This window comes from Cobetia sp. 5-11-6-3 (assembly GCF_013374055.1).
Lineage (GTDB): Bacteria > Pseudomonadota > Gammaproteobacteria > Pseudomonadales > Halomonadaceae > Cobetia > Cobetia marina.
In genome coordinates this window covers 115,343-173,013 of sequence record NZ_BLWJ01000005.1, presented here as the reverse complement: position 1 = coordinate 173,013, position 57,671 = coordinate 115,343, and the positions used below count along the sequence as shown (strand labels likewise).

The following is a 57,671-nucleotide window of genomic DNA, read 5'->3' as shown; positions in this document are numbered from 1 at the left end:
CATCGGTCAGCGTCCGACCGGCGCCAAGGACCCGTTCGCGCTGCGTCGTGCCACCATCGGGGTGCTCAACATCCTGATCAAGGGCGAACTGGACCTCGATCTGCGCGAGCTGCTGACCGTCAGCGCCGAGCAGCATCGTGACCTGCCCAAGGCCGAAGGACTGGTCGAGGACGTGCTCGAGTACATGCTCGATCGCTTCCGCGCCTGGGCCAATGACGAGGGCATGGGTGCCGAACTGTACCTGGCCGTGCGTACCCTGAAGATCAGCAACCCGCTGGACTTCGCGCGTCGTCTGCGTGCCGTGCACGCCTTCGGCGAACGCCCGGAAGCCGCCGCTCTGGCAGCCGCCAACAAGCGCGTCTCCAACATCCTCGCCAAGGCCGAGCACGATGGCCGCACCGAGGTGGACACGAGCCTGTTGAGTGAGCCGGCCGAGCAGGCACTGGCAGAGGCCCTCAAGGCACGTGGCGCGGAAGTGGCACCGCTGTTCGCGGCGGCACGCTACCAGGAAGCCCTCGATACGCTGGCCAGCCTGCGCGAGCCGGTCGATGCCTTCTTCGATCAGGTCATGGTCAACGCCGACGATGCCGCCGTGCGCGCCAATCGCCTGGCGATGCTGGCCAGTCTGCAAGGCCTGTTCATGGGTGTGGCCGACATCAGCCTGCTGACCCAATAAGGGCTGCCGGCCCACGGTGTCCCCGACATCGGTAAATGGCAGTCTCTGCAAAAGAACCCCGCCACGGCGGGGTTCTTTTGCATCCAGCCTCCTCGAAATGACGTATTGCGTGACAGGATTACACGCAATGTGGCCGCGATGTCACAAATTCTGCCTTGATCCCCTACCTAGGTCGCACTAGAATCCAGTATAGAAACAGTGTTCGAAAAGCGTGACAGCCTGTCGCACCCACGCTCTTCGGTCACTCGGCGCCATTTGCCCAATCCCCGTGCGAGCGTCATCTTGTGACTTGGCTCACAATTTCCCAGGCAAAGCGGCGCCCCCCTGACAAGCAGCCCGGCTGACGCCCCTGACTGCCCTGAGGTGAAGAGTTGACCATGCAAAAACTGATCGTGCTCGACCGTGATGGTGTCATCAATGAAGACTCCGATGCCTTCGTCAAGAATGCCGAGGAGTGGATCGAATACCCCACCTCCATTCAGGCCATCGCTCGCCTGACGCGAGCGGGCTATACCGTGGCCGTCGCGACCAATCAGTCCGGCATCGCTCGCGGCCACTTCGGTCACCGGGAACTCGACCAGATGCACGCCAAGATGATGCAGCTGGTGAAGGAAGCCGGTGGCGATATCGCCCACATCGCCTACTGCCCGCATGGCCCGGATGATGGCTGTGATTGCCGCAAGCCGGAACCCGGCCTGCTGCACCAGATTCAGGACGCTCTGCAGATTCCGGACTTCGAAGGCGCCTGGATGCTGGGCGACAGTCTGCGCGATCTGGTCGCTGGCCAGAAGGCCGGCTGTCGCGCCGCGCTGGTGATGACCGGCAAGGGCCAGAAGACACTGGCCGATGGCGAGGGCCTCAAGGACGTGCTGGTGGTCGCCAACCTGGCCGACTTCACCAACCGCCTGCTGGATGGCGAGCTCAACCACGCCATGTCGGATGGTGAGCCGGGAAAGTCCCAGCGCCGCTGCGTGAGCTGTGAAGCCGCTGCCGAGAGCTATCTGTGAGACACACATGCCGTGCGCACTCCCTGCGCCGGCATGTGCTTGCCCCTCTATTCAATAGCGGCGATATGCTACCCTTCAGACATGAATCCGGGCAGGCAACGGCCTGCCCATCTCACTCCCTCATGCTGGAGGCCTCGTATGCCACTGCTGGATAGCTTCACAGTCGACCACACCATCATGAAAGCCCCTGCCGTGCGCGTGGCCAAGAAGATGGGTACCCCCAAGGGCGACAACATCACCGTCTTTGATCTGCGTTTCTGCGTGCCGAATGAAGAGATTCTCTCCGAGAAGGGCATTCACACGCTGGAACATCTGTTCGCCGGCTTCATGCGCGAACACCTCAATGGTGATGGCGTCGAGATCATCGACATCTCGCCGATGGGTTGCCGTACCGGCTTCTACATGAGCCTGATCGGCGAGCCGGACGAAGCCCGGGTTGCCGCTGCCTGGTCTGCCGCCATGCAGGACGTGCTGAACGTCGCACGCCAGGAAGAGATTCCGGAGCTCAACGTCTATCAGTGCGGTACTGCACAGATGCATTCTCTGGAAGAAGCCAAACAGATCGCCAGCAACATCCTGTCACGCGATATCGGCATCAATCGCAATGATGAGCTGAAGCTGGACGAAGGTTTCCTCAATCAGGCGCATTGAGTCTTGAGACACCAAGTCTTGAAACACCAAGTCTTGAGGCACCGGACTTGATCAGCCTGTCGAGTGCGCCGGGTCCTTGAACGTAAAAGCCCGCTATCTGACCTGATCAGATAGCGGGCTTTTTTCATGCCGCAACATCCCGAGCGAGTGACGCGAATGCCCGATTCCAACAGCCATGCCTTTGATTTCACGACTTTCCTGGCAGACAAGGAAGCGTGGTCAGCACCGAATGAACTCGTCCCCTACCGCTGTCGCGATGGCAGCAGCCTGGGCTGTCGTCACTACCACCCGACGCGCATTCCAGCGAGCACGACACACCTCATCCTGCTGCATGGTTCCAGTGCTGACAGTCGCTACCTCGCCTCACTGGCAACGCATCTGGCCACTGAGGGGTATCACGTCCACACGCCTGACTTTCGTGGCCATGGCCCGACGCCTGCCCGGCGCGGCGATATCGATCACCCGCTGCAGCTCGAGGAGGATCTTGAAGATCTGATCCGCTCACTGGATCTCCCCGCTGACGCCAGCTTGTGGATCGCCGGGCACTCTGCGGGAGGCGGCCTGGCACTGCGTTTCGCGGCATCCGCTCTGGAAAACGGGCTTGCCGGCATCCCGCTGGCTGGCCTCATTCTGCTGGCTCCCTATCTGGATCACCTCGCCCCCAACATGCGTCGCGATTCCCGCTGGGCACAACCACGGATAGCACGCATGCTGACATGCATGCTCTTGAACAAGCTGGCCATCCATCGCCTGGATCATCTCGAGGTACTCACCTTCAACATTCCCGCTGAATATCGCGATGCCAACACCACGAGCGCTTACTCCTGGCGCTTGATGACAGGCCTCAATCCTCGCCATTACCAACGAGATCTCGAGACTCTGTCACGGCATCACGTGCCCTTGCTGGCATTGATCGGTGATCAGGATGAGGCGTTTCACGCCGACCGACTCGAGGAATGCCTGCAGCCGCAACATCCCGCCGCGCACGTCACGATACTCGAGGACGTGGATCATCTGGGGCTGGCGACGGCAACCGTCACGGCAGAGCGTATCGCTGAATGGCTGACAAGCGATCCGGCAGCTTGAGACGGCCTCGTGCCTCTTTCTGCCGTCCCCCTCTTCCCTTTCTCTTCCCACCTTTCTGTCACCTTCGGCACGCTCCAGCTCTGGCAGCAAGGCACAAAAAAGCCCTGATCAAGGATCAGGGCTTTTTTTCAGCTGGCGACAATCACGACATCAGACGTCGAGATTGGCCACCAGGGCGAAGCGCTCGATGAAGTCACGACGCGGCTCGACCTCATCTCCCATCAGGGTGTTGAACATCTGATCGGCACCGATCGCGTCTTCGACCGTCACACGCAGCATGCGGCGTGATTCCGGATCCATGGTGGTTTCCCACAACTGGTCTGGATTCATTTCTCCCAGCCCCTTGTAGCGCTGGATGCTGAAGCCACGCGCCGCTTCCTTCATCAGCCAGTCAAGTGCCTCGTAGAAGGTGACGACCTCCTTCTTGCGCTCACCGCGTGAGACATAGCTGCCGACCTCTAGCAAACCCTCCAGCATGGAGCCCAGCTCGCTGATCTCACGGTAGTCCGCGGACTTGAAGAAATCGACGTCCCACAGATAGTCACTGCTGACACCGTGCGCCGTCAGTGTGACTGCCGGCAGATAGAGGTTGCGCTCACTGTCATGGCTGAGGCTGAAGCTGTAGTGCGGGCCGCCCTCATAGGCGATCAGGTCATCCATTTCCTTCTGGAGACCATCGATCCAGCCCTGCACCATGGCTTCATCTTTCAGTGCCGACTCATCCAGATGCGGGGCGTGCACGATCTTGCGCAGCACAGCAGACGGATAGACGCGCGCCAGACGATCGATACGCTTCATCACGCCGCGATACTGATTGACCAGTGCTTCGAGCTGAGCGCCAGCGATACCCGGCGCATCGGCATTGACGTGCAGCTTGCCGCCGTCCAGCGCCGTGGCTGTCAGGTAATCCTGAAGCGCCTGCTCATCCTTCAGATACTGCTCGTGCTTGCCACGCTTGATCTTGTAGAGCGGTGGCTGCGCGATGAAGATATGACCACGCTCGATCAGCTCCGGCATCTGACGGAAGAAGAAGGTCAACAGCAGCGTGCGAATGTGCGAACCATCGACGTCAGCATCCGTCATGATGATCACGGAGTGGTAACGCAGCTTGTCAGGATTGAACTCCTCCCGACCAATACCGCAGCCCAGCGCCGTGATCAGCGTGCCGACTTCTGCAGATGACAGCATCTTGTCGAAGCGCGCCTTCTCGACGTTGAGGATCTTGCCCTTCAGCGGCAGGATCGCCTGGGTACGACGATCACGACCCTGCTTGGCGGAACCGCCGGCAGAATCACCCTCGACCAGATACAGTTCGGAAAGACTCGGGTCCTTCTCCTGGCAATCAGCCAGCTTGCCCGGCAGCCCCGCGATATCCAGTGCACCCTTGCGACGCGTCATGTCGCGCGCCTTGCGCGCCGCTTCACGCGCACGTGCCGCATCCAGCATCTTGTTGACGATGGCCTTGGCTTCGTTGGGCTTCTCGATCAGGTACTCGGAGAACAGACGGCCCATTTCCTGCTCGACCGCTGTCTTGACCTCGGACGACACCAGCTTGTCCTTGGTCTGCGAGGAGAACTTCGGATCCGGCACCTTGACCGAGATGATCGCGGTCAGGCCTTCACGGGCATCATCCCCGGTGGTGCCGACCTTGGACTTCTTGAGCAGCCCTTCCGCCTCGATGTAGCTGTTGAGGGTACGGGTCAAGGCTGCACGGAAGCCCGCCAGGTGAGTTCCGCCATCCCGCTGAGGGATATTGTTGGTGTAGCAGAAGATGTTCTCGGAGAAAGCATCATTCCACTGCATCGCCACCTCGACACCGATACCGTCCTCGCGCTCCATTTCAAAATGGAACACCGGATTCAAGGCTGCCTTGTTGGTGTTGAGATGATCCACGAACGCCTTGAGACCGCCCTCATAGTGGAAGAGCTCTTCCTTGCCGCTACGCTCGTCGATCAGACGAATCGCCACACCTGAATTCAGGAAGGAGAGTTCCCGCAGACGCTTGGCCAGAATCTCGTAGTGAAACGCGATGTTGCCGAACGTCAGCGGTGAGGGCTTGAAGCGCACCAGGGTGCCGGACTTCTCGGTGTTGCCGACCACTGCCAACGGGGCCTCTGGCACGCCGTGACGATAGATCTGCTCATGGACCTTGCCCTGACGCCAGATGGTCAGCTTCAGCTCTTCGGACAGCGCGTTGACGACGGATACGCCAACGCCATGCAGGCCGCCGGAGACCTTGTAGGAATTGTCATCGAACTTACCACCAGCATGCAGCACCGTCATGATGACCTCAGCTGCGCTGACGCCCTCTTCCTCATGAATCTCGGTCGGCACGCCACGGCCGTTGTCGCTGACGGAGACCGACTCATCGGCGTGGATGACCACGCGGACTTCGCTACAGTGCCCTGCCAGCGCCTCGTCGATGGAATTATCCACCAGCTCGAACACCATGTGATGCAGCCCCGTGCCATCATCGGTATCGCCGATGTACATCCCGGGGCGCTTGCGTACGGCATCCAGGCCCTTGAGGACCTTGATGCTCGATGAGTCGTAAGCCTGTTCGCTCATTGGCTTCTCCGTCGTGAAGTCATTCCGTGTGCAGTCGCCCGTGTTCCACGTGAAACATTCTGACATCCGTGCCCGGCAGCCAGACCCGATCCAATGCTTCGGGTTCGACACAGGTCACGAAGACCTGACACTCGAGGCTGGCCAGCAACTGGCAGAAGAGTCGGCGATGTTCGCCATCCAGTTCTGCCGGCAGGTCGTCGATCAGATAAACACAGGTACGTCCGTTCATTTCCTCAAGCAACCGCCCCTGGGCCAGCTTGAGTGCGCTGACGACCAATTTCTGCTGGCCACGGGACAGCACCTCTACCGCAGGGCGGCGCCCGAGACGAATGCGTAGATCAGCGCGCTGCGGTCCGGTCTGGGTAAACCCCATGTGGCTATCGCTGTCACGCCCTGCTGCCAGCACCTCTCCTAGAGAGCGCTTCGCATCCCAGCCACGTTGATAACGCAGACTGAGATCCGGCAGCTCGATCAGCTCAGCGAGAGTTGCCTGAAACAGGGGGGCCAGCGCTTGCATATATTCCATGCGCAGGGCATCGAGACGCTCACTCCAATGAGCAAACTCACGATCCCAGACGTTCAATGCCTGAACGTCCATCTTACCATGTCTGAGTAGCGCGTTCCGATGTTTGAGCGCACGGCGAACCCGCTGCCAGACATCGAAGAAATCATGTTTCACGTGAAACACGCCCCAATCGAGAAACTCGCGGCGTGCCGATGGCGAGCCTTCCAGCAGCCGGAATGCATCCGGATTGATCAGCTGCAAGGGAAGCGCCTGCGCCAGCTGCGCCACACGCTCGACCTTCTCTCCATCCAGTCGCATCTCGAGGCCATCTGCAGCCTGCTCACGGCGCACTCCCAGCGGGCGAGGGGGATCCCCTGCCAACCGACCGAACAGCGTCATGCCGGGCGTATCGTGCGCGATGGCATGCTTCAGCTTGTGGGTGCGGAAGGAACGTGCCAGTCCCAGCACATGCACACCTTCCAGCAGGCTCGATTTCCCGCTGCCGTTGGCGCCGCTCACCAGATTGACCCTCGGACCCGGCGCGATATCGACAGGCGCAAGGTTACGCAGGTTCTGGAATTGCAGACGTTCAAGCGCCATGGCGACCTCAGTCAGGACAAATGAAGAAAACGAAGACGATATGCACGTTCAGCCTGTGATCGACACGATGTTTGCCGTGCCATCATCTCTTGGCCCTGAATGTGACGACACCCGCCACCTCACGGGAGAGGATGGCGGGTGTCGTCGGTCATGTGTTGAAGAAACTCGCGAAGACTTTACGATAATTACGAATCAAGCACATGATTTTTAACGATTTTACACTATTACAGACGCATCGGCATGACTACGTAACGCGCATCACCGCCGCCCGGCTCTTCCAGCAGTGCAGAGCTGTTGGCATCGGAAAGCGTCAACTGGACACGATCCGAATCCAGCACGCCCAGAACGTCGATCAGGTAGCCGACATTGAAGCCGATCTCCAGACCACCGCCTTGATAATCCAGTGCGATGTTCTCTTCGGCTTCTTCCTGCTCCGGGTTGTTGGCCAGCACGCGCAGATTGCCGGCCTCCAGGTACAGGCGGACACCACGATACTTCTCGTTGGAAAGAATCGCGGTACGTGACAGTACCTGTCGCAGCTCGGCACGCTCCGCCACGATGACCTTGTCACCGCCACGCGGCACGACACGCTCGTAATCCGGGAACTTGCCGTCCACCAGCTTGGAAGTGAAGGTGAAGTCGCCGGTCTGCGCCCGGACGTGAGTCCCGCTGACGGTGAGCGTCAGCGGCTCATTGCTGCCGTCCAGCAGACGCGTCAGTTCCAGAATGCCCTTGCGGGGAATGATCAGCTTCTGGGACTCGGCAACACTGATGTCAGCGGCCTGCTCACATACCGCCAGGCGGTGTCCATCAGTGGCCACGGTGCGCACCAGATTGCTGGTCAGTTCCAGCAGCATGCCGTTGAGATAATAACGGACATCCTGCTGCGCCATGGCAAAGGAAGTGGCATCGATCAGATGCTTGAGCGTGCCGCGCGGCAGGCTGATGGTGATATCACCCTGACCATCATCGATGTTGGGGAATTCCGCGACCGGCAGCGTCGAGAGCGTGAAGCGTGAACGACCACTGCGCAGGATGGCACGGCCTTCCTCGAGCGCCAGGATGATCTCGCTGCCTTCCGGCAGCGACTTGCAGATATCCATCAACTTGCGCGCTGGTACCGTCGCGGAACCCGGCTCATCGACACGGCTGGGCTCGACACGCCCGATCAGCTCGACCTCCAGGTCGGTCCCCGTCAATGACAGTTGCTGATCAGATACCTCCAGCAACACGTTGGACAGCACCGGCAGGGTTTGACGACGCTCGACCACACCCGCCACCAGGGACAGCGGGCGCAGCAGGGCTTCACGCGAAATGGCAAATTTCATGGAGACTCCACTCTCTGGAAACGGGAGAAGTGCTTGCCGGTGACCAGCACACACTCATCAAATATTCCGGGCCGTCGCACGACAGGGCCCGGTGCACTAAGCGCCGGACAGGTTGACCTCACCCTCTCGGCGCTGCGTGGCAACTGAATCAGCTGGTCAGAAGACGCAGCAGATTCTTGTAGTCTTCGCGAATGTCGGCGTTCTCTTCGCGCAGTGAGGCCACCTTGCGGCAGGCATGCAGCACTGTCGTGTGGTCGCGTCCACCGAAGGCATCGCCGATTTCCGGCAAGCTGTGATTGGTCAGCTCCTTGGCAAGTGCCATGGCGACCTGACGCGGACGTGCCACCGAGCGCGAGCGACGCTTGGAATGCAGATCGGAAATCTTGATCTTGTAATACTCGGCCACGGTGCGCTGGATATTGTCCACACCCACCTGCTTGTCCTGCAATGCCAGCAGATCCTTCAGGGATTCACGGATGAAGTCCTGGTTGATCGCACGCCCCATGAAATGGGAGTCCGCGATGACCTTTTTCAGGGCACCCTCGAGCTCACGCACGTTGGAACGGATCTTCTGGGCAATGAAGAAGGCGGCATCATGAGGCAGGTCGACCTTCGCCTGGTCCGCCTTCTTCATCAGGATCGCGACACGAGTCTCAAGCTCCGGCGGCTCGATGGCCACTGTCAGCCCCCAACCGAAGCGGGACTTCAGGCGCTCTTCGACACCATTGATCTCCTTCGGATAGCGATCCGAGGTCAGGATCATCTGCTGCCCCCCTTCCAGCAAGGCATTGAAGGTATGGAAGAACTCTTCCTGAGAACGCTCCTTGCCGGCAAAGAACTGGATGTCATCGATCAACAGCGCATCCACCGAGCGGTAGAAACGCTTGAAGTCATTGATGGCATTGAGCTGCAGCGCCTTGACCATGTCAGCCACGAAGCGCTCGGAGTGCAGATAGACCACCTTGGCATTCTCGCCACCCTGCTTGGCCAGATGATTGCCCACCGCATGCATCAGGTGGGTCTTGCCCAGACCGACGCCACCATAGAGGAACAGCGGGTTGTAGGCGCCACCCGGGTTCTCGGAGACCTGACGGGAGGCGGCACGCGCCAGCTGGTTGGACTTGCCTTCGACGAAGGTTTCGAAGGTGAAGTTCGGATTCAAGCCACTGGAATGCTTGAGACTGCCTTCTACCTGCACCTGCCGCGCATTGCGACGCGGTGCCGCCTCCTGCGCACCGTCACCCGCCATCTCACGCTCTTCTGCGTAATTGCCACGCGGGGGCGTATGCACTGACGGCGCACGCGGGCTCGGCATCTGGCCGGGCGCAGGGGCCTGAGCGGACACCGATGAAGTCGATGCCCCCTCTGGCCGCGGATTGGAGACCGTGCGGCGGCTTCCCACGCTGAGCTCGACCTTGGGCGGCTTGCCCGGAGCAAGCTCACGCAGAAGCTCATGAATCCGCTTGAGGTACTTGTCATTGACCCAGTCGCGTACGAAGCGATTGGGGGCGAGCAGGCACAGCTCTCCGCCGTCACCTTCCTCAGCCTGCAAGGGACGAACCCAGGTGTTGAACTGCTGTGAATTCAGCTCGTCTTGCAGGGCGTCAAGACATTGTTGCCAAAGTGCGAGCGACACGCGACCTCACATCCAGTGATCAAAGGGGCGGCCATTGTATAGGCCAAGCCACGAGTTATCCACACGACATCGGCAGGGAAATCCACTGTGGACAACCTGGGTATCAAGATTCTTCTGCCATCTGGACATTCTGGGGAGTGATGGAGGCCATCTGGACCGCTGGGGATAAGGCGATACTTATGCACAGTGTCATGCACAGGCTGAACTCAGGTTCTTCACCCTTTATCATCAGGGATATCCTGAGGGCAGTAGATTGAACTTCTTCGACAAAAACAGGTTATCCACAGAATCTTCCCTCCTTTATAGTTACTGTATATTCAGAACTACCTTTCTGTAGCAATGATAGCGAGGGCCTTGCTCGGGAATGCGCTTTCCCTCTCGAGGAGGTGGCGACGCACGCACAGGCAAGGTTATCCACCGGTGCTTTCCTGCCGCGAATCTGTCATTTGCTGGTCGGGCAAGACAGCCCGGGAGGCAGGGGCTATCCCCCGAAAGAGCGGGACCCGATGCTCGAGTCGCCGCCCCCCCCCTTCGCAAGTCTTCCCCTCGGTCAGCATGAGGCGCAGTTTCTCCTCTCCTTTCTCGACAAAGATTTTTTTGGCCCTGCACACGTGCTCCGTGGCTGGCTCGATAGCCGTGAGAAACGCCAGCTGACGGGCGGCGTGGCACGAATCAGCAGTGAAATGTCGGGAAACGGCTGTGGACAACTTCTCACGCGACATTGCAAGCGACTTGCAGATTCACTAGAATCCCTGCCCCTGACCAATCTGCCCTGTCCTCATGTGGATACAGGGCAACATTCGTTGACCTTTTCCAAACAACCACGTGGGAAGAAGCAGCTATGAAACGCACATTTCAGCCGAGCGTCCTGAAGCGCAAGCGCACACACGGTTTCCGTGCTCGTATGGCGACCAAAGGTGGCCGTGAGGTCATCCAGCGTCGTCGTGCGAAAGGCCGTAAGCGTCTGAGCGCCTGATCGAGGCCCGGATGTCCCGTCAGGGATTTCCCCGGCAGCTTCGCTTGCTGACTGCCGGGGATTACCGGCACGTCTTCGATCACACCACCCTCAAGGTACACGGCAAGGGGCTTCTGGCTCTGGCGTGTCCGAACGACCTGGGACATGCCCGCCTGGGGTTGGTGTTCAGCAAGAAGAACGTGCGCCGTGCCGTAGATCGCAACCGCCTCAAACGTCTGACACGCGAATCCATTCGCCTCCGCCAGCATCGCCTTCCGGCCGTCGACATCGTCGTATTGGCCAAGCGAGGTGTGAACGAGCTGGACAACGAGACACTGCATCGCCAGCTTGACGGCATGTGGGCTCGTCTGGAGAAGGATGCCAGACGTCTGAAAGCGGCCAAGTCAACGCCACCTGCCTGACGCGACACCTCTCCGGTGCGTCCGGCATGTGGCGTTTTTTTCGTTATGCGCCCCACCGTTCGTACCCGGACTCATCTGACTCCCGCCAGATTGATTCACCCTCCACCGGGTATACACAATGGATGTCAAACGATTACTCCTCGTGATTCCGCTTGCGGTTGTCGCCTATCTGCTGGTCGTCCAGTGGAACAAGGATTACGACCAGCCCGCTGCAGAGACACAGGCTCCCCAGGTGGCCTCTCAGGCTGCCAACGCCACTGCCCAGGGCCTTGAGGCTCCGAGCAGCAGCAATGCTTCCAGCGGCGATACCGGTCTTGCAACGCCGGACAGTGCGACCAGTACTCCGAGCAACAGCCTGATCGAAGTCAAGAGCGACGTGCTGGACCTGCGTATCGACCCGCAGGGTGGCGACGTCGTCTATGCCGCCCTGCTCGAGCACAAGCAGAACAACACCTCTGAAGCCCCCTTCGTCCTGCTGTCTGACAATCAGTCACGCAGCTACGTGGCCAAGTCCGGCCTGCAGCTGGATGGTCACAAGGGACGTATCGCCTTCTCCGCCGATAGCAACAGCTACCTCATGGGCGAGAATGACGATAGCCTGCAGGTGGACCTGAAGGCCGACGTCAACGGCGTCGCGATCATCAAGCGCTTCACCGTCAGCAAGGACAGCTACCAGCTCAAGGTTGACTATCTGCTGGACAACCAGTCCCAGCAACCGGTCGGTGCACGCTTCATCGGTCAGCTGGCTCGCGACAACAGTGCCGATCCGTCCACCGGTGGCGGCATGGGCATGAAGTCCTATCTGGGTGCGGCCTTCTCGTCAGAAGAGAACCACTACCAGAAGGTGGATTTCGAAGATATCCAGGACGGCAGCTTCAAGAATGTCGACATCCAGGGTGGCTGGGTCTCCATGATCCAGCACTACTTCGTGTCTGCCTGGGTGCCGGCTGACAATCAGAAGAATCTGTACTACACCAGCGTCGACAAGCAGAACCGCAACGTGGCGGCCTTCGCCAGCCCGACCACCCAGGTCGCGGCCGGTCAGCAGGCTGAGCTCGGTGCCACCCTGTACGTCGGACCGAAGGATCAGGACCAGCTGGAAGCGACCGCGCCCTATCTGGAACTGGTGGTCGACTTCGGTTGGCTGTGGTTCCTGGCCAATCCGCTGTTCTGGCTGCTGGAGCACATCCACGCGCTGGTCGGCAACTGGGGTGCCTCCATCATCCTGCTGACCGTGCTGGTGAAGGTCGTGCTGTTCCCGCTCTCCGCGACCGCATACCGCTCGATGGCCAAGATGCGCAAGATGGGCCCCGAGATGCAGCGCATCAAGGAGAAGTACGGCAGCGACCGCCAGAAGGTCTCCCAGGAGATGATGAAGTTCTACCAGACGGAGAAGATCAATCCGCTGGGCGGCTGTCTGCCGATCGTGATCCAGATGCCGGTCTTCATCGCCCTTTACTGGATGCTGATGGAGTCCGTCGAACTGCGTCACGCGCCGTTCATGCTGTGGATTCAGGATCTTTCCGTGAAGGATCCGCTGTTCATCCTGCCCATCGTCATGGGTCTCACGATGTTCATCCAGCAGCTGCTGAACCCGACGCCTCCGGACCCCACCCAGGCGAAGATCATGAAGATGCTGCCCATCGTCTTCACCTTCTTCTTCCTGTGGTTCCCGGCTGGTCTGGTGCTGTACTGGATCGTCAACAACACGCTGTCGATCGCTCAGCAGTACGTCATCACCCGTCAGATCGAGAATGCCGAGCCGACCAAGAAAGGCGCATGATGCCTTTCAGGTTCGCCTGACATGACTCACCCACGACCCTCGCCTCTGGCGGGGGTCGTGGCGTTTCAGGCCTCTGTTTTCTCGAGCGATCGTGACCGCCCTGCTGCCAGCTGATGCTTCCGGACACACCCTCGCTTGCTGTCGCGGGGCGTCAGCCGCGACAATAGCGCCCATCCCCTACACCTTCATTCCGGCTTCGTGCCCGAGGTTTCTGCATGTCTACCGCCTACCAGCCTGACTCCATCGCGGCACTGGCCACTCCGCCCGGCCGTGGTGGCGTCGGCATCATCCGTGTCTCCGGGCCGGCCTGCCAGGCCATCGCCCAGGCCATGCTGGGCCAGTGCCCCCCGCCGCGTCATGCCCACTATGGCCCGTTCATGGGACTGGACACCCAGGGCAACCCCATCGCCCTCGACGAAGGCATCGCGCTCTACTTCAAGGGCCCGAATTCCTTCACCGGCGAGGATGTGCTGGAACTGCAGGGGCATGGTGGCCCGGTGATCATGGATCTGCTGCTGGAGCGCTGCGTGCAGCTGGGCGCACGCCTGGCACGCCCCGGTGAGTTCAGTGAGCGTGCCTTCCTGAACGACAAGCTGGATCTCGCCCAGGCCGAGGCCATCGCCGACCTGATCGATGCCAGCTCACGCGCGGCGGCCGAGAATGCGCTGCGTTCGCTCAAGGGCGAGTTCTCGACGCGTGTCAGTGCGCTGGTACAGCGCCTGATCGAGCTGCGCATCTACGTCGAGGCCGCCATCGATTTCCCGGAAGAGGAAATCGACTTCCTGGCCGACGGGCATGTCGCGGCGCGCCTCAATGAGGTCAAGGCCGAGCTGATGGGCGTGCGCGCCGCCGCCAACCAGGGTGCCCTGATGCGCGAGGGCATGACGGTGGTGATCGCCGGCCGCCCCAATGCCGGCAAGTCGAGCCTGCTCAATGCGCTGACTGAGCAGGACACCGCCATCGTCACCGACATCGAAGGCACCACGCGCGACGTGCTACGTGAGCACATCCACCTCGACGGCATGCCACTGCATGTCATCGATACCGCTGGCCTGCGAGATACCCCGGACGCCGTCGAGCGCATCGGCGTGCAGCGCGCCTGGGACGAGATCGAGAAGGCGGATCGCGTCCTGTTGCTGGTCGATGCCGCGACCACGTCAGCCACCGACCCGATGGAGATCTGGCCGGAATTCGTCGCACGCCTGCCGGATCCGTCACGCCTGACGCTGGTCCGCAACAAGATCGACACCAGCGGCGAGACGCCCGGGTTGACCAACGTCACTGCCATCGAGGATGGCGATGCCGAGCAGGCGCGTCATCAGGCCAGCGTGGTGCGCATCTCGGCGCGCGACAATCAGGGCCTGGATGCCTTGCGTGATCACCTCAAGGACATCATGGGCTTCACCGGCACGGCCGAAGGTCGCTTCAGCGCCCGCCGTCGTCACCTGGATGCGCTGGAGCGTGCCGGCGAGTCTCTCGACAACGGCGAGGCCCAGCTGCTTGGCGCCGCGGCGGGGGAGCTGCTGGCCGAAGACCTGCGTGCTGCCCAGATGGCGCTGTCCGAGATCACCGGTGAATTCTCGGCCGATGATCTGCTCGGGGAAATCTTCGGCAGCTTCTGCATCGGCAAGTGATCCCGCCGGACTGACCTTCTCCTCCCGAAAGCCTCCCGCCGCCAGCGCTTGCGTCTGGCGGACAGACTCTCGTTATACTGCCTCTGCCGAACATCTCCGAGTGGCGAAGATGGGCAGGGGCAGACAGGGAGTCGACATGGCGGGACGCGCAACATCGAAAAGGCCGCAGGATCCCCATCGCGAGTCCCGTGACTCCAGCACCTCACTCCCGCCGAACCCCGCCGCCGAGCTGAGCACAGGGCCTCTTCCCGAGGCCCCATTGCGACATCTGCTGCTCGATTTCTTCACCCGCCACTGGCCCCGCTACCTGCTGGCCATCGCGTTCCTGATCGGGGTCGCGGGGCTGAATCTGCTGCTGCCGTGGGCCATCGGCGCCACCATCGATGCCCTGCGTGATGGCAGTCTGGATCATGATGCCCTGCTGACCCGCCTGTGGTGGCTGGTGGCAGCGGGCCTCGCGCTCTACGCCCTGCGCTATGCCTGGCGCGTGGCGCTGTTCGGGACCGCCTATCGGCTGGGGACGGAGCAGCGTGATGCCTTTCACGCCAAGCTGACACGCCTGGACCCCGGCTTCTATCAGCGTCATCGCACCGGAGACCTGATGGCGCACGCCAGTCAGGACATCGATGCCGTGGAGATGGCCGCCGCAGAAGGTGTGCTGTCCAGCGTCGATGGCGCCATGACCTTCGTACTGGTGCTGGGCATCATGCTGTTCGCGATCGATGTGCCGCTGACATTGCTTGCCTTGCTGCCGTTCCCCTTCATGGCCTGGGCCTTTGCCCGAATCTCCCGACGTATCGGACTGCGTTTTCGCGAATCGCTGGAACGCTTCTCGGACCTCAACGACCAGACCCAGGAAGCCTTCGCCGGCATTCGCATGCTCAGGAGTCATGCGCTGCTCGATGACGAAGCCCGCGCCTTCTCGAAACGCGCCGCGGCCGCCGAACGCGTGGATTATCGCGTCCAGACACTCGAGGCCGCCTTCAGCCCCGTGGTGTTTCTCTCGCTCTCGATGGCCACCTTGTTGACGCTGGGCATCGGCAGCTGGCGCTATCTCCAGGAGGCCATCACGCTTGGACAACTGACCAGCTTCTCGCTCTATCTCGCCCAGTTGATCTGGCCGATGTTCGCGCTCGGCTGGTGCCTGAACATCCTGCAGCGTGGTGCGGCGGCCGCTCGTCGCCTGGCCATCTTCCATGCGGCCCCGGAAGCGCTGCAGGATACCGGCACACGGGATGAAGTAAGCGACCACTCACTCCGCCTTGAGATCAAGGAATTCCACTACCCCGGAAGCCAGCAGCGTGCTCTTGGACCGCTCTCGCTTGAGGTGGCGGCAGGGGAAAGCCTGGGAATCGTCGGTGCAACCGGCAGCGGCAAGTCCACGCTACTGCGCCTGCTGTCTCGCAGCTGGCCGCTGTCAGACGACCAGGGAACGCTGACACTGGGAGGTCACCCCGCAAGTGAGTACACACTTCGCGCATGGCGTGGCCAGTTCTCGCTCGTCCCGCAGGATCCCTTCCTGTTTGCGCTCTCGGTGGCCGACAATGTCGCCCTCGCGTGTCCCGAGGCCAGCCATGCGCGAATACACCAGGCGTTGAGCGCCGCCGCCTTCGACAATGATCTCGCGCGTCTTCCCGCCGGGCTCGATACCATGATCGGCGAGCGTGGCATCACGCTCTCCGGCGGCCAGCGTCAACGCTTGGCACTGGCGCGCAGTCTGCTCACCGAGGCTCCCATCCTACTGCTGGATGACACCCTGTCCGCCGTGGATCAGGTCACCGAGCGCACCCTGCTGACCACGCTGGCACGTCTGCAACACTCTGAGCGCCAGGGACGACAGCGCACGCTGATCATCAATAGTCATCGTCTGTCAGCCGTCCAGCGCTGTCAGCGCATTCTGGTCCTCGAGGACGGGCGCATTCTCGAACAGGGCAATCACCAGACGCTGCTCGAGGCACGTGGCGCCTACTGGCGACTCTGGCAGGCCCAGCAGGCAGACCGGGACAGCGATGCACCGCAGGGAGTGCGCTCATGAGTCACACGCAATCCGAGGCTCCCGTGGCATCACGCTTGCTCAGCCGTCGTCGCCTGATACTGCTGTGGCAACCGCTGAGGCAGCGCCTGGGGGATGTCCTGCGCGCGCTGTCGATCCTGATCGTTGCCACGGCGCTGGACGTCCTCGGCCCGTGGCTGACACAGCGTTACCTGGATGAGCACCTGATTCCCGGCAATCTGGCCCCCGAGGCGCTGGCAGGGCTGATGGGTCTGTACCTGATCACCCAGGGTGGGGCTGCCGCCGGGCGCTATCTGCAGCAACTGCGCTTCGCACGCCTGGCACTCGCCAGCGTGCGCGATCTGCGTGAGCGAGTCTTCACTCACCTGCTCCATCAGCCACTGACGACATTGGACACTCTGGCGGCCGGTGAACTGGTGGCACGCGTGACCAACGATACCGAGTCCCTGAAGGAGCTGTATGTCGGAGTACTGGCCACGCTGGTCGGCAACGTGGTGCTGCTGATTGGCATACTGTCCGCCATGGCGTTGATGGATGGCACCCTCGCGCTCATCGCGATGGCACTGATTCCGCTTTCCGTCGGCTTGATCTGGCTCTATCAGCGTTTCTCCGGTCGTGCTGCCAGTGAAGTACGCCGACTGCGCGCCTTTCAGAATGCACGTATCGCCGAGGCGATCGGCGGGATGAGTGTCCTGCAGGCCAGCCACCAGACGACGCGCTTCGGCGAGCGCTATCATCGCCTCAATCTCGCGCAATATTCAGCGCGCATGCGCACGGTACGCGTCTCGGGCCTGTTGCTGCGTTCCGCCATCGACCTGATGGCCATGCTGATCACGCTGACACTGGTCGCGGTCTTCGGGCTGCGTGAACTGGGCGGAGGCGCTGAGCTGGGCGTGCTGTATGCCTTCATCGCCTGGCTGGGGCGCATCAGCGAACCGCTGATCGAGATTACCCAACGCCTGCAGGTCTTCCAGTCAGCGCTGGTAGCCGCTGGACGTCTGGAAGAAGTGCTGGAGACTCCACGGGAAGGGGAAGCGCCGGGGACGATGACGGAGTCCGGGGCAAAGGCTGCCCCCTCCTCCACGCCGGCATCAGCACGAGCGAGTGAGACAGATGCCATCACGACGTTGGCGAGTGGTCACTATCAGCTCGAGCATCTGAATCACTGGCACCAGGGAGCAGAAACCCCTGCGCTGGATGGCATCACGCTCACGATCGAAAGTGGTGAATTTCTGGGGGTCGTCGGCCCGACCGGCAGTGGCAAGTCCACACTGCTCGACCTGCTCAGTGGTCAGCGCCCGGCTCACCGCGAGCAACTCCGGCTGGATGGACGGCCACTGGGAGAGTGGTCAGCACACCAACGCGCAGCGGCCATCGCCATCGTTCCCCAGGAGCCCTTCATCCGTGCCACGACATTGCGCGACAACCTGCTGCTGGGACGCGAGATCAGCGATTCACGGCTGGACATGGTGCTGGACAAGGCACACCTGACGCCGCTGATCCGCGGACTGCCGGAGGGCCTCGACACGCTGCTGGGCGAGCGAGGCCTGAGCCTTTCCACCGGGGAGCGGCAGTTGCTGGCGCTCGGCCGTGCTCTGGTGGCCACCCCACGCGTCCTGCTGCTGGATGAGGCCACCGCCAGCATCGACAGCCATACCGAGGCGCTGCTGCAGCAGGCGCTGCAGGAGTTGCGCGGCGAGGTGACCCTGATCGTGGTGGCACATCGTCTGGCCACGGTGCGGGACGCAGATCGATTGCTGGTGCTGGAACAGGGGCGCGTCACGCAGCTGGGGTCACACGAAGAATTGATGACGACGCCCGGCCTCTACCAGCGCCTCTGGCAGGAAGATATTCCCCACTGACGCGAGGCGTCGCCTTGATCATTCATGTGAACATGAACTGGATCACGCAAGACGCCCCCACAGGCGAAGCCTGTGGGGGCGTCTATTCTGCGAAGCCTGAGTGGCAGGCTTCCGCCTTCAGCTCTCACGCCGGCCTTCAGGGCTTGCGCGGACCGCGCGGCTTGCTGCCCTGCCCCTTGTCGGGGCTTCCCTTGGTCGCCTTGCCCTTCATGGCATTGTGTTCCTGCTTCTCACGCAGGGCACGCGCCTCACGGGCATCCAGCGGCTTGCCGACGTCGCTGGTGTCTTCAGGACGCTGCCTGGAGGCATACTTCCTGGGCAACTTGGTGGTGCTGGAAGAATTGACCTGACCATCGCGGCCAATCGCCGGCGTACTGCGCTTGCTGACGCGAGTGGAGCCTTCACGGCGCCCCTTGCCCGGCATGCTGGAAGACCAGTCGCTCCAGCTGGCAGAATCCTTGCCTGCAGCCTTGCCCGCCATCTCGCCCTTGCCACGCGGTTGTGCCGGCTCGGGGCGTGACGTCGACTTGCGCTCGGCGGGCTTTTCGCTGACCCGCTTCTCACTGGGGGCGGAATGCCCATGCAGCTGGTCCTTGATCTGCGCCTTGATGCTGGTCTTCGGCTTGGCCGTCGCGGAATGACGCTTGCCCCTAGCCTTGGGCGTCGCGCTGTCATTGCGGACGCGCGGCTTGGCCCAGCCTTCTCCGCGCTTGAGCTTCTCACGCTTGGGCTTGGCCTGGGTCACTTCCACGTCGGCGTCGCGCTTGACCTTCTGGTTGAGTTTGCGCAGCGCCAGCAGCCGCTCGCGCGGCATCGGCTTGGGTTCGCTGCGCGCTCGTGCGACCTCTTCCGACAACCACCACAGGCCCTTGTGCTCGACGGCAACGGACTGCGGAGCCGGCAATGCGCCCTTGAGCACCTCGACCACCTCCTGCATGGCAGCAGAGAACTGACGATCGAACTGCCACGGAGGATTGATCACCAGCATGCCAGAGCCATACATGCCGTGATCGCCCTCGGGCGAGTCAATCACCAGCTCGCTGCGCCACATCGGCGCGGGCGACTGCTTCTTGAGGCGCTCGAGCAGGTCATGCTGACGACCGGCCGGCAGCAGCGGGTACCAGATCATGATGGTGGCATGGCGAGACTTGCGCAGCGTCTCGACCACGACATCCGCCACATCACGGTAATCGTTCTTGAGCTCGTAACTGGGGTCGATCAGCACCGCGACACGCGGCGTGGTGACCGGCACTGCTGCCAACAGGCCAGACAGCCCGTCCTGCTGGCGGCGCATCACCTTGCCAAGACTGTCACGCTGCACCGGCGCCTGGTCGAAGTGGTAGATCTCACCCGGATGCAGTTCATACGCGAGCAGCCTGTCCCCCTGACGCAACGCCTGGCTCAACCACCAGGGCGAACCGGGATAGACGCTCAACGTGGACGGCGCTCCCTTGCCACTCTCGGGCTGCATGTCGGCCAGCCTGGCCAACCAGCGTGCCAGTGGCTTGTCCGTTGCACCTGGGGCAGGTTCGCCCGCGTCCGTCAGCCAGCGATCGCGCACCTGCCACACTGGCAACACGCCCTGCTCATACTCGCGCAATTGCTCTGTTTCACGTGCCGCCAGGGGATACCAGCCGCGTCCGGCATGGGTATCGATGAACGTAACAGGCGACTCTTTACGTAATAGATGCTCGGCGAGCGTATTGGCCAGCAGGTGTTTGTGGAGATCGGCGAAGTTGCCGGCGTGATAGGCGTGCTGATAGGCGAGCAAATGCGCCTCCTTGATACGGCGATGTCAGCGGCATGATGCCGGCTGGACAGAAATCTGGGGGCGGTGGCTTCAGCCAAAGTGACCGATGGATGAAGACCGCTGAAGGGGCTGAAGGATAGCAGAGATGGTCACTTGTCACCCCAAAAGCCGTCCTTCACAGACGACAAGGCCCACGCCGAAGCGCAGGCCTTGTCTGAAACATCGATGCGACCCGCTGCCGTCAGGACAGCTGGCTGAGACTCAGCTTTCCAGCGGAGTCAGAGTGATCTCGACGCGACGGTTCTGTGCACGACCGGACTGGGTATCATTCGATGCCACCGGGCTGGCTTCGCCATAACCACGCATGTTCAGACGATTGAAGGCGATGCCACCACTGGCCAGATAGTTGCCGACCGCCTGGGCACGCAGCTCGGACAGATTCTGGTTGTAGTTGCTGGCACCGGTAGAATCGGTATAGCCCGCGATGTTGACGCGAGTCTCGTCATATTCCTTGAGGACCGTGATCACACCATCCATGACCGGCTGAATCTGGCCGGACAGAGTGCTGGAATCGGAACCGAAGGTGACGTTGGACGGCATGTTGAGGATGATCTGATCGCCGACACGGGTCACGCTGACGCCGGTGCCCTGCAGCTGATCACGCAGCTTGGCTTCCTGGACATCCATGTAATACCCGATGCCACCACCGGCTGCCGCGCCGGCTGCCGCGCCGATCAGCGCCTTGTCGAGACGATGGTTGCCACTCTTGGTCGCCCCGGCGATGGCACCAACGACAGCCCCGATACCGGCACCCTTGGCCGTACTGGAGGTCTGCTGCTCATTGGTATACGGGTTGGTCGTGGTGCAACCCGCCATCGCGACGGCAGCTGCCAGCGGCAGGGCCAGGAGTACGGACTTCTTCATGGTAACGCTCCCTATCTTCACTCTCATGGATGGCAAGACGACATCGGCGTAGTGCCACATTCTGGTGTGATCATGCCTGATCGTTCAGGTGTCGAACATGGCCAGCAGGTCATTGAGGAACAATAAGCCCTGCGGCGAGGCACGCAACAGCGCGTCATCCTCAACGATAAGCCCGCGCGCGCGCGCCAGACTCAGCCCCGGCTCCAAGGCCTCGCGCTCAAGCCCGGTCGTGCGGCGCATCTCCTCGAAGCTGACGCCATCCGTCAGACGCAGCGCATTCATCATGAACTCGAGTGCCAGCTCTTCCGGGGCGATCTCCTGCTGACCGGCAATGAAGCCACGCGGGTCCTGCATGCGACGCAGATAGGCCTGGGGCTGCCGGCTCTTCCAGCGTCGCTGGAGCTGCAGCTCGCCAGTGAAGTTCCCGCTGCTGTCCGTCTTCGCCAGCGTCAGCTTGCCGTGCGCGCCCGCACCGATGCCGAGATAATCTCCGAATTTCCAGTAGTTCAGGTTGTGGCGTGCCCCTCGCCCCTCAAGGGCGTAGGCGGAAATTTCATAGCGACGGAATCCGCCGCTTTCCAGCATCTCGTGACCATGATCCTGAATGTCCCACAGCAGATCATCTTCCGGCAGCACCGGGGGGCGCGAGTAGAACTCGGTATTGGGCTCCAGCGTCAGTTGATACCACGAGAGATGAGTGGGCTTGAGCGCCAGTGCGCGCTGGATGTCATCCAGCGCCGTTTCCAATGTCTGTCCCGGCAGGCCATGCATCAGGTCGATGTTGAAGTTGTCGAAACCGGCGGCACGTGCGCTGGCAACCGCTCGTTCGGCCTCCTGTGCGGAGTGGATACGCCCCAGTACGCTGAGCTGTTCCGACTGGAAGGTCTGTACCCCGATGGACAGCCGATTGATGCCGGCAGCGCGATAGGCAGCGAAGCGGCCTTGTTCCAGCGTGCCGGGATTGGCCTCCAGCGTGATCTCGCATCCCTCGGACAGTGCCACGCGCTCGCGAATGCCATCGAACAGCCGCTGGTAGGCCTGCCCGCTCAGCAGGCTCGGGGTCCCGCCACCGATGAAGATGCTTTGCAGTTCACGCTCAGGCTGCCCCTGGAGGCATTGGAGATCCTGGTCCAGATCCGCCAGCAGTGCCGTGATGTACTCCACCTCCGGCAGATGGGCATCGCGGCCCACACCATGGGAATTGAAATCACAGTAAGGGCATTTGCGCACGCACCACGGCACATGAATATAGAGGGATAACGGCGGCAACGACTCGACGGACATCAAGCGCTCTCACTTGCAGCGGTCAATGCTTGAAGCAGCTGCTGCATGGCACGGCCCCGGTGACTGAGTCGATTCTTGGTGGATGCCTCAAGCTGTGCCGCACTCATGCCCTGCTCTGGCAACCAGAAGAGGGGGTCATAGCCGAAACCGCCATCACCACTCGGAGCGGTCAGCACCCGGCCCTCCCAGCTGGCCTGCACGATGATGGGGACAGGGTCTGCCGCATGCCGAAGGTAGACCAGCACACACCAGTAGCGCGCCGTACGCGCCTCCTCCGGCACACCTTCCAGCGCTGACAGCAAGGCCGCATTGTTGTCCTGATCTCCCTGGCCTTGCTGACGACGCGAGGCGAAACGTGCCGAGTAGATACCGGGCTCGCCGTCCAGCGCATCGACCTCGATCCCCGAATCATCGGCCAGTGCCGGAAGACCGGTGATGGCGGCGGCATGACGCGCCTTGATCAAGGCATTCTCGACGAAGGTCAACCCGGTCTCTTCGGCATCACTGACACCCAACTGGCTCTGAGGAATCGGGGCAATACCCAGTGGAGCCAGCAAGCGAGCGAATTCCCGCAGCTTGCCAGCATTGCCACTGGCCAGCACAAGTGATGAGGCAGACATGAACATCTCCGGGGGTGGTGTCAGAAGAAACGTGCGACCCTGCGAGAACATCATGAAAACAGGCAGAGGGTACAAGACACATTCTATCGTGTGAGTCCGATAGGTACACGCGGGGCAGCTTTCATTCTGACTGAGCAAACTGGTATTGAAGCCTCACGAAAATCACCCGGCTCACTTGAGCTCGTCTGCCCCCGGATGCTCGATGGCTTACCAATCTCCACTCATCCCAACACGGGATTTCACTATGCCTGTTACCCACCAAGACTGACACCTACCCAGGGCTCCTCCCAACCCACTGATCCCAAAGGGCTAATTCAAAGAATAACAAGAAGAGGTTCTTATGCCATCTGGCACTATCCAAGGACGGCATTGCCTCATCACGCTTGTCTAGACTGAGAGTGATGACTCGCTGACCTGGCAAGCACTACATCCTTCGGTCTGTCACCGTTCCATCAGGTTCTGACACCACGGCAGGAGTGCCCCATGCAAACGACCAAAGTCCTGTTCGTGACCGCCTTGTCTCCACAGACTGAGCTGTTTGTCGATTATCTGCATGAACAGCTTCAATGCTCCGTGGAAGCCTGCGACAGGGAGGCCGACACGCCTGCCACGCCGAATCTGGTGCTGATCGACAGCGCACAATGCGACCTGGCGAAGATGACCCACTGGAGCTCGCTTTCCAGGTCAGCCGCATTCAATGTCGAGCATGAGGACGCTGCCATCGCCCTGCTTTTGCATGTTCCCTTGAACGGCATCTTCTACCGACATGATAATCTTTCTCAGATAAGTCAGGGTATAAAGGCGATGCTGGACGAGGAGATATGGTTATCGCGAAAATTGATGCAATCGCTGATTCGTCATTATCGTCAACAACAACAGATCGCCTTCCAACCTGTCATGGGATTGACGCAAAGGGAACTGGAAATATTATCCCTGATCGCCACTCGACAGAGTAATGTCGATATTGCTCAACGTTTGAACCTCAGTCAGCACACGGTAAAGTCTCATTTATATAATATCTTTCGTAAAATCAGGGTTCACAACCGGCATCAGGCCATCGAGTGGGCGCACGAGCATCTCAATCTCTACCTCCCGCAGCACGCCCCCCATCGAACACCGAACCCGGAAACCTGAAATTCGGGGCGATCTGATACGAGCGACTGGCGTAGGCCAGACCGACGCATCACACAGGGACTACCAGCACTCCTGCAGGGCTCTTGCAGGTAGTAAGCACTCCATTCGAGTGATCTAGTTCTGAAATCCTGGCAGAGTGCGTCGCTTTCCAGTCACGGCCGCACCCTTCAGTTACAAAAAGACAAGACCTATTACACAACGATATGAAAGCGATGCACGAAGGTACCAGACTTATGGTACCTTCACGGTAGCAAGTGACCTCATCCCGAAGACGCAATGGTCTGGTTTTTACTGTACTCACCAGGATGAAGGCTAAATGACAGACAACTCTGTCGAGGATTAGGTACTGTTTTCGTTGTTATTTTCCAGCTTCTGCCAAGGAAAAATTAGCAATAACAAATCTAACAGATTAGCAAGTTATGACCTTAGGTTGCCTTATCATGCCTGTCAGGCAACTATAAGGGGGTGCCCGATGCGTAATGCCCGACGCAGAGGAGTGCCACTCGTCACAGCAACATCTCCAACCACTTTCGCAATGGCTCCGCTAAGAAAATCGGTAAGACAACTCAGAGGTCTCGCACCATGATTACAGGGAATGCAATGGTGCTGCTGGTGACTGACTGCAATCCGCAGTCAGCGCTGTTCATGGATTACATTCGCCAGCAGCTTGAGTGTCAGGTGGCTTCCGCAAGCCCCGACGAGGATTACACCCCAGGGCAGGCAGACAGGACGATCGTGCTTCTCGATACCGACCACGTCGACGAGACCACGATGCAACGCTGGGATGCTGATGCCAGTCAGGATGCCAGTGCCGAGCTGGCAGCGATCAACATCAGTGATGAGGAAGAGGCCGCAAGCCTGCTGGTCAGCACGCACCTGCAAGGTGTCTTCTATCGTCAGGACAGTCTGTCGCTGATCAGCAAGGGAATCGCGAAATTGCTGGAAGGCGACATGTGGATGTCCCGCCCGCTGATGACTCGCTTGTTGGACTTCTATCGTCGTCAGCAGCTGAACGCCTATCGCCCCGTCTGCGGTCTGACGCAACGCGAAGTAGAGATCATCGGCCTGCTGGGCACGGGAGCCTCCAATACCGAGATAGCAGACCAGCTGTTCGTCAGCGAACATACGGTCAAGTCACACCTCTACAACATCTTCCGCAAGATCAAGGTGCACAATCGCATCCAGGCCATGAACTGGGCTCGCCAGAACCTTGCCATGCCAGTGTCACGCACACCGCGTATCGCTAGACGAGTGCAGATGTCGTGAGCCTCGGAGGCATGGTTGCCCACCATGCCTTCGCATGGGGACTGGCACTTTCCTTGATATCGCATGCCTTCGCGCAATCAGCGCCGGAGGCGGTGAAATCAGAAGTCTCGGTTGCCAGCGAAGGCAGCGAGGCTCGGTCGGATGGCCACGATGGGGTCGCCATCCAGCGGCCTCGCGCCAGACTCAGTGATGGCCTGAACGGAGTGATGATAGATCGCACCATGACGATGATCGGCAAGACCTTCTATCGTCAATTCAGCCAGCAACGCCTTGATAGTCCAGCCCTGAGAAACACCTCTCTGAGTATCCACGAGCGCCCTTCGGCACGCTGGGGCAGCCTCATCTGGATTACCCAAGGCAACAACGTTCTGTATGAGGCGACGCTCCCTCCACGCCTGAATGACGTGGATATGTACGCCAGCGCCGCTGTATCAAGCGTCTCCGATCAGTTCCTGCGTCGCAAGGTGCTGGAAGCTCTCCGCGATGACCCAGATATGGCCGGTGACGAATTCTGATGTACTGAAGACCGACATAATAAATGGGCTCCAGACACGGAGGCCCTGACAATACGCAAGGGAACAGGGGAACATCATGAAGCATCAGACACTCGCGGTGTCGTTGCTGTTATCGGCGATGCCGCTATATGCCGGTGAGCTCATCTATCAGCCCATCAACCCGAGCTTTGGTGGCAACCCTCTCAATGGCAGCTACCTGCTTGGCAAGGCCCAGGCCCAGGACACTCACGAGGATCCTGATGCCTACTCATTCGATAGCCTCTCCGATACCGAACTCTTCATCAATGACCTGCGTAATAGCTTGGTCTCTGATGCCATTACCGATGCAGTAGAAGCTACAGAACCCGGCCGTTCCAGCGTGATTGACAGTGCGCAGCTGCGCATTGAAGTGGTCAGCAACGGTAATGGCGGTTTCTCCATGCAGGTGCTTGACCGCGCCACAGGTGAAACCACCGTCATCAACCTCGGTACATCAGGTAATTCATTCTGACCCGCTACTGATGAAGGGTTTCGTACAATGAAGATACTCACTCCCATGCTCGCCATTGCCAGCCTGGCGCTTGCTGGCTGTGCACCGATGGTCACCAATACCAATGGGCTTGAAGGGGTTCCAAGCACCTTGATGCCAAGAACCGCCACCTATCAGGACTTGATCAGCCTGCCGCCACCAGCCGGACGTATTCCGGTCGCCATCTATGATTTCCGTGACCAGACAGGCCAGTACCGACCGGCACCGGCCAGTACTTTCTCCACGGCAGTGACCCAGGGAGGGGCGGCCATGCTAAGTGCCGCTCTCTCCGACTCCGGCTGGTTCATTCCTCTGGAGCGTGTCGGCCTGCAGAACCTGCTCACGGAACGCAAGATCATCCGGGCCAATCTGGAGAGAAACGGCCAGGGGGATATTGAGGCATTGCAGGCAGCCAATCTGCTTTTCGAAGGCGGAATCATCGCTTTCGACTCCAACGTAAGAACAGGAGGGGCGGGAGCGGAATACTTCGGTATCGGGGCATCGGGTCAGTATCAGGTCGACCAGGTGACCGTGAATCTGCGCGCAGTGGATATCACCACCGGCCAGGTCATCGCCAACGTCAATACCAGCAAGACGATCTACTCTCGCGAGCTTCGAGCGGGCGTCTATCGCTTCATCGATTTCAGTCGATTGCTGGAAATGGAGGCGGGATATACTAGCAATGAACCTGTGCAGATGGCGGTCATGTCCGCCATCGAATCTGCCGTGATTCACTTGATTGCGCAAGGCGTCGAACGCCAGCTCTGGGTACTCCAGGACCCGGACAGCCTTCAGACATCAGAACTGATGGATTACCTGCAAGCCCCGACCCCGATGTTATAGGGCCATCCCACATTCAAGGCCTCACAGAGAGCATCGTGCTATTCACGGTGTTTATTTATCAATCAAAAGGCAGCCACCTCGCAAGAGGTGGCTGCCTTTTTCTTACCGGCACAATATACAAGAAAAAATTAAAATAGCGAAACATGAAACATCATGTGCCTCATACCATCAACAGTAATACCTCCCTGAACGATACTGAATATCTGACCATTCTTTATCGTGACTCACCGCTATTGTGCAAGGCATAAAGAGTAGCAATCTCTAGCCCTCATAAACCCGAAAAGGACTGATGGCGATGGCCTCTATAAAGACCAATAGTTAGTGTACTTAGACGGTCACCTGGATGGACTCACGCCATGGCTTCGGCAAAGCATCAACAAATAAGAATGCTACAGGCCTGCCTTTTCTGTTCATTACTGACACTCAACTCGTGGGTATTAGCCTATGACTTGGCGACCACGTCAGAATTGAAAAGCAGTCATTCAGTGGCAGTCATCGAGCAATCTGGCGCGTACAACTCAGCGATGATCGCTCAGCGTGGCAATGGCAACTTCTCATTGATTGGCCAGGATGGGGCCCTGAATGAGGCGGGCGTAGACCAATATGGCAATGGAAACATGGCATACACACTGCAAGAGGGTGCCTTGCATGAAGCCAACATCCTTCAGCAAGGCCAGTATCATGATGCGCTGATCATTCAGCAAGGCGTTGGGCAAAGTGCCAGCATCCAGCAGACTGGCATTGGGGGGAGCGCCACGCTTCTACAGCAGGGTAGTAGTCAAATACCCGCAAGCATCACCCAATACGCACGTGGTCATATGCGTGTCCAGGTCATACAGCAGTGATATTTACCACAATGGCTCGCATGATATCGCTATATGACAGTGATTCTTGTGAAGGTAGTAGCTGAACATTCGTTATCTTCGAACCGCCAATAAAGATTTTGTCTGGCCAGATAAGGTTCTCGCTTTCATGTAGTCACGAGTCTTGCATGAAGAATACAACCTTCTTGCAAGAGCACAAAAGAGCAGTAGCAGTACAACATGATGTCGTGGATAACGAACAACCAGACCGTCATCATGTCAGGGGATGCACGACCAGAAACAAATCAACAATAAAAACACAAATCAAAAAACGATCTACACAAGGGAACAAACCATGAAAATCCAACTGAGCTTGCTGGCTGCCGCTGTTGCTTTCTCTTCCCATGCAATGGCCGTGGATAACACTTCCGAGATCGATCAGACAGGTTTCGCCAATGGCGCGACAGTCACTCAAGGTGATCGAAATGGAAATCCGTTCAACGCCGGCGAGCATACCAGTGATATCGACCAGACAGGGGCCTTCAACGGCGCCACTGTCTACCAGAGCGGTGTCGCGAGCATTGCCAGCGTCAACCAGCAAGGCCTGAGCAATATGACAGATGTCCTGCAGCAGGGCCGGGCACAGACAGCAACGGTCTACCAGGATGGGCGCCGCAACCGCGCTGATGTCGACCAGAAAAGCTTCATGAACACAGCCACCATCACCCAGGAAGGCCTGCGCAACGACTCCGTTTCCAAGCAGGGCGACAGCGGCCCGAACTCAAGCGGTCGTTTCAATGACTTGACCGTGACCCAGACAGGCGCCTTCAACTCGTCCTTCGCCACTCAAAGCGGTAGCCACGAGACAGCGGCCGTGACCCAGCTGGGGCTCGGCCATGATTCCGATGTCGAGCAGAGCGGTGAATACAATGTTGCTTCCATCAGCCAGAGCGGCATCTACCATGACTCCAGCGTGTTGCAGAGCGGGAAGTACAGCAAGGCACGTGTCATGCAGACGGGGGGGGGCAGTGACTCGGACATCGCACAGTCCGGCAAGCATCAGCGAGCTAGTGTCACGCAAAGCGGAAAGTCACATGATTCCGAAATCAATCAGGCGGGTGGCTACAACCGTGCCAGCGTATCTCAATCTGACTTCCACAATGACTCCGAGATAGACCAATACGGTTACGGTAATCGCAGCATGGTCATTCAGAGCGGTGCTTTCAATGATTCTGATATCAAGCAGGCTGGCCTGGGCAATCTGGCCATGACTGAGCAAAGCGGTTTCAATAACGATGCCAGTGTCACCCAGGTTTGGGCGGTTGATAACGAGTCCTACATTACCCAGACAGGTTACAACGATGATGCGACTGTCCTGCAGGTGGGTGGACACAACGAATCCACCATTCTGCAGCAGGCTGGCGGCCTCATGAGCTTTGCTCCGAATACCGCCAATGTGACACAGACAGGCTTCACCAATACTTCCACCATCACCCAGACCGGCGGTGGCAACGTGGCGAGCGTGATGCAGTACTGATCACGCCCAGCCAAGATGTCTTACAGAACCCCGCGCAAGCGGGGTTTTTCGTCTTTAAGCTCTGGTGATGGCATCAAAGAAAAAGGCCGCCGACACGAATGTCAGCGGCCTTCCAGTATCAGCTGCGAAATGATTATCGCGATGGCGGGTTACTTCTTTTCCAGTGTCACGGACTGTTCCGGGAAAGACTGGCGATAGGTCGAGAGGCTCTCATCCACCATCTTGCGACCCTGGGCGACCTGCTTGTTGCCACTGGTGATACGGCCCTTGCCTTTCTTGATCTGCTTGTTGCCCTTTTCGATCAAGGCCTGGCCCTTGCGAATATTGGCTTCTCCATCATCGACGAGATCTTCACCACTGACGATCTGTTTCTCACCTGCCGCGACCAGTGACTTGCCCTCTTCCCACTGGTCGGCCAGTTGATCGCGCACCTGGGCGACAGCCTTGGCTTCCTCTGCCTGCCCCCGCATCAGATCCGCCGTGGAAGGCTGACTTGAGCAACCGGCGAGCAGTGCAAGGCTGATGGCGACGGCAGCGGTAGGTGCAAGATTATGACGCATGGTATTTCCTTATCTGATGCAGGGTTCTCAAATGCAGATCGGGGATTCGTGCAAGCATTTGCCAAAAATGAAAGGAGCATGACGATCACTCGCCATGCTCCTTTCAGCATGTCGTTGGGCTTAGTGCAGTCTAAGCTGCTCGCGGATCAAGCGTGCCAACGTTACGTTAGCGTTGGGCGCTGTCGTGTCGATATGGATCAGTTGACCATGCTCCTCAGGAGCGAATGGCTCACGATTGGCCAATTGCTTGTCCAGCACCTCAAGCCCCGCCTCGGACGCCTCGCCACTACGCTGACTGCGCTTGACGATGCGCCTGCGCAGCGTCTCCTCATCGGCCTCGAAGCTGATCATCAGCACGGGCAGGCCACGGGCTTCTGCCTCGTGACGCAGACGATCACGCTGTGATTTCTTCAGGCAGGTGGCATCGATGCAGACGGGGATTCCCGATTCCAGCAGGGTGGCTGACAGATTCGACAGCCGCTCGTAGGTCGCATGCGTCGCCTGCGGCGTATAGATGCCACCATTGAGACCCGAGCCGGTGTCGGCATCCGCGGCAAAGCCATACAGACGCTTGCGCTCGACATCGCTGCGGATGCGTACACCCCCCAGCTCACGCACCATTTCTTCGGTGAAGCGACTCTTGCCGCTACCGGAGACCCCCACGCCGATGATCATGTACGGGAAGCGGATCTCGCTGTAGCGCTCCGCCAGCTCGATATAGCGCTCATACTCCGCCATCACGTCGAGACGATCCGCGTCACTCAACTCCGGCTGGTGATAGCGAATCATCGCGACCTTGGCCCGAATCAGCGCGCGATAGATCTTGTAGTACGGCAGCAGACGCACCAGCGAGTAATCACCCGAAAGCTCCAGGTAACGATTCAGGGCGTGATGGGCGAAGGCCGGCTCATCGCGGGCTTCCAGATCCATCACCAGGAAGGCCAGATCACAGCCGACATCGTTCCAGCGCAGCTCTTCATTGAACTCGATACCATCAAAGAGCAAGGCTCGGCCTTCGTGACGTACGGCGTTGCCCAGATGGATGTCGCCATGGGTCTCGCGCACGAAGCCTTCCTGCCAACGACGCTCGAATTCCGGTTGGAGACGCTGGAAGGTCTCTTCCGTCCACTCCTGCAACAGCGCCAGACGCTTGAGCGCAGCCTCCTCTTCGAGGCGCGGGCGAATCAACGTGAACTCATTGTCGATGGTACGGCTGACCATCTGCGGGCTGCCAAGATCACTGTCACCCTGGATGCGTTCAGCCTGCTCGTGGAAGGCCACCAGCTGATCGACCAGGTCGTCCAGCAGCTCCAGCGACAGCTCACCGCTGGCCTGCAAGGCGCTGAACAGGTGCCGGTTGGAGAACTGACGCATCTTCACCGCATACTCGAAGACGGCACTCTCATCATTGATGCGTGGCGCCTCCGGCGTACCGGAAATCGGCACGGTATCCAGATAGAGCGTCGGTGCCAGACGGCGGTTGAGGCGCACCTCCTGTTCACACAGGTGCTTGCGACGCTCCAGCGTGGAGAAATCCAGGAAGCTGCCGAAATCCAGCGGCTTCTTGATCTTGTAGGCGTAGTCGCCGGTCAGCACGATCCACGAGATGTGCGTCTCGTGCACTTCGATATCCTTCACGGGGTGATCGAAGCAATCGGCGGTGTGAAGGGCTCGAATCAGGGCCTGGCTCAAGGTCATCTCCGCTAAGGCAAGCTGGCTATAGGGTCATTAGCGCAATCGCTATCGTTGGCGGCAAGTGTACCGGATGGCGGCCCGCCCGGCAGCCTGCCGAGCGGGTCGATACCGGCTTCTACCGTCTGACCGACTCAGGCCGAGGCTGCCATCTGTGCAAAGACGCGCTCGGCAGCCTCAAGAGTGGCCTGGATATCCTCGTCGCTGTGGGCGGCGGACATGAAACCTGCCTCATAGGCTGACGGCGCCAGATAGACTCCCTCTGCCAGCATGCCGTTGAAGAAGGTCGCGAAGTCTTCCTGGCGACAACGCGTGGCAGACTGGAAATCGGTGACCGCGGCCTGATCCGTGAAGAACAGTCCGAACATGCCACCTGCCCGCTGGGTGATCGCGGCGATGCCGGCGGCCTTGGCACGACTCTCCAGGCCGTCACACAGCATCTCGACCTTGCGGGTCAGCTCGGCATGGAAGCCCGGTGCCTGGAGCTTGCGCAGCAGCGCGACCCCGGCAGCCATCGCCAGCGGATTGCCGGCCAGGGTGCCCGCCTGGTAGACGGGGCCCAGCGGCGAGAGATGATGCATGATCTCGCGCTTGCCGCCGAAGGCGCCCACCGGCATGCCGCCGCCGACGATCTTGCCCAGGCAGGTCAGGTCCGGCGTGATGTTGTAATGCGCCTGAGCGCCACCCAGCGCGACACGGAAGCCCGTCATCACCTCATCGAGGATCAGCACGCTGCCATGGGCATCACACACTTCACGCAGGCTCTCCAGGAAGCCCGGCACCGGCGGAATGCAGTTCATGTTGCCGGCCACCGGCTCGACGATGATGCAGGCGATCTGATCACCCAGCTCGGCGAAGCAACGGCGCACACCTTCGGCGTCGTTGTAGTCCAGCGTGATGGTGTGCTCGGCGAGCGAGGCCGGCACGCCCGGGGAGCTGGGCTCGCCATGGGTCAGCGCACCTGAGCCGGCCTTGACCAGCAGCGAGTCCGAGTGGCCATGGTAGTTGCCTTCGAACTTGACGATCTTGTCGCGACCGGTGAAACCACGCGCCAGGCGGATCGCCGACATGGTGGCTTCGGTGCCGGAGTTGGTCATGCGCACCATGTCGAGACTTGGCAGCATCTCGCAGATCAGCTCGGCCATCTCGGATTCGATCTCGGTGGGCGCACCAAAGGACAGACCGCTCTCGAGTCGCTCACGCACGGCGTTGAGCACGTCTTCATCGGCATGGCCGGTGATCATCGGTCCCCAGGAACCGACGTAATCGATATAGCGCTTGTCTTCGACATCGAAGAGATAGGCGGCCTTGGCATGATCGATGAACACCGGCGGACGATGCAGTCCCTTGAAGGCACGAACCGGCGAATTGACGCCACCGGGAATGTGACGGCTGGCGCGTTCGAACTGGGCAGCGGACGTGGTCATGACATACCTCTTGAGGGACACGGTGCGGCACGACGGCCGCGAAAAATGGGAAAGAGTCATTGATGACTCAAGACGGTGTGGATAAACGAGACATCGCGTTATCCACAACTGCCGAGGATGGGAGCACCCAGCCGCGAGACATCAGCCGTTGTGGATAACCTGATGCGCTTGATGGCGACAGCTTAACGCGACTCACGGGCAGGATGCAGCCGCGGCAGTGCCTGGAAGCCGGCATGAAAGGAGCAGGACCGCTAGCGCCAGGGCAGCTGCTGGGCTCCGGGTGCAAGGCCTTTTAGCTCGCGCTCCCGGCCAGCGACCAGACTCTGCCAGGTCGCCTGCTGCGCCGCACGCCATGCCGGTTCCAGCGACATGCCACGAGCCAGGCGCACGGCCAGATGCGAGGCGAGAGTGCAGCCACTGCCATGGAAGCTGCCCGGCAGCCGCGGACAGTCCAGAGACAGCCTGCGATGCTCGCGACGATAGAGACGATGGGTGACGGATGGCTCAGAGAGCGAGGCGTCATCGTGATCCAGGGGGTCAGTCCCGGTGACCAGCACGGCGCCTGCACCTTCCATCAGCAAGCGCTCGGCGAGCTCATTCTCGCCGGCACCCGCAGGACAGGCTGCCAGACGCGCAAGCTCCCCACGATTGGGCGTGATGACATCCACCCGCGCCAGCAGCGTTTCGCGCGCCTGCTGGATCAGCGCTTCACTGGAGAGCTCATGGCCTCCGCCGGCCTTGAGCACCGGGTCCCATACCACCGGAAGCCCGGGCCAGCGCTGGCGAAGTTCATCGATCAGCGTGACCGTCGCCATCAGCGCTTCGTGACTGGCGAGAAGCCCGATCTTGAGCGCCCGAGGCCGAAAATCATCGAGCAGGGCATGTGCCATCGCCAGAATCGACTCGCCCGACTGTGGGATCACGGCGCTGACATTGCAGGAATTCTGTACCGTCAGCGCCGTCGGCACCGTCAGTGCCCAGCCACCACCGGCCCGAATCGCCTCACTATCGGCGATCAGACCCGCGCCGCCGCTGGGATCATGGCCCGCCAGCACCAGAACACAGGGCAGTCTTGCTGGGCACTCAGTCATGGCAGCGCTGGCTCTCAGAACGGTTTGACGATGACGCAGATGACGATCACCACCAGCATCAGTACCGGTACTTCATTGAAGAAGCGGAAGTAGCGTGAGGTTCGCTTGCAGGTATCGGCAGCGAACTGCTTCAGGTACAGCCCACAGGCATGGTGATAGCCGACCAGCAGCACGACCATGGCCAGCTTGAGGTGCATCCAGCCCATGCTCATGAAGCTCGGCACCAGTGCCAGCAGCCAGATGCCCAGCACCAGAGTCGCGATCATCGACGGCATCATGATGCCGCGGTAGAGCTTGCGCTCCATGGTCTTGAAGTACTCGATGGCCTTGATGTCGCCGGCATCACGCGCCTGGGCGTGATAGACGTAAAGACGCGGAAGATAGAACAGGGCGGCAAACCAGCACACCACGGCAATCAGATGGAACGCCTTGATCCACAGATACATGGGGAAACTCCGTCAGTCAGGGGCGGAAGATACAAGGAAAGGGGCAGTGTCACTCAACTCGACAGGCCGACAAGGTGCCATGTTCGCAGCGCCGGGCACATGCGGTATCCGGTCACATCCCGAAGCCCTGCCGGATGCCGAGCGCCGATACCGACGACCTGAACCACGCTCGGGTCGAGATCGCCCCTTTCACGGCTTGTATCGATAGTAGCTCTCTATTGCATCACGCGTGATGATACCTGAAATCTTGCGAATCATCGGGGCCGTGGTGTGCTCCACATAGAGCGCATCGACATTGCTCGGCAGCAGCCGCTCATAGGCTTCCGACAGCGTTGCCTGCAGATGGATCGGGGCGAGATCCAGACGCTGGGCTGGAATCTCGAGCAGGTCGAGCGCTTCCTGCTCTCGCCAGTGCTCATCCATCAACACCCTCACCAGATCCGCCGCTGGCAGCGCCACCATCGGCTTTTCCGGCGTCGAACGTGTGACCACCAGCCAGACAGGCTTGCTCTCGAGCAGGGCGCGGGCACGCTCACGAGTGATGCGCCGCGGCACGCTGACCACGGAGCGCTCCATCACCGCCGGCACCGCGACTCGGGAAAGCGCCTGCATCAAGGGTTGCTGAAGCGGGTGCAAGCCCTGCGCCGTCAGCGTCGAGATGAAGAACCCCTGGCAATGGCACAGCTGGCGGCAGGTCAGCCCCGCCACTACCACGGCCAGCATGCCGGGCAGGATGATATTGGGAGAATGCGTCAGTTCGAGCAGTGCCATCAGCGCCGCCAGCGGAGCCTGAAGCACTGCCCCCATCATCGCCGCCATGCCGAGCAGGGCGTAGAGCGCGATGTCCGAGGCCTGGTCCGGCAAGATCCAGCCGCCCAGCATGCCCATCAGGGCACCCGCGGCAGCACCGGCCACCACAACGGGGCCGATGATGCCGATGGGCACTCCACAGGCGACGCATATCGCCGACAGCATCAGCTTGCCGATGACCAGCGCCAGCAGCACATCCAGCGCCAGCTGACCGTCGAGCAGCTGAGCGAGGCTGTCATAGCCGATTCCCTGCACCTGCGGGTACCACCAGGCCACGGCGGCCGTCGAGAGCCCCACCAGTGCCATCCGTCCTGACCATGTCAGACGCGCGGCACGCTCCTGCTGCCGGGCCAGGTGAACGAAACCTCCCGCCAGCAGCCCGATCACCAGTGCCGTGATCACGACCCAGGGGAGATCCAGCAGCGAGTGCAATAGCAGAGAAGGCACCGCGAACGCCGGTTCGGCGCCATAGACGAGCTGCGAGACGACCGCACCCGCGGTCGAAGCCAGAATCACCGGCATGAAGCCTGTCAGGGTGTACTCCATCATCACCACTTCCATGGCGAAGATGACACCGGCGATCGGCGTATTGAATGAGGCGGAAATTCCCGCTGCCGTGCCACAGGCAACCAGCACTCGCAGACTGTTGTTGGGCAGCTTGAGACGCTCCCCGACCCAGCTGGAAGCGCCAGCCCCGAGGTGGATGGCCGGTCCTTCACGTCCGGCGGACAGGCCACCCAGCACGCTCACGACCCCGACCACAATCTGGTTGAGCCAGGCACGCAGCGGCATCTTGCCCTGATGGTAGGTCAGGCGTTCGATGACATGACCGATACCAAGCTTGCGCTGAGCAGGATGCTGACGACCGAGCACGATGCCGATCACCAGCACGGCCAGCAAGGGCAATGACGCGCGCACCCAGGGCGCCAGGCCCTCGAAGTTTTCCGGACTGTCATCCGGCATGAAGCCGAGTGCCCCCGCGCTCAGCAACAGTCGGAAACCGACCATCAACGAGCCGGTCAGCAGGCCAGCGATCAGTCCCAGCAGACACAGCTGGGGAAGGGCATCGACCGCCGCCAGCTTGCGCCGGAAATTGTCGAGACTGGGACGAGGCAGATGCGGGCGCGACAGGCGTGACACTCACGACTCCTTGAAAGGCACTGACGATGACGATGAACATCCATGTCGGCAGCACATTACTGCCCGCCTGACACCTGTGTATCATATCGATTGCGCACCGTCGCGACCGTGCACAATCCGACAACCTCGGCACAGCATGGCGCAACGCCTGTCTCGCGCACAGGCCGCAAAAGGTCGCATCAGCAAGCCGGACACACGAGTCACATTCGTATCAACAGGACACCGCTCGAAAGCGGGGAGGCAGCATGATCAAGGTAGGTATCGTCGGCGGCACCGGTTACACCGGAGTGGAGCTCCTCAGGTTGCTGGCCAGCCACCCGCAGGTGGAAGTGACCGTGATCACCTCACGCAGCGAGAAGGGCGTGCGTGTCGACGAGATGTACCCCAATCTGCGCGGCCACTACGACACCCTCGCGTTCAGCGAGCCGGATGCCGAGGTGCTGGCAGCCTGTGACGCCGTGTTCTTCGCCACGCCGCATGGCGTCGCTCATGCGCTGGCCGGCGACCTTCTGGCCCGCGGCACCCGCGTGATCGACCTGTCCGCGGACTTCCGCATCAAGGACGCCGACGTCTGGGCCGAATGGTATGGCCAGCCGCATGGTGCACCGGAACTGCTCGGCGAAGCCGTCTACGGCCTGCCGGAAGTCAATCGCGACGCCATCCGTGAAGCCCGTCTGATCGCGGTGCCGGGCTGCTACCCGACCTCCGTGCAACTGGGGCTCATTCCGCTGCTGGAAGCCGGCCTGATCGAGACCGACAACATCATCGCCGACTGCAAGTCCGCCGTTTCCGGGGCCGGTCGCGGTGCCAAGGTCGGCTCACTGCTGTGTGAAGCCGGCGAGTCCATGAAGGCCTACGGCGCCTCCGGTCACCGTCACCTGCCGGAAATCACCCAGGGGCTGGACATGGCAGCAGGCAGCGCGGTCGGCCTCACCTTCGTCCCGCACCTGACGCCGATGATCCGTGGCATCCACTCCACTCTCTATCCGCGCCTGAGCGGCTTCAGCGGTACGCTGGAAGATCTGCAGGCGCTGTTCGAGCAGCGTTACGCCGATCACCCCGCCGTCGATGTCATGCCGCTGGGTAGCCATCCGGAGACCCGCAGCGTGCGTGGCACCAACCTGTGCCGCATCGCCCTGCATCGTCCGGGCAATGGCGACACCCTGGTCGTGCTGTCGGTGATCGACAATCTGGTCAAGGGCGCATCAGGTCAGGCCATCCAGAACCTCAACCTGATGTTCGGCCTGGATGAGATGACCGGCATCGGGGCGCCGGCGATGATGCCCTGAGCCGCCAGTGTCGCCAGCAAAGCAGCACGTCAGACAAAGTTGACCCTTTTGCTCGGATATAGGGATAATAGGCAGCATTCCGTTCTCTATACCGTGCCGGGCGCTGTCTTCAGCGCCCGGCCTCCGACTCCTTCGAGGAGGCCCGCATGAGCGAAGCACAAAGCTTCATCCCCACGCCGCTGTATCTATCCGAGAGCGCCAAGGCCCGGATCGCTGCGCTGCGCGCGGAAGAAGCCAACCCGGAGCTGCGTCTCAGGGTCTACGTCACTGGCGGTGGTTGTTCCGGCTTCCAGTACGGTTTCGATATCGCCACCGACATGGCTGAGGACGACACCGTGGTCGAGCTGGGCGAAGCCGCGGTCGTGATCGACCCGCTGTCCTACCAGTATCTGGTCGGCTCGACGATCGACTACGAGGAAGGTCTGGCCGGGGCGCGTTTCCTGATCCAGAACCCGAATGCCACCAGCACCTGTGGCTGTGGTTCGTCCTTCATGGTCTGACGGCGCAGCATGACATCCGGCGCGATGCCGCCACCTGATCGCCCCCTATCGGTTTCCGATAGGGGGCGATTTTTTTTCGCCATCTCAGCAGGTTGCGAATGCCAACCCGCCGCATGGCGGCGCTCGCAGACTTGACGGGATCTTGTGCTCTCGTCACTCTGAAAACGCACTACATCCTAAAATCTAAATATAAAGAGGCATGTAAAATGCGTAGATCCCACCTGCTGGCCTCGCTGTCCGGTCTCGCGGCCGCCACCCTGATGGCCAGTGCCGCCCATGCCGTCACCCTCAAGGCCGCGACTGACCCGAGCTTCGTGCCTTTCGAGATGCTCGATCAGGAAAGCGGCAAGATGGTCGGCTTCGATATCGACATCCTCAACGCCATCGGTGAGCGCGCCGGTTTCGATATCGACCTCAAGACCATGGACTTCAATGGCATCATCCCGGCCGTACAGACCGGCAGCGTCGATGTCGCCATCGCCGGCATCACCATCACCGAGGCCCGCGAGAAGATCGTCGACTTCACCGACCCCTACTATGACTCCGGCCTGCAGATTCTGACCTCGGCCAACAACGGCGACATCGAGGGCATCGAGGGGCTGGAAGGCAAGAAGATCGGCACCAAGATCGGCTCCACCAGCTATGACTATCTCACCGCCAATCTGGAAGACTCCACCATCACGCCCTATCCCGGCAGCGCCGACATGTACATGGCACTGATGTCCGGCAGCGTCGATGCCGTCTTCTATGACGCTCCCAATGTCGGCTACTTCGCCAAGACCAAGGGCAACGGTCGCGTGAAGACAGTGGGCCCGCTCTATGAAGGTCAGCAGTACGGCATCGCCTTCACCGAGGGCAGTGAGTGGACCGACGCCGCCAACAAGGCACTGGCCGAGATGAAGTCCGATGGCAGCTACGCCGAGATCTATCAGAAGTGGTTCGGCGCCCTGCCGAGCGACAGCGAATAACGCCATCCTCGCCAGAGTTCTCTGACGCCTTCTTCACCACGAACCATGATTTCTGCCATCCGGACGCCACGGCATGCCAATGGCCGTGGCGTCTGTCCTGACGAGCTCCCCCTCACCATGTCCTGAGGCGCGAGATGATGGTGCCAAGGAGCCCCACGTGGACGTTCAATTCCAGTTTGACTGGCAGGCGGCGATTTCCTCCGTGCCGTACCTGCTCGAGGGGATCCCCTGGACCCTCGCCATTTCCTTCGGTGGCTTGGCCATCGGCTTCGTGCTCGGCATCCTGTTCGGCCTGCTGAGCCTCTCCCCCAGCCGGATACTGCGCTGGGTCGCCACCGCCTACATCGAGATCTTCCGCGGCACGCCCGTGCTGGTGCAGGTCCTGTTCATCTTCTATGGTCTGCCGCAGATCATCGGGGGTCCCATCGATGCCCTGACCGCCGGTATCGCAGCCATCGCGCTCAATTCCGCGGCCTATATCTCCGAGATCGTGCGTGGTGGCGTGCAGTCCATCGCGCGCGGGCAACGCGAGGCCGGACTGTCACTGGGCCTTTCCACCCCCCAGACCTTCCGCTACATCATCTGGCCGCAGGCACTGCGTCGCATGATCCCGGCGCTCGGCAATCAGGGGATCGTGTCCATCAAGGACACCTCGCTGTTCTCGGTGATCGGTGTCGGTGAGCTGGTCCGCCAGGGCCAGATCTACATTGCCACCACCTTCAACGCGCTGGAAACCTACTTCATGGTCGCCATGCTCTACCTCGTCATCACGCTGAGCCTGTCCTTCGGGCTACGGATGCTGGAGCGTCGCGGACTGGTGGGCCAATGATCTCTACCGTGCTTTCCCACCAGGCGACAACCGCGCTGACACCCTCTTCCTCTTTCCCGATCAGCCAGCCCTTCGCGCCGGCCAGGAGCGCCTGATGACCGCCATCGTGAACATGCAAAAGATCAACAAGCACTTCGGCAGCCTGCATGTGCTCAAGGACATCGATCTCGAGGTCGCCCAGGGGGAAGTGGTGGTGATCATCGGCGCCAGTGGTTCCGGCAAGTCGACGCTGATCCGCTGCGTGAATGGCCTCGAGGAGTTCCAGGGCGGCAGCATCGAAGTGGACGGACAGTCCTTGATCCCCCACGGCAAGAGCCACCGAGCGCTGAAGACGATTCGCACCGAAGTCGGCATGGTCTTCCAGCAGTTCAATCTCTTTCCGCACATGAAGGTACGTGACAACGTCAGCCTGGCCCCCATCAAGGTGCGCGGCAGTGACCGGGCGACCGCCGAGCGACAGGCCGACACGCTGCTCGAGCGGGTCAATATTCTCGAGCAGGCCGACAAGTACCCCGGCCAGCTGTCAGGCGGCCAGCAGCAACGCGTCGCCATCGCCCGCTCACTGGCGATGGAACCCCGCTTGATGCTGTTCGATGAGCCCACCTCCGCACTGGACCCCGAGATGATCGGGGAGGTGCTGGACGTGATGCGTGAGCTGGCACGCGACGGCATGACGATGATGATCGTCACGCATGAGATGAGCTTCGCGCGTGAAGTCGCGGATCGCGTCGTCTTCGTCCACCAGGGCAGCATCGTCGAGGAAGGCACTCCGAGCGAGGTCTTCGACACCCCTCGTCATCCGCGCACCCAGAGCTTCCTGGCACGCGTCCTCAAGCACTGAACCCCCGCTACCACCTCTTGAGAGAGGTCAAGCCCCGACCGCCAGGTCGGGGCTTTTTTTTGCCCGAATGCCACGCAGTTAAGAGGCAATTCCTGGCCAATCCAGAGCATCACCTGGCGATAGACGTGTCTGTTGTGGCCCGAATGACGGGAGTTCTGGCATTCGAAATGAAGTTTTTCGATCTCGACTGACGATTTCGCGCTTTTTTCATGCAACGAAATCAGATGATTCGCCCCGCCTTGGCTGCCTCTCACGTCACGCCCCCAGCCTCGCTGAGGCTCTCGATTCACTTCATCAGTCGCCGAAGGGCCGGTCTTTGACACCGCATGTCCTGACGCGAAAGGCGCTCGAAACATCACCTGCAAGGGGCCGTGGCTGGTGATAACACACGCCTGATGTCAGCCCATGAGTTGTCTGGCCGGCCAGGCACCGGTATGCAAGCCTCAATCACGCCAACAACTATCCACAGCAGTATCATCGTATCTCTCAGGGCACCACTGCTGGGCAGCGTAGCCATTCACTCACGGCTTATCCCCGTACTATCTACAGAGTTGGCGTGTCGAGGTGAAGACGATTTGCCTCTGTGGACATTTTGCGGCATCATCCGCGGCCTTCTGTACGTTAGCCCTTGCAGCACTAGGGGTTGTGGGTAAACTGGCCACTTGTGCACAGCAGGGCAGAAAAGTCCGGTACCAGCACGGTATGAAAACGAGGATAACTGGGCTTGTGGACAAGGCGGTGTTTCATCCACAGGAAGCCACCGGTGGCGTCCTCAGGTAGCACGCATTTTCTCCCCAACTATATCAACATCGTAAGATACTGATTTTTAAGAGATAAAGTCGATTTCCCACTGATTTTGTCCACAACAGTAGTTACAACATCAACAGAACCCCTTTTTCTTTTCTTTATATAATCTTGTTATCCGGAAACCCGAAGGACGTTCGGACACCCCGAAAGACCGGGTTCGAGGAAGCTCACTTCCCAAGGTGTTCGGGATAACGAACGGCAAGACGATCCGACCCAGTCCTCGGGAAAATCCCCTACGCCACACACACTCGACACGGGCTCGACTCACTGTCGTGATTGATGCCCTGAGAGAAACACCCGCGAGTCCACTGCATGGCACGTCCTGCCATGGCACTGTGGAAAACTCCTGACGCTTACCCACAGGCGGTTTATACTGTGCGGCCCGAACGTCAACCGATTGGCTTGCAGGCTCCCCATCGGGTCGAGCTCATGCCGTCTGCGGCGCCTTGTCTTCGCCATGACGTTCGTCAGTCCCGGATTCATCCAGACATCGAGTCATCGTCGTGTCTGGCCGATTTGCCTGATTCGCCACCATGCGAACAGCGCTTCATCCAAGTTTCGTGATACCCCGAGGTGCCAACGTGGATTACCCGAACCGCTTTGACGTGATCGTCATCGGCGGCGGTCATGCCGGTACGGAAGCCGCACTGGCGGCTGCCCGCATGGGCCGTCAGACCCTGCTGCTGACCCATAACATCGAGACCCTGGGGCAGATGTCCTGCAATCCCGCCATCGGTGGGATCGGCAAGAGCCATCTGGTCAAGGAGATCGATGCGTTGGGCGGTGCCATGGGCCTGGCAACCGACATGGCAGGTATCCAGTTCCGCACGCTGAATGCCCGCAAGGGCCCGGCGGTACGTGCCACTCGAGCACAGGCCGACCGGGCGCTGTACAAGGCGGCGATTCGCAACGTGCTGGAGAACCAGCCGAACCTGACGCTGTTCCAGCAGGGTGCGGAAGACCTGATCGTCGAAGGCGAGACCGTACGGGGTGTCGTCACCCAGACCGGCATCCGTTTCCACGCCACCACGGTGGTGCTGGCGACCGGGACCTTCCTCGGTGGCGTGATTCATATCGGCCTGGATCACCATGCCGGTGGACGTGCCGGGGATCCGCCCGCCAATGGCCTGGCGTCACGTCTGCGCGAGCTGCCATTCCGGGTTGATCGGCTCAAGACCGGTACCCCGCCGCGCATCGATGCCAAGAGCGTCGATTTCAGCAAGATGGAAGCTCAGCCGGGTGACGCACCGCGCCCGGTGATGTCCTACATGGGCAGTCGGGAAATGCATCCGGAGCAGGTCAACTGCTTCATCACGCATACCAACGAGCGCACTCACGAGATCATCTTCGCCAATCTCGATCGCTCGCCGATGTACTCCGGCGTCATCGATGGCATCGGGCCGCGTTACTGCCCGTCCATCGAGGACAAGGTGCATCGCTTCGCCGACAAGAACAGCCACCAGGTCTTCATCGAGCCGGAAGGCCTGAATACCCACGAGCTGTACCCCAATGGCATCTCCACCTCGCTGCCCTTCGATACGCAGCTCGAGGTGGTACGCTCGATTCGTGGCATGGAAAACGCGCACATCACGCGTCCCGGCTACGCCATCGAATACGATTTCTTCAATCCCCAGGATCTGCATCACTCCCTGGAGACGCGTTTCATCAAGAATCTGTACTTCGCCGGTCAGATCAACGGCACCACCGGCTATGAAGAAGCCGGTGCCCAGGGCCTGCTGGCAGGCGTCAACGCCGCCTTGCGCGCCACTGACGACGAGGCCTGGCATCCGCTGCGCGACGAGGCCTACACCGGCGTGATGGTCGATGACCTGATCACCCTCGGCACTCGCGAGCCGTATCGCATGTTCACCTCACGTGCCGAATATCGTCTGCTGCTGCGCGAGGACAATGCGGATCTGCGTCTGACTGCCAAGGGCCGCGAACTCGGCTTGATCGATGACGCGCGCTGGGCGGCGTTCGAGCAGAAGCGCGAAGCGATCGAGCGCGAGACCGCTCGTCTGCAAAGCACCTGGCTGACGCCGAAGAGCCCGGAGCTGGCCCCGCTGAGCGACAAGCTCAGCTCACCGCTCAAGCGCGAAGCCAGCCTGATGGAGCTGCTCAAGCGCCCGGAGCTCGAGTATCCGGATGTGGCAGGCCTGAAAGGGGAAGGAGTCGACGACTGGCGCATCGCCGAGCAGGTGCAGATCACCGCCAAGTACGCGGGCTACATCCAGCGTCAGCAGGAAGAGATCGACCGCCTGCGTCGTCATGAGCACACCGAATTGCCGGCCAGTCTCGATTACGACTCCGTCGATGGCCTGTCCAACGAGATCAAGCAGAAGCTCAATGAAGCGCGCCCGGCGACGCTTGCCCAGGCAGGCCGCATTTCCGGTGTCACGCCAGCAGCGGTTTCCATCCTGTTGATTCACTTGAAGAAACGGCAGTTGATCAAGGCGGAGACTCCAGCAGATACCGATACGGCTGACACGGGAGTCGCGCAATGAGTCAGACGCTCAACGAGACGCAGCGTGCGCGTTGCGCCCAGTTGCTCAGTCGCGGTGCCAGCGCCATGGGAGTGGCGCTGAGTGATGAGCAGCATGCGCAGCTGATGACGCTGCTGGTGCTGTTGCACAAGTGGAATCGCGCCTATAACCTCACCGCGGTACGTGAGCCGGAGGCGATGGTGACGCGCCATCTGCTGGATAGCCTCAGCGTGCTGCCCCACATCAGCGGGCCACGCCTGCTGGACGTCGGTGCCGGCCCGGGCCTGCCGAGTCTCGTGATCGCGATCATGCGTCCCGACATCGCTGTCGTACCGCTGGATTCGAATGGCAAGAAGGTGCGTTTCCAGATTCAGGCCGGCCACGAGCTGGGCCTGAACAATCTGAGCCCGACTCAGGTGCGTATCGAAGCCTATGATGGCGCGCCCTTCGAGCAGATCATCTCGCGGGCCTTCGCCGATACTGACGCCTTCGTCAATCTGTCAGGCGCCGTACTGGCAGAAGGCGGCGAATGGCTGGCGATGAAAGGTCGCATCCCCAATGACGAGATCGCACGGTTGCCGGCGGGTGTCTCGCTGGTCGAGACGCTCAGACTGTGTGTCCCGGGAGAAGAAGGTGAACGTCACCTTCTGCGCTTGAAACGCGACTGACCGCTCGTCTCGCGGCGCGTGCAGGGATTGTGCCGGGCGCAAAAGGCAGGCAGCCTGAGGCTCTGGGAGGGCAGATCCATGATCTGCCCTCGTGAGCATGCGGCTGGTGCCAAAGGCCCCGCTTCTCAAGGAACCAAGGAAGTCGCTCGTGACCAAGATCATCGCGCTGACCAACCAGAAAGGTGGTGTCGGCAAGACCACGACAGCCGTCAATCTCGCCGCTTCGCTGGCGGCGCTCGATCGCCGCGTATTGCTGATCGACCTCGACCCCCAGGGCCACGCCACCATGGGCAGTGGCATCGACAAGCATGACCTGGAAGGCAGCGTGCTGGACGTGCTGCTGGGTGAACTACGGGCCAGCGACGTGATTCTCGACTGCCCGGATGCCGGCTATGCCCTGTTGCCGGGCAATGGCGATCTCACGGCCGCCGAAGTCGACCTGCTGGATGTCGAAGGGCGCGAGCGGCGTCTTGCCGAGGCACTCGCCCCGATCGCCTCGGAATATGACGTGGTGCTGATCGACTGCCCACCCTCGCTCAACATGCTGACCGTCAATGCCCTGACCGCCGCCCATGGCGTCCTGATTCCCCTTCAGTGCGAGTTCTATGCTCTGGAAGGCCTGTCAGCGCTGCTGGATACCGTCGAGCAGATACAGGGCAACGTGAATCCGGCCCTCGACGTGTTCGGGATCGTGCGCACCATGTACGACGCCCGCAACAGTCTGACCCGCGATGTCAGCAAGCAACTTTCCGATTACTTTGGCGATACCCTGATCAAGGCCACCATTCCACGCAACGTGCGGGTGGCCGAAGCGCCGAGCCATGGTCTGCCGGTCACCAAGTACGCGCGTCTGTCGCGTGGCAGCCAGGCCTATCGCGTGCTCGCCAAGGAATTGATTCGTCGTCTCTCGCTGTAACTTCACCGAGGAAGGTCCATGACGCGTAAGCGTGCCCTGGGAAGGGGCCTGGATGCCCTGATCGGCGCTGGCAATCGCCGCCGCCATGCCGAATCTGATGCCGAAGGCGCCCTGCCGGCGGCCACGACTGACGCCTTGTCGCCCGACGGCGGGAATGCCGCTGGTGGTGCGACGGATACCGGGGCCGAGGCAGCCGTGCTGTCCGGCGAGCGCCTCGAGCGACTGCCGCTGGGGCAGTTGCAACGTGGCAAGTACCAGCCGCGGCGTGACATCCAGCCGGAAGCGCTGGAAGAACTGGCGGATTCCATTCGTGCCCAGGGGGTCATGCAGCCCATCGTGGTGCGGCCCATCGCGGAAGGACGTTACGAGATCATCGCGGGTGAACGGCGGTGGCGGGCGTCCCAGCTGGCGGAACTGGACACCATTCCGGCCGTCATCCGGGAAGGCATCAGTGACGAGATCGCGCTGGCTCTGGCGCTGATCGAGAACATCCAGCGCGAGAATCTCAATCCGGTCGAAGAGGCCATGGCGCTCAAGCGCCTGCTCGACGAGTTCGAACTGACTCAGCAGCAGGTCGGGGATGCCGTCGGTCGCTCACGTGCGCAAGTGGCCAACCTGTTGCGTCTGCTGACGCTGGACCAGGAAGTGCAGACACTGCTGGAACGCGGTGAGCTGGACATGGGCCATGCCCGTACCCTGATCGGGCTCAGTCCTGCACGTCAGCGCAAGCTGGCTCATGAGGTGGTCGAGCGTGAGCTGACCGTGCGCCAGACGGAAGCGCTGGTGAAAAGCGTGCAGAAAGGGGAGCAGACCAAGCCTTCCGCACCCAGGCCAGATGCGGACATCCAGCGCCTGGAGACCCGGCTGTCAGAGCAGTTGGGGGCGGCGGTCAATATCCGTCATGGCAAGAGCGGCAAGGGCAAGGTCACCATCTCCTATACCAGCCTGGATGAGCTGGATGGCATTCTCGGTCATATCCACTAGGCATGGCGTGCCTTCGGTGCAGGTGATCGGCTGACATCGAGCCTTTCCGTGCTTCTCTGGTCGTTTTCGTGGCCCTGTGACGCATTGTCGCAGGGCCATGAAGTGCGTTTCTCTGACCGGAGCGGCAAGATCGTCTTGACGGCGGGTTGTGATAGGCGCAACCCTACGTCGCCTGCATCGCAAGCGACTGTCAACGTAAGCCAACTGTCATCTGTTTCACGCAAGATGGTGAGGCTTTGGTCGTAAGCTTGCGAAAGATCAAGGAATTTAGCCGGCAGTTTGGTTGATGGCGATGCGGCGCTCCCCTATAATCCGGCGAGTTTGCTCCCCGGCTGCAGGATGCGCAGTGACAGGGATTGGCGAGAGTCATCACTGCGATGGACAGGTTCACGATGCACAAGACGACACCCGCTGCCTTGCGACGCCCTCAGGTCGCGCGACTTCTCTGGGGCCAGGCGCTGGTGATTCTGTGTGCCGTACTCCTGTCCTGGGTGAGCAAGGGAAGCGGCGCGGCATTGTCTGCCCTGTGTGGTGGCCTGGTCTGCCTGCTGCCCAACCTGTTCTTTGCCTGGCGTTCATTGCGCGTGACGGGTGCACGTTACGCCCAGGCGATGGTCAAGGCCTTCTATCAGGCTGAGGCCGGTAAGTTCGGTTTGACGGCCGTATTGTTTGCATTCTTCTTCATTGCAGTGCCGCCCTCAAACCCCGCTTTATTTTTTTGCGCTTACGTGGCGGCAATGGCGGTTCACTGGCTGGGCCCCTGGCTGGTGAAGCGAACACCGTACACACGAACCTGAGGCAGAGTAATGGCAGGCACCAACCCGAGTCCCTCCGAATATATTCAGCACCACCTGCAGAATCTGACGTTCGGTAACCACCCCGAACACGGGTGGTCCATGGCGCACAGTGCCCAGGAAGCCTCCGACATGGGCTTCTGGGCCATCCATCTGGACACCATGGGCTGGTCCATCGGGCTGGGTCTGATCTTCCTGTGCCTGTTCCGCAAGGTCGCCAAGTCCGCGACCACCGGCGTGCCGAGTGGTCTGCAGAACTTCGTCGAGCTGATGGTCGAGTTCGTCGATCAGTCCGTCAAGGAGACCTTCCACGGTCGTTCCCGCTTGATCGCGCCGCTGTCGCTGACGATCTTCTGCTGGATCTTCCTGATGAACCTGATGGACCTGGTCCCCGTCGACTGGCTGCCGGGCGTTGCTGCCAAGGTTGGCGAGATGTTCGGCGCCGATCCGGCTCACGTGTTCTTCAAGGTGGTACCGTCCACCGACATCAACGCCACACTGGGCATGTCACTGTCCGTGTTCGCGCTGATCATCTTCTACTCCATTCGCGTCAAGGGCCTCAAGGGCTTCGTGGCCGAACTGACGCTGCACCCGTTCAATACCCCGAACAAGCTGGCACAGATCGCGCTGATCCCGGTCAACTTCCTGCTTGAATTCGTGACGCTGATCGCCAAGCCGATCTCTCTGGCGCTGCGTCTGTTCGGTAACATGTATGCAGGCGAGTTGATCTTCATTCTGATCTCGCTGGTCGGTATCTGGCAGCTGCCGCTCCACTTCCCGTGGGCAGTCTTCCATATCCTGGTCATCACCTTGCAGGCATTCATCTTCATGATGCTGACCATCGTCTATCTGAGCATGGCCAGCGAAGATCACTGATGTACCCGCCCCGTGCCATTCGTGGCGCGGGGCAAGATTTCCGAGCTCTGCTCACACCCTCAACCCTTGACTTAAACTTGACTAAAACTGGAGTTCCACAATGGAAGCACAAGTTCTTGGCATGACCGCTATCGCCGTCTCCCTGCTGATCGGTCTGGGCGCCCTGGGCACCGCCATCGGTTTCGGTATCCTCGGTGGCAAGTTCCTGGAAGGCGCCGCGCGTCAGCCGGAAATGATCCCGCAGCTGCAGGTCAAGATGTTCATCGTCGCTGGTCTGCTGGATGCCGTGACCATGATCGGTGTCGGTATCGCGCTGTTCTTCACCTTCGCCAACCCGTTTGTCGGTTAAACATCGGCTGGCCACAGGCCAACCGTGTTTATGACCCAACAATCGTGAAGCGAGAGGTGCTGGCGTGAATCTGAACTTAACCCTGATTGGTCAGGCCATCGCCTTTGCGGTCTTCGTTTTCTTCTGCATGAAGTATGTCTGGCCGCCGGTCACACAGGCTCTGGCAGAACGTCAGAAGAAGATTGCAGATGGTCTGGATGCTGCCAGCCGTGCTACCCGTGACCTCGAACTGGCGCAGGAAAAAGCCAGCGAGACACTGCGGGAAAGCAAGGAAGAAGCAGCAAGCATCATTGAGCAGGCGCACAAGCGTTCCAACCAGATGATCGAGGAAGCTCGTGAAGCTGCCCGTGCCGAAGGCGAGCGTATGGTCGCTCAGGCGCGCGCAGAGATCACCCAGGAGATCAACCAGGCCAAGGACGAGCTCCGTGGTCAGGTCGCATCTCTGGCAGTGATCGGTGCAGAGCGCATCCTGGAATCCTCCATCGACGAAGCCAAGCACCGCGAGCTGATTGACAAACTCGCTGCTGAGCTCTGAGGAGACTGATTCCATGGCTGAAACGTCTACCTCCACCGCGGCTCGCCCGTACGCCAAGGCGGCGTTCGAGTTTGCACGCGGCCAGCAGGCGCTAGAGGCCTGGTCCGGAATGTTGTCGACAGCGGCGAACGTCGCTGTCGACGCGACCGTCAAGGCGGTGCTCGACAACCCGAAGCTCTCTACCGAGCACAAGGTCGACACCTTCATTGACGTGTGCGGCGACGCGTTGGACGACAACGCACGCAACTTCATCCGGACTCTCGGTGAGCAGGACCGCCTCGCGGCCCTGCCCTCCGTGGCCGAATTGTTCGAGGCCCAGAAGGCCGAGCAGGAACAGCGTGTCGAGGTGACCCTGGTGTCCGCCTTTGCACTGGAAAGCGAGCAGGAAGAGAAGCTCGCCACCGCCCTGCGCAAGCGTCTGAACCGCGACATCTCCATTACCACTCAGGTGGATAGTACGCTGCTCGGCGGCGTCATCATCCGTGCCGGAGATACCGTCATTGACGGCTCCGTGCGCGGCAAGCTGGCCCGGCTTTCCGAAGCACTGAACTCCTGAGTCCGAGGGACATGGCATGCAGCAACTGAATCCTTCCGAGATCAGCGACATCATCAAGCAGCGTATCGAAAAGCTTGACGTCGCATCCGAAGCCCGTAATCAGGGCACCATCGTCAGCGTCTCCGACGGCATCGTGCAGATCCACGGCCTCGCAGACGTCATGTTCGGTGAGATGATTGAATTCCCGGGTGGCGTCTTTGGTATGGCGCTCAACCTTGAGCGTGATAGCGTCGGCGCTGTCGTCCTGGGCGACTACCTGCAACTCGAAGAAGGCATGACCGCGCAGTGCACCGGTCGCATTCTCGAAGTGCCGGTGGGCCCGGAAATGGTCGGCCGTGTGGTCGATGCTCTGGGTAACCCGATTGACGGCAAAGGCCCGATCGACGCCAAGCTGACTGACGCGGTCGAGAAGGTCGCTCCGGGCGTCATCGCCCGTGAGCCGGTCGACCAGCCGGTGCAGACTGGTCTGAAGTCCATCGATGCCATGGTGCCGATCGGCCGTGGTCAGCGTGAGCTGATCATCGGTGACCGCCAGATCGGTAAGTCCGCCATCGCGATTGATGCCATCATCAATCAGAAGGGCAAGGGCATTACCTGCGTCTACGTCGCCGTCGGCCAGAAGCAGTCCACCATCGCCAACGTCGTGCGCAAGCTCGAAGAGCACGGCGCGATGGAACACACCATCATCGTCGCGGCTGGTGCCTCCGACCCGGCTGCCATGCTGTTCCTGGCACCGTACGCCGGTTGCACCATGGGCGAGTACTTCCGCGACCGCGGCGAAGACGCGATGATCGTCTATGACGATCTGACCAAGCAGGCATGGGCGTATCGTCAGATCTCCCTGCTGCTCAAGCGTCCGCCGGGCCGTGAAGCCTACCCGGGTGATGTCTTCTATCTCCACTCCCGTCTGCTTGAGCGTTCTGCACGTGTCAACGCCGATTATGTCGAGCAGTTCACCAAGGGTGAAGTGAAAGGCAAGACCGGCTCCCTGACCGCGCTGCCGATCATCGAGACCCAGGGTGGCGACGTCTCCGCGTTCGTTCCGACCAACGTGATCTCCATCACCGACGGTCAGATCTTCCTCGAGACCAGCCTGTTCAACTCCGGTATCCGTCCGTCCATCAACGCGGGTCTGTCTGTTTCCCGTGTCGGTGGTGCTGCCCAGACCAAGATCATCAAGAAGTTGGGTGGTGGTGTGCGTCTGGCACTGGCTCAGTACCGTGAACTGGCAGCCTTCTCGCAGTTCGCCTCCGATCTGGACGAAGCGACCCGCAAGCAGCTCGAGCACGGTCAGCGTGTCACCGAGCTCATGAAGCAGAAGCAGTACTCTCCGATGTCCGTGGCCGACATGGCGATCTCGCTGTTCGCGGCCAACGAAGGCTACCTGGACGACGTCGAAGTCGCCAAGGTGCTGGGCTTCGAGAAAGCGCTGCTTGACTACATGCGCTCCGAGCACGCGGATCTTCTGGACAAGATCAATCAGTCCGGCGGCTACAATGACGAGATCAAGAATGGTCTCAAGGCTGGCGTCGAGAAGTTCAAGGCGACCCAGAGCTGGTAAGTGACATGGCCCGGCCAGTCCGGGCCTTGTCGTTTCCCTTCGGGTGGCATGAATAAGGCAGATCGCTATGGCAGCTGCAAAAGAGATTCGCTCCCAGATCGGGAGCATCAAAAATACGCAAAAGATCACCAGCGCCATGGAAATGGTGGCTGCGTCGAAGATGCGTAAAGCGCAGGATCGCATGGCGGCCAGCCAGCCTTATGCCCATCAGATCCGCAAGGTTGTAGGACACATCGCCCGGGCCAACCCGGAATATCGCCATCCGTATCTGATGGAACGCGATGTGAAGCGTGTCGGTTATATCGTGGTCTCCAGTGATCGCGGCCTGTGTGGTGGCCTGAACGCCAATCTGTTCAAGGCTGTCACCAAGCATGCGAAGAGCTGGCGCGACCAGGGTGTCGAGGTGGACTTCTGTGCCCTCGGCTCCAAGGCCGGTACCTTCTTCCGCAACTACGGTGGCAACCTGCTTGCCGCCAAGTCCGGTCTCGGGGATTCCCCGGGTACCCAGGATCTGATCGGTAGCGTCAAGGCCATGCTGGACGCATTCGACGAGGGCAGCCTCGACCGTCTGTACGTGGTGTTCAACGAGTTCGTCAACACCATGACGCAGAAGCCGGTCGTGCGTCAGCTGCTTCCTCTCGAAGCTGATCAGAACGACGAAGAAACCGGTCCCACTACATGGGACTACCTGTATGAGCCGGATGCCGTCTCGTTGCTCGACAAGCTGCTCAAGCGCTATGTCGAGGCCCAGGTCTATCAGGCCGTGGTCGAGAACATCGCCTGCGAACAGGCAGCGCGAATGATCGCAATGAAGAGTGCGACCGATAACGCCGGCGACCTGATCGACGACCTCCAGCTGGTCTACAACAAGGCCCGCCAGGCAGCGATCACTCAGGAAATCTCCGAGATCGTATCCGGTGCCGCCGCCGTCTGATGACAGCGTGGCAACAGGCAAGCAGGTTTCAATCGCAGGTTTAAGAGGAACCAGGAATGAGCGGACGTATCGTACAAATCATCGGCGCGGTGATTGACGTCGAGTTTCCGCGGGACGCAGTGCCCAAGGTCTACGACGCCCTGAACGTCGCCGATAGCGAGACCGTACTCGAAGTCCAGCAGCAGCTGGGCGACGGCGTGGTCCGTACTATCGCAATGGGTTCGACCGAAGGCCTCAAGCGCAGTCTCGCAGTTGAGAGCACTGGTGCTCCGATCTCCGTGCCGGTCGGCACGGCGACTCTGGGTCGCATCATGAACGTGCTGGGTCAGCCGATCGATGAAGCGGGTGACGTGGGTGCGGATGAGCACATGCCGATCCACCGTGCAGCCCCGAGCTTCGCGGAACAGGCAGCATCAAACGAGCTGCTGGAAACCGGCATCAAGGTCATCGACCTGGTCTGCCCGTTCGCCAAGGGCGGCAAGGTCGGCCTGTTCGGCGGCGCCGGTGTCGGCAAGACCGTCAACATGATGGAGCTGATCCGTAACATCGCCACCGAGCACAGCGGTTACTCCGTGTTCGCGGGCGTGGGTGAGCGTACTCGTGAAGGTAACGATTTCTTCCACGAAATGAAGGAATCCAACGTTCTCGACAAGGTTGCCCTGGTCTACGGTCAGATGAACGAGCCGCCCGGCAACCGTCTGCGCGTAGCACTGACCGGCCTGACCATCGCCGAGAAGTTCCGTGACGAAGGTCGTGACGTTCTGCTGTTCGTCGACAACATCTATCGTTACACCCTGGCAGGGACCGAAGTGTCCGCACTGCTGGGTCGTATGCCGTCCGCGGTGGGTTATCAGCCGACACTGGCGGAAGAGATGGGCGTCCTGCAGGAGCGCATCACTTCTACCAAGACCGGCTCGATCACTTCCGTGCAGGCCGTCTACGTCCCCGCGGATGACTTGACCGACCCGTCTCCGGCGACCACCTTCTCGCACCTTGACGCGACTGTCGTACTGTCTCGTCAGATTGCCGAGCTGGGTATCTATCCGGCCGTTGACCCGCTCGACTCCACCTCTCGTCAGCTCGACCCGCTGGTCGTCGGCGAGGAGCACTACAACACTGCCCGTAACGTTCAGGGTGTGTTGCAGCGCTACAAGGAGCTGAAGGACATCATCGCCATCCTCGGGATGGACGAGCTGTCTGACGAAGACAAGCAGACCGTGGCACGTGCGCGCAAGATCCAGCGCTTCCTGTCACAGCCGTTCTTCGTGGCGGAAATCTTCACCGGCGCGCCGGGCAAGTACGTGTCCCTCAAGGACACCATCCGCGGCTTCCAGGGTATCCTGGACGGCGAATATGACGCACTGCCGGAGCAGGCGTTCTACATGGTCGGCACCATCGACGAAGCTGTCGAGAAAGCCAAGGGCATGTAATTTCCCTGTTCAGGCATGAGGAAACAGGTATGGCTATGAGCGTCCATTGCGACATCGTCAGCGCTGAGAAAGGCATCTTTTCCGGCCTGGTCGAGCGTCTCGTGGCTGCCGGCAGCGAAGGTGACCTCGGCATCATGCCGGGTCACGCACCGCTGCTGACCGAGCTGCAACCCGGCCCGATTCGCGTTCAGCGTCAGGGTGGGGCTGAGGAAATCTACTACGTCAGTGGTGGATTCCTCGAAGTGCAGCCGAACCTCGTTTCAGTCCTCGCCGACACCGCAGTACGTGCCGACGATCTGGATGAGGCGGCAGCCCAGGAAGCCAAGGAAGTGGCCTTGAAGGCCATGAACGATCAGGCTTCCGAACTGGAATACTCACGCGCCACGGCCGAACTGGCCGAGGCGATGGCCAAGCTGCGCACCGTGCAGCAGATGCGTCGTCACACGCGCTGAGATGCACTGGGCCATGACGGCCAGTGACAGGAAAGAGGCGACCTTCGGGTCGCCTTTTTTTATGCCCGAGAGGACTGATGCCTCTAGCCATCGAAGGTCGTCCCTTTGACGCCGGGGACTGACCGGGCTCATCAGGAAGGGTGCCGAGCCCATCGGAGAGATGGCTCAGGTGTCTTGCGGGCGACTGATGCTTTCGCGGGTCTGTTCTCGGCGACAGGGCCGTGGGTAAACCTCGTCACTGGCAGCTCAGGGTTCAGCTGCTATGATGGCGCCATTATTTTCAGGGGCTTCAGGTATGAAGACCCGCTTTCTACAGGAGTTCACCGATGAGCAGTGCAGAGCGTACCGACGTCGTCATTCTTGCCGCAGGCCAGGGCACCCGCATGCGTTCCAAATTGCCGAAGGTGCTGCACCCGTTGGCAGGCAAGGCGATGGTGCGTCATGTGGCTGACACCGCTGCAGGCTTGGACGGTGCGCATCTGAATGTCGTCATCGGTCATGGTGGTGAGCGTGTGCAGCAGCAGCTGGCCGACACCGGCGCGAGTTTTGCCGTTCAGGCAGAGCAGAAGGGCACCGGTCACGCCGTGGCCCAGTCACTGGAAGCCATCGGCGATGGCAAGGTGCTGATCCTGTATGGCGATGTGCCGCTGATTCGTCGCGAGACCCTCGAGGCGCTGCTGGCCGAAGTCAGTGAGCAGACTCTGGGCCTGCTGACGGTGATTCTGGAAGACCCGACAGGCTATGGCCGTATCGTGCGCGATAGCGAAGGTCGCGTCAGCGCCATCGTCGAGCACAAGGATGCCACGCCGGAGCAGCTGGCCATCCAGGAAGGCAACACCGGTATCCTCGCCACCACCGGTGCCCAGCTCAAGCGCTGGCTGCCTGCGCTGTCCGCCGACAACGCCCAGGGCGAGTACTACCTGACCGACATCATCGCCATGGCGGCCAGCGAAGGTGTCAACATCGCCACCGCCCAGCCGGCGGCGGTCGAGGAAGTGCAGGGCGTCAACAATCGTCTGCAGCTGGCCGATCTCGAGCGCGCCTTCCAGCGTCGTGAAGCCAACCGCCTGATGACCGAAGGTGCCAGCCTGGCGGACCCGGCGCGCATCGACGTGCGCGGCAAGCTGTCCATCGGTACCGATATCAGCATCGACGTCGGTTGTGTCTTCGAGGGCGAAGTGAGTCTCGGAGATGACGTGGTCATCGGCGCCCACTGCGTGATCCGCAATGCCACCATCGGTGCCGGCGCCAACATCGCGCCGCATAGCGTCATCGATGGTGCGGTACTGGAAGGTGACAACAATGTCGGGCCCTTCGCACGTCTGCGTCCTGGAACCGAACTGGCGCGCGGCGCGCGCATCGGCAACTTCGTCGAGACCAAGAATGCCCAGGTGGGCGTGAACGCCAAGATCAATCACCTGAGCTATGTCGGTGATGCCACCCTCGGCGAGGCAGTCAACGTCGGTGCCGGCACCATCACCTGCAACTATGACGGTGCCAACAAGTTCCGAACCGAAATTGGCGACAATGCCTTCATCGGCTCCAACTCCGCGCTGGTGGCGCCGCTCAAGATCGGTGCGGGTGCCACCGTGGGCGCTGGCTCGACCCTGAGCCGCGATGTCGCCGAAGGTGCGTTGAGCGTGGCGCGTGGCAAGCGTATCGACAAGCCGGAATGGCCGCGTCCGACCAAGAAGTGAACGGCAGCTTCAGTCGCGATGCTTGCTGGTGAGTGAAGGTGGGCATCAGAAACGGGGAGGCACCGACAGGTGTCTCCCCGTTTTGTCATCGCGGTCAGCTCTGTGGAACGGCGTGCAGGAATGAATCGTCTCATCCTGTCTCGTCTTTCACTTGATGTTTCGTTATTCCTCACTTATCTTTCGTTTCGAAACTTTATAGGGGGCCCTGATGTCCAAGCGTCTGACACCACAACGGCGTCACCAGATCCTCGAACAACTGGGACGTGACGGTGAAGTCAGTGTCGAGGCACTGGCGCGGGAACTCGCCACTTCCGAGGTCACCATCCGCAAGGATCTGGCCTTTCTCGAGAAGAGCGGCCTGCTGCTCAGGCGCTACGGCGGCGCCGTGGCCATGCCGCGTGAACTGCTGGTGCATGACGAACCGGTCAGTGCCGCCAAGCGGGCCATTGCCCGCCTGGCAGCCAGCCGTATCGGCGCCCATCAGCGCATCATCATCGACAGCGGTACCACCACGGTGGTGCTGATCCCCGAGCTCAAGGGGCGTGATGACCTGATCGTGATGACCAACTCGCTGAGCGTGGCCAATGCCATTCGCGAGCTGGAAAACGAGCCGGTATTGCTGATGACCGGTGGTACCTGGGATCCGCACTCCGATTCCTTCCAGGGACAGGTGGCGGAGCAGGTGCTGCGCAGTTACGACTTCGACCAGGTCTTCCTCGGCGCGGATGGTCTGGACCTCGAACGTGGCACTACCACCTTCAATGAGCTGATCGGCCTGTCACGCGTGATGGCCGAGGTGTCGCGAGAAGTCGTGGTGATGGCGGAATCCCACAAGCTGGGCCGTCGCATTCCCAACCTGGAGCTGGCCTGGTCCAGCATCAGTACCCTGATAACCGATGACGCGTTGCCTGATGCTGCGCGTGACCAGATTCGCGCTCATGGAGTCGAGGTGTTGATCGCCCCGCTCGTGGCGCCAGCAACAGCATAAGGAGATTGCTCATGTGTGGCATCGTAGGCGCCGTCGCCAGTCGTAACGTCCAGAACATCCTGCTCGAGGGTCTGCACCGCCTCGAATACCGTGGCTATGACAGTGCCGGCATGGCCGTGCTGTCCGAAGAGGGCCGC

At 60.6% G+C, this 57,671-nt stretch carries 53 protein-coding genes (2 of these 53 running past the window's edge); 39 read left to right on the top strand and 14 right to left on the bottom strand.

The window, feature by feature from the left end; all coding sequences use genetic code 11:
* The 4 genes from glyS to HXS66_RS10465 form a co-directional block, all read left to right on the top strand.
* Positions 1 to 676: the final stretch of a glycine--tRNA ligase subunit beta gene (gene glyS, locus HXS66_RS10480; RefSeq protein WP_176503513.1), read on the top strand. It extends 1,394 nt beyond the left edge of the window; 676 of the gene's 2,070 nt are visible here — the last part of the coding sequence; its start codon lies off the left edge, out of view; its stop codon occupies positions 674 to 676.
* 377 nt (positions 677 to 1,053) lie between these two features.
* A complete protein-coding gene (gmhB, locus tag HXS66_RS10475; protein ID WP_077379725.1) occupies positions 1,054 to 1,683 on the top strand; it encodes a D-glycero-beta-D-manno-heptose 1,7-bisphosphate 7-phosphatase in 630 nt (209 codons plus the stop codon).
* Between the two features lie 138 nt (positions 1,684 to 1,821).
* Positions 1,822 to 2,334 (top strand): S-ribosylhomocysteine lyase, encoded by a 513-nt coding sequence (gene luxS, locus HXS66_RS10470; RefSeq protein WP_077379728.1) that lies wholly within the window; start codon positions 1,822 to 1,824, stop codon positions 2,332 to 2,334.
* Positions 2,335 to 2,490: 156 nt separating this feature from the next.
* The gene (locus HXS66_RS10465) at positions 2,491 to 3,420 is read left to right on the top strand and encodes an alpha/beta hydrolase (RefSeq protein ID WP_176503512.1); all 930 of its coding nucleotides are present in this window, start codon (positions 2,491 to 2,493) and stop codon (positions 3,418 to 3,420) included.
* Between the two features lie 150 nt (positions 3,421 to 3,570).
* On the opposite strand, the gene gyrB is transcribed toward HXS66_RS10465, so the two are convergent.
* From gyrB to dnaA, 4 genes are all read right to left on the bottom strand, one after another.
* Positions 3,571 to 5,988, bottom strand: a complete 2,418-nt coding sequence (gene gyrB, locus HXS66_RS10460; RefSeq protein ID WP_176503511.1) for a DNA topoisomerase (ATP-hydrolyzing) subunit B — start codon at positions 5,986 to 5,988, stop codon at positions 3,571 to 3,573.
* Between the two features lie 19 nt (positions 5,989 to 6,007).
* Positions 6,008 to 7,093 carry a DNA replication/repair protein RecF gene (gene recF / locus HXS66_RS10455; RefSeq protein ID WP_077379734.1) on the bottom strand — a complete coding sequence of 362 codons (1,086 nt, stop codon included), beginning with the start codon at positions 7,091 to 7,093 and terminating at the stop codon, positions 6,008 to 6,010.
* 224 nt (positions 7,094 to 7,317) lie between these two features.
* Positions 7,318 to 8,421, bottom strand: a complete 1,104-nt coding sequence (gene dnaN / locus HXS66_RS10450; RefSeq protein ID WP_077379736.1) for a DNA polymerase III subunit beta — start codon at positions 8,419 to 8,421, stop codon at positions 7,318 to 7,320.
* 148 nt (positions 8,422 to 8,569) lie between these two features.
* Positions 8,570 to 10,057, bottom strand: a complete 1,488-nt coding sequence (gene dnaA / locus HXS66_RS10445) for a chromosomal replication initiator protein DnaA (protein ID WP_077379738.1) — start codon at positions 10,055 to 10,057, stop codon at positions 8,570 to 8,572.
* 841 nt (positions 10,058 to 10,898) lie between these two features.
* Here dnaA and rpmH point away from each other — a divergent pair.
* The 6 genes from rpmH (at position 10,899) to HXS66_RS10415 (ending at position 18,727) form a co-directional block, all read left to right on the top strand.
* Complete coding sequence (gene rpmH, locus HXS66_RS10440; protein ID WP_043331656.1) at positions 10,899 to 11,033, top strand: 50S ribosomal protein L34; 135 nt, start codon at positions 10,899 to 10,901, stop codon at positions 11,031 to 11,033.
* A gap of 11 nt (positions 11,034 to 11,044) precedes the next feature.
* Complete coding sequence (gene rnpA / locus HXS66_RS10435) at positions 11,045 to 11,434, top strand: ribonuclease P protein component (protein WP_077379742.1); 390 nt, start codon at positions 11,045 to 11,047, stop codon at positions 11,432 to 11,434.
* Positions 11,435 to 11,552: 118 nt separating this feature from the next.
* Positions 11,553 to 13,217 carry a membrane protein insertase YidC gene (yidC, locus tag HXS66_RS10430; RefSeq protein ID WP_077379744.1) on the top strand — a complete coding sequence of 555 codons (1,665 nt, stop codon included), beginning with the start codon at positions 11,553 to 11,555 and terminating at the stop codon, positions 13,215 to 13,217.
* Between the two features lie 215 nt (positions 13,218 to 13,432).
* Positions 13,433 to 14,851 carry a tRNA uridine-5-carboxymethylaminomethyl(34) synthesis GTPase MnmE gene (gene mnmE, locus HXS66_RS10425; RefSeq protein ID WP_176503510.1) on the top strand — a complete coding sequence of 473 codons (1,419 nt, stop codon included), beginning with the start codon at positions 13,433 to 13,435 and terminating at the stop codon, positions 14,849 to 14,851.
* A gap of 259 nt (positions 14,852 to 15,110) precedes the next feature.
* Positions 15,111 to 16,886: an ABC transporter ATP-binding protein gene (locus HXS66_RS10420; protein ID WP_255303205.1), complete on the top strand. Its 1,776-nt coding sequence runs from the start codon at positions 15,111 to 15,113 to the stop codon at positions 16,884 to 16,886.
* Positions 16,883 to 18,727: an ABC transporter ATP-binding protein gene (locus HXS66_RS10415; RefSeq protein WP_255303204.1), complete on the top strand. Its 1,845-nt coding sequence runs from the start codon at positions 16,883 to 16,885 to the stop codon at positions 18,725 to 18,727. Before HXS66_RS10420 ends, HXS66_RS10415 begins: the two co-directional genes overlap by 4 nt.
* Before the next feature lie 136 nt (positions 18,728 to 18,863).
* On the opposite strand, the gene rlmJ is transcribed toward HXS66_RS10415, so the two are convergent.
* The 4 genes from rlmJ to rdgB all read right to left on the bottom strand — a co-directional run bounded on the left by rlmJ (position 18,864) and on the right by rdgB (position 23,305).
* Positions 18,864 to 20,498, bottom strand: a complete 1,635-nt coding sequence (gene rlmJ, locus HXS66_RS10410; protein WP_176503508.1) for a 23S rRNA (adenine(2030)-N(6))-methyltransferase RlmJ — start codon at positions 20,496 to 20,498, stop codon at positions 18,864 to 18,866.
* Between the two features lie 240 nt (positions 20,499 to 20,738).
* On the bottom strand, positions 20,739 to 21,401 hold the full coding sequence (locus HXS66_RS10405; protein ID WP_077379755.1) for an OmpA family protein: 663 nt from the start codon (positions 21,399 to 21,401) through the stop codon (positions 20,739 to 20,741).
* An 84-nt stretch (positions 21,402 to 21,485) separates the two neighbouring features.
* Positions 21,486 to 22,685, bottom strand: a complete 1,200-nt coding sequence (gene hemW / locus HXS66_RS10400) for a radical SAM family heme chaperone HemW (RefSeq protein ID WP_176503507.1) — start codon at positions 22,683 to 22,685, stop codon at positions 21,486 to 21,488.
* Positions 22,685 to 23,305 (bottom strand): RdgB/HAM1 family non-canonical purine NTP pyrophosphatase, encoded by a 621-nt coding sequence (gene rdgB / locus HXS66_RS10395; protein ID WP_077380010.1) that lies wholly within the window; start codon positions 23,303 to 23,305, stop codon positions 22,685 to 22,687. The genes hemW and rdgB overlap by 1 nt, the downstream gene beginning before the upstream one ends.
* 483 nt (positions 23,306 to 23,788) lie before the next feature.
* On the opposite strand from rdgB, the gene HXS66_RS10390 reads away from it, so the two are divergent.
* From HXS66_RS10390 to HXS66_RS10355, 8 genes are all read left to right on the top strand, one after another.
* Positions 23,789 to 24,439, top strand: coding sequence for a LuxR C-terminal-related transcriptional regulator (locus HXS66_RS10390; protein ID WP_176503506.1), 651 nt, complete (start codon positions 23,789 to 23,791; stop codon positions 24,437 to 24,439).
* A 582-nt stretch (positions 24,440 to 25,021) separates the two neighbouring features.
* Positions 25,022 to 25,705 (top strand): LuxR C-terminal-related transcriptional regulator, encoded by a 684-nt coding sequence (locus HXS66_RS10385; RefSeq protein WP_176503505.1) that lies wholly within the window; start codon positions 25,022 to 25,024, stop codon positions 25,703 to 25,705.
* Between the two features lie 11 nt (positions 25,706 to 25,716).
* Positions 25,717 to 26,220, top strand: a complete 504-nt coding sequence (locus HXS66_RS17565; protein WP_308478259.1) for a CsgE family curli-type amyloid fiber assembly protein — start codon at positions 25,717 to 25,719, stop codon at positions 26,218 to 26,220.
* A 76-nt stretch (positions 26,221 to 26,296) separates the two neighbouring features.
* The gene (locus HXS66_RS10375; RefSeq protein ID WP_176503503.1) at positions 26,297 to 26,710 is read left to right on the top strand and encodes a curli assembly protein CsgF; all 414 of its coding nucleotides are present in this window, start codon (positions 26,297 to 26,299) and stop codon (positions 26,708 to 26,710) included.
* Positions 26,711 to 26,737: 27 nt separating this feature from the next.
* Positions 26,738 to 27,571, top strand: a complete 834-nt coding sequence (locus HXS66_RS10370) for a CsgG/HfaB family protein (RefSeq protein WP_176503502.1) — start codon at positions 26,738 to 26,740, stop codon at positions 27,569 to 27,571.
* 356 nt (positions 27,572 to 27,927) lie between these two features.
* Positions 27,928 to 28,416 (top strand): hypothetical protein, encoded by a 489-nt coding sequence (locus tag HXS66_RS10365; protein WP_176503501.1) that lies wholly within the window; start codon positions 27,928 to 27,930, stop codon positions 28,414 to 28,416.
* Positions 28,417 to 28,562: 146 nt separating this feature from the next.
* Positions 28,563 to 28,733: a hypothetical protein gene (locus HXS66_RS10360; RefSeq protein WP_176503500.1), complete on the top strand. Its 171-nt coding sequence runs from the start codon at positions 28,563 to 28,565 to the stop codon at positions 28,731 to 28,733.
* Positions 28,730 to 29,911 (top strand): hypothetical protein, encoded by a 1,182-nt coding sequence (locus HXS66_RS10355; protein WP_176503499.1) that lies wholly within the window; start codon positions 28,730 to 28,732, stop codon positions 29,909 to 29,911. The genes HXS66_RS10360 and HXS66_RS10355 overlap by 4 nt, the downstream gene beginning before the upstream one ends.
* Positions 29,912 to 30,060: 149 nt before the next feature.
* Here the strand turns inward: HXS66_RS10355 and HXS66_RS10350 are convergent, their stop codons facing one another.
* The 6 genes from HXS66_RS10350 to HXS66_RS10325 form a co-directional block, all read right to left on the bottom strand.
* Positions 30,061 to 30,471, bottom strand: coding sequence for a hypothetical protein (locus HXS66_RS10350; protein WP_077379774.1), 411 nt, complete (start codon positions 30,469 to 30,471; stop codon positions 30,061 to 30,063).
* A gap of 120 nt (positions 30,472 to 30,591) precedes the next feature.
* Positions 30,592 to 32,169 (bottom strand): bifunctional aminoglycoside phosphotransferase/ATP-binding protein, encoded by a 1,578-nt coding sequence (locus tag HXS66_RS10345; RefSeq protein WP_240499628.1) that lies wholly within the window; start codon positions 32,167 to 32,169, stop codon positions 30,592 to 30,594.
* Between the two features lie 128 nt (positions 32,170 to 32,297).
* Positions 32,298 to 33,590 (bottom strand): glutamate-1-semialdehyde 2,1-aminomutase, encoded by a 1,293-nt coding sequence (hemL, locus tag HXS66_RS10340; RefSeq protein ID WP_136939502.1) that lies wholly within the window; start codon positions 33,588 to 33,590, stop codon positions 32,298 to 32,300.
* Positions 33,591 to 33,841: 251 nt separating this feature from the next.
* A complete protein-coding gene (locus tag HXS66_RS10335) occupies positions 33,842 to 34,681 on the bottom strand; it encodes a hydroxymethylpyrimidine/phosphomethylpyrimidine kinase (protein ID WP_176503498.1) in 840 nt (279 codons plus the stop codon).
* Positions 34,682 to 34,695: 14 nt separating this feature from the next.
* Positions 34,696 to 35,127, bottom strand: a complete 432-nt coding sequence (gene hemJ / locus HXS66_RS10330) for a protoporphyrinogen oxidase HemJ (protein WP_084209561.1) — start codon at positions 35,125 to 35,127, stop codon at positions 34,696 to 34,698.
* A gap of 189 nt (positions 35,128 to 35,316) precedes the next feature.
* Positions 35,317 to 37,077, bottom strand: coding sequence for a chloride channel protein (locus HXS66_RS10325; RefSeq protein ID WP_077379782.1), 1,761 nt, complete (start codon positions 37,075 to 37,077; stop codon positions 35,317 to 35,319).
* A 245-nt stretch (positions 37,078 to 37,322) separates the two neighbouring features.
* On the opposite strand from HXS66_RS10325, the gene argC reads away from it, so the two are divergent.
* From argC to glmS, 21 genes are all read left to right on the top strand, one after another.
* Complete coding sequence (gene argC, locus HXS66_RS10320) at positions 37,323 to 38,366, top strand: N-acetyl-gamma-glutamyl-phosphate reductase (RefSeq protein ID WP_077379784.1); 1,044 nt, start codon at positions 37,323 to 37,325, stop codon at positions 38,364 to 38,366.
* A 146-nt stretch (positions 38,367 to 38,512) separates the two neighbouring features.
* Positions 38,513 to 38,866 carry an iron-sulfur cluster insertion protein ErpA gene (gene erpA / locus HXS66_RS10315; protein ID WP_077379786.1) on the top strand — a complete coding sequence of 118 codons (354 nt, stop codon included), beginning with the start codon at positions 38,513 to 38,515 and terminating at the stop codon, positions 38,864 to 38,866.
* 206 nt (positions 38,867 to 39,072) lie between these two features.
* Entirely contained in the window at positions 39,073 to 39,834 is a 762-nt protein-coding gene (locus HXS66_RS10310) for a transporter substrate-binding domain-containing protein (RefSeq protein ID WP_176503497.1), read from the top strand.
* 157 nt (positions 39,835 to 39,991) lie between these two features.
* Positions 39,992 to 40,663, top strand: coding sequence for an amino acid ABC transporter permease (locus HXS66_RS10305; protein WP_077379791.1), 672 nt, complete (start codon positions 39,992 to 39,994; stop codon positions 40,661 to 40,663).
* Between the two features lie 94 nt (positions 40,664 to 40,757).
* On the top strand, positions 40,758 to 41,504 hold the full coding sequence (locus tag HXS66_RS10300) for an amino acid ABC transporter ATP-binding protein (RefSeq protein WP_077379793.1): 747 nt from the start codon (positions 40,758 to 40,760) through the stop codon (positions 41,502 to 41,504).
* Between the two features lie 1,388 nt (positions 41,505 to 42,892).
* Positions 42,893 to 44,815 carry a tRNA uridine-5-carboxymethylaminomethyl(34) synthesis enzyme MnmG gene (gene mnmG / locus HXS66_RS10295; RefSeq protein ID WP_077379795.1) on the top strand — a complete coding sequence of 641 codons (1,923 nt, stop codon included), beginning with the start codon at positions 42,893 to 42,895 and terminating at the stop codon, positions 44,813 to 44,815.
* Positions 44,812 to 45,462, top strand: a complete 651-nt coding sequence (rsmG, locus tag HXS66_RS10290) for a 16S rRNA (guanine(527)-N(7))-methyltransferase RsmG (protein ID WP_077379797.1) — start codon at positions 44,812 to 44,814, stop codon at positions 45,460 to 45,462. The genes mnmG and rsmG overlap by 4 nt, the downstream gene beginning before the upstream one ends.
* 148 nt (positions 45,463 to 45,610) lie before the next feature.
* Positions 45,611 to 46,378, top strand: coding sequence for a ParA family protein (locus HXS66_RS10285; protein ID WP_077379799.1), 768 nt, complete (start codon positions 45,611 to 45,613; stop codon positions 46,376 to 46,378).
* An 18-nt stretch (positions 46,379 to 46,396) separates the two neighbouring features.
* A complete protein-coding gene (locus tag HXS66_RS10280) occupies positions 46,397 to 47,362 on the top strand; it encodes a ParB/RepB/Spo0J family partition protein (RefSeq protein ID WP_084209564.1) in 966 nt (321 codons plus the stop codon).
* A 392-nt stretch (positions 47,363 to 47,754) separates the two neighbouring features.
* On the top strand, positions 47,755 to 48,159 hold the full coding sequence (locus HXS66_RS10275) for an ATP synthase subunit I (protein ID WP_077380014.1): 405 nt from the start codon (positions 47,755 to 47,757) through the stop codon (positions 48,157 to 48,159).
* 9 nt (positions 48,160 to 48,168) lie between these two features.
* Positions 48,169 to 49,032 carry a F0F1 ATP synthase subunit A gene (atpB, locus tag HXS66_RS10270; protein ID WP_077379803.1) on the top strand — a complete coding sequence of 288 codons (864 nt, stop codon included), beginning with the start codon at positions 48,169 to 48,171 and terminating at the stop codon, positions 49,030 to 49,032.
* Positions 49,033 to 49,132: 100 nt separating this feature from the next.
* Complete coding sequence (atpE, locus tag HXS66_RS10265) at positions 49,133 to 49,381, top strand: F0F1 ATP synthase subunit C (RefSeq protein WP_011508579.1); 249 nt, start codon at positions 49,133 to 49,135, stop codon at positions 49,379 to 49,381.
* A 64-nt stretch (positions 49,382 to 49,445) separates the two neighbouring features.
* Positions 49,446 to 49,916, top strand: a complete 471-nt coding sequence (locus tag HXS66_RS10260; protein WP_065392628.1) for a F0F1 ATP synthase subunit B — start codon at positions 49,446 to 49,448, stop codon at positions 49,914 to 49,916.
* Between the two features lie 13 nt (positions 49,917 to 49,929).
* Positions 49,930 to 50,472, top strand: a complete 543-nt coding sequence (locus tag HXS66_RS10255) for a F0F1 ATP synthase subunit delta (RefSeq protein WP_077379805.1) — start codon at positions 49,930 to 49,932, stop codon at positions 50,470 to 50,472.
* A gap of 16 nt (positions 50,473 to 50,488) precedes the next feature.
* Positions 50,489 to 52,033, top strand: coding sequence for a F0F1 ATP synthase subunit alpha (gene atpA, locus HXS66_RS10250; RefSeq protein ID WP_176503496.1), 1,545 nt, complete (start codon positions 50,489 to 50,491; stop codon positions 52,031 to 52,033).
* A 67-nt stretch (positions 52,034 to 52,100) separates the two neighbouring features.
* On the top strand, positions 52,101 to 52,967 hold the full coding sequence (gene atpG / locus HXS66_RS10245) for a F0F1 ATP synthase subunit gamma (RefSeq protein ID WP_065392631.1): 867 nt from the start codon (positions 52,101 to 52,103) through the stop codon (positions 52,965 to 52,967).
* A gap of 56 nt (positions 52,968 to 53,023) precedes the next feature.
* On the top strand, positions 53,024 to 54,397 hold the full coding sequence (gene atpD, locus HXS66_RS10240; RefSeq protein ID WP_077379807.1) for a F0F1 ATP synthase subunit beta: 1,374 nt from the start codon (positions 53,024 to 53,026) through the stop codon (positions 54,395 to 54,397).
* A 29-nt stretch (positions 54,398 to 54,426) separates the two neighbouring features.
* Positions 54,427 to 54,849 carry a F0F1 ATP synthase subunit epsilon gene (locus HXS66_RS10235; protein ID WP_054556360.1) on the top strand — a complete coding sequence of 141 codons (423 nt, stop codon included), beginning with the start codon at positions 54,427 to 54,429 and terminating at the stop codon, positions 54,847 to 54,849.
* Positions 54,850 to 55,175: 326 nt separating this feature from the next.
* Positions 55,176 to 56,546, top strand: coding sequence for a bifunctional UDP-N-acetylglucosamine diphosphorylase/glucosamine-1-phosphate N-acetyltransferase GlmU (gene glmU, locus HXS66_RS10230; protein ID WP_077379809.1), 1,371 nt, complete (start codon positions 55,176 to 55,178; stop codon positions 56,544 to 56,546).
* 208 nt (positions 56,547 to 56,754) lie between these two features.
* Positions 56,755 to 57,534 (top strand): DeoR/GlpR family DNA-binding transcription regulator, encoded by a 780-nt coding sequence (locus HXS66_RS10225; RefSeq protein ID WP_176503495.1) that lies wholly within the window; start codon positions 56,755 to 56,757, stop codon positions 57,532 to 57,534.
* A gap of 11 nt (positions 57,535 to 57,545) precedes the next feature.
* Positions 57,546 to 57,671, top strand: partial view of a glutamine--fructose-6-phosphate transaminase (isomerizing) gene (gene glmS, locus HXS66_RS10220; RefSeq protein ID WP_176503494.1) — the 5' end (the start) only. It continues 1,722 nt past the right edge of the window; 126 of the gene's 1,848 nt are visible here — the first part of the coding sequence; it begins with the start codon at positions 57,546 to 57,548; its stop codon lies beyond the right edge, outside the window.

Bases quoted from the DNA above. Each gene is read 5' to 3' on its own strand.
- gmhB (WP_077379725.1), top strand. From the start codon at position 1,054: ATGCAAAAACTGATCGTGCTCGACCGTGATGGTGTCATCAATGAAGAC.
- luxS (WP_077379728.1), top strand. From the start codon at position 1,822: ATGCCACTGCTGGATAGCTTCACAGTCGACCACACCATCATGAAAGCC.
- HXS66_RS10465 (WP_176503512.1), top strand. From the start codon at position 2,491: ATGCCCGATTCCAACAGCCATGCCTTTGATTTCACGACTTTCCTGGCA.
- gyrB (WP_176503511.1), bottom strand. From the start codon at position 5,988: ATGAGCGAACAGGCTTACGACTCATCGAGCATCAAGGTCCTCAAGGGC.
- recF (WP_077379734.1), bottom strand. From the start codon at position 7,093: ATGGCGCTTGAACGTCTGCAATTCCAGAACCTGCGTAACCTTGCGCCT.
- dnaN (WP_077379736.1), bottom strand. From the start codon at position 8,421: ATGAAATTTGCCATTTCGCGTGAAGCCCTGCTGCGCCCGCTGTCCCTG.
- rpmH (WP_043331656.1), top strand. From the start codon at position 10,899: ATGAAACGCACATTTCAGCCGAGCGTCCTGAAGCGCAAGCGCACACAC.
- rnpA (WP_077379742.1), top strand. From the start codon at position 11,045: ATGTCCCGTCAGGGATTTCCCCGGCAGCTTCGCTTGCTGACTGCCGGG.
- yidC (WP_077379744.1), top strand. From the start codon at position 11,553: ATGGATGTCAAACGATTACTCCTCGTGATTCCGCTTGCGGTTGTCGCC.
- mnmE (WP_176503510.1), top strand. From the start codon at position 13,433: ATGTCTACCGCCTACCAGCCTGACTCCATCGCGGCACTGGCCACTCCG.
- HXS66_RS10415 (WP_255303204.1), top strand. From the start codon at position 16,883: ATGAGTCACACGCAATCCGAGGCTCCCGTGGCATCACGCTTGCTCAGC.
- HXS66_RS10405 (WP_077379755.1), bottom strand. From the start codon at position 21,401: ATGAAGAAGTCCGTACTCCTGGCCCTGCCGCTGGCAGCTGCCGTCGCG.
- hemW (WP_176503507.1), bottom strand. From the start codon at position 22,685: ATGTCCGTCGAGTCGTTGCCGCCGTTATCCCTCTATATTCATGTGCCG.
- rdgB (WP_077380010.1), bottom strand. From the start codon at position 23,305: ATGTCTGCCTCATCACTTGTGCTGGCCAGTGGCAATGCTGGCAAGCTG.
- HXS66_RS10390 (WP_176503506.1), top strand. From the start codon at position 23,789: ATGCAAACGACCAAAGTCCTGTTCGTGACCGCCTTGTCTCCACAGACT.
- HXS66_RS10385 (WP_176503505.1), top strand. From the start codon at position 25,022: ATGATTACAGGGAATGCAATGGTGCTGCTGGTGACTGACTGCAATCCG.
- HXS66_RS17565 (WP_308478259.1), top strand. From the start codon at position 25,717: ATGGTTGCCCACCATGCCTTCGCATGGGGACTGGCACTTTCCTTGATA.
- HXS66_RS10375 (WP_176503503.1), top strand. From the start codon at position 26,297: ATGAAGCATCAGACACTCGCGGTGTCGTTGCTGTTATCGGCGATGCCG.
- HXS66_RS10370 (WP_176503502.1), top strand. From the start codon at position 26,738: ATGAAGATACTCACTCCCATGCTCGCCATTGCCAGCCTGGCGCTTGCT.
- HXS66_RS10365 (WP_176503501.1), top strand. From the start codon at position 27,928: ATGGCTTCGGCAAAGCATCAACAAATAAGAATGCTACAGGCCTGCCTT.
- HXS66_RS10360 (WP_176503500.1), top strand. From the start codon at position 28,563: ATGAAGAATACAACCTTCTTGCAAGAGCACAAAAGAGCAGTAGCAGTA.
- HXS66_RS10355 (WP_176503499.1), top strand. From the start codon at position 28,730: ATGAAAATCCAACTGAGCTTGCTGGCTGCCGCTGTTGCTTTCTCTTCC.
- HXS66_RS10350 (WP_077379774.1), bottom strand. From the start codon at position 30,471: ATGCGTCATAATCTTGCACCTACCGCTGCCGTCGCCATCAGCCTTGCA.
- HXS66_RS10345 (WP_240499628.1), bottom strand. From the start codon at position 32,169: ATGACCTTGAGCCAGGCCCTGATTCGAGCCCTTCACACCGCCGATTGC.
- hemL (WP_136939502.1), bottom strand. From the start codon at position 33,590: ATGACCACGTCCGCTGCCCAGTTCGAACGCGCCAGCCGTCACATTCCC.
- HXS66_RS10335 (WP_176503498.1), bottom strand. From the start codon at position 34,681: ATGACTGAGTGCCCAGCAAGACTGCCCTGTGTTCTGGTGCTGGCGGGC.
- hemJ (WP_084209561.1), bottom strand. From the start codon at position 35,127: ATGTATCTGTGGATCAAGGCGTTCCATCTGATTGCCGTGGTGTGCTGG.
- argC (WP_077379784.1), top strand. From the start codon at position 37,323: ATGATCAAGGTAGGTATCGTCGGCGGCACCGGTTACACCGGAGTGGAG.
- erpA (WP_077379786.1), top strand. From the start codon at position 38,513: ATGAGCGAAGCACAAAGCTTCATCCCCACGCCGCTGTATCTATCCGAG.
- HXS66_RS10310 (WP_176503497.1), top strand. From the start codon at position 39,073: ATGCGTAGATCCCACCTGCTGGCCTCGCTGTCCGGTCTCGCGGCCGCC.
- HXS66_RS10300 (WP_077379793.1), top strand. From the start codon at position 40,758: ATGACCGCCATCGTGAACATGCAAAAGATCAACAAGCACTTCGGCAGC.
- rsmG (WP_077379797.1), top strand. From the start codon at position 44,812: ATGAGTCAGACGCTCAACGAGACGCAGCGTGCGCGTTGCGCCCAGTTG.
- HXS66_RS10280 (WP_084209564.1), top strand. From the start codon at position 46,397: ATGACGCGTAAGCGTGCCCTGGGAAGGGGCCTGGATGCCCTGATCGGC.
- HXS66_RS10275 (WP_077380014.1), top strand. From the start codon at position 47,755: ATGCACAAGACGACACCCGCTGCCTTGCGACGCCCTCAGGTCGCGCGA.
- atpB (WP_077379803.1), top strand. From the start codon at position 48,169: ATGGCAGGCACCAACCCGAGTCCCTCCGAATATATTCAGCACCACCTG.
- atpE (WP_011508579.1), top strand. From the start codon at position 49,133: ATGGAAGCACAAGTTCTTGGCATGACCGCTATCGCCGTCTCCCTGCTG.
- HXS66_RS10255 (WP_077379805.1), top strand. From the start codon at position 49,930: ATGGCTGAAACGTCTACCTCCACCGCGGCTCGCCCGTACGCCAAGGCG.
- atpA (WP_176503496.1), top strand. From the start codon at position 50,489: ATGCAGCAACTGAATCCTTCCGAGATCAGCGACATCATCAAGCAGCGT.
- atpG (WP_065392631.1), top strand. From the start codon at position 52,101: ATGGCAGCTGCAAAAGAGATTCGCTCCCAGATCGGGAGCATCAAAAAT.
- atpD (WP_077379807.1), top strand. From the start codon at position 53,024: ATGAGCGGACGTATCGTACAAATCATCGGCGCGGTGATTGACGTCGAG.
- HXS66_RS10235 (WP_054556360.1), top strand. From the start codon at position 54,427: ATGGCTATGAGCGTCCATTGCGACATCGTCAGCGCTGAGAAAGGCATC.
- glmU (WP_077379809.1), top strand. From the start codon at position 55,176: ATGAGCAGTGCAGAGCGTACCGACGTCGTCATTCTTGCCGCAGGCCAG.
- HXS66_RS10225 (WP_176503495.1), top strand. From the start codon at position 56,755: ATGTCCAAGCGTCTGACACCACAACGGCGTCACCAGATCCTCGAACAA.